Origin of the sequence: Luxibacter massiliensis (assembly GCF_900604355.1) — a bacterium.
GTDB classification, from domain to species: Bacteria; Bacillota; Clostridia; order Lachnospirales; family Lachnospiraceae; genus Luxibacter; species Luxibacter massiliensis.
The window spans coordinates 745,788-803,458 of sequence record NZ_UWOE01000001.1 but is presented as its reverse complement, the minus strand read 5'-3'; the positions used below and the strand labels follow the sequence as shown (position 1 = coordinate 803,458).

Annotated in this window: 56 protein-coding genes and 1 pseudogene (2 of these 57 cut by a window edge); 6 read left to right on the top strand and 51 right to left on the bottom strand. The window is 47.4% G+C overall.

Features of this window, described 5'->3' with window-relative positions; all coding sequences use genetic code 11:
• From EFA47_RS20625 to EFA47_RS03760, 32 genes and pseudogenes are all read right to left on the bottom strand, one after another.
• Window positions 1-6,238: the 5' portion of a DEAD/DEAH box helicase family protein gene (locus EFA47_RS20625; protein ID WP_122642082.1), read on the bottom strand. It extends 185 nt beyond the left edge of the window; the window shows 6,238 of its 6,423 coding nt (coding positions 1-6,238); its start codon is at window positions 6,236-6,238; its stop codon lies beyond the left edge, outside the window.
• Window positions 6,239-6,368: 130 nt separating this feature from the next.
• Window positions 6,369-8,450: a type IA DNA topoisomerase gene (locus EFA47_RS03910; RefSeq protein ID WP_070088768.1), complete on the bottom strand. Its 2,082-nt coding sequence runs from the start codon at window positions 8,448-8,450 to the stop codon at window positions 6,369-6,371.
• An 89-nt stretch (window positions 8,451-8,539) separates the two neighbouring features.
• Window positions 8,540-9,262: a CD1107 family mobile element protein gene (locus EFA47_RS03905; RefSeq protein ID WP_070088767.1), complete on the bottom strand. Its 723-nt coding sequence runs from the start codon at window positions 9,260-9,262 to the stop codon at window positions 8,540-8,542.
• The gene (locus EFA47_RS03900) at window positions 9,249-9,581 is read right to left on the bottom strand and encodes a DUF4315 family protein (RefSeq protein WP_070088766.1); all 333 of its coding nucleotides are present in this window, start codon (window positions 9,579-9,581) and stop codon (window positions 9,249-9,251) included. The genes EFA47_RS03905 and EFA47_RS03900 overlap by 14 nt, the downstream gene beginning before the upstream one ends.
• A gap of 27 nt (window positions 9,582-9,608) precedes the next feature.
• Window positions 9,609-12,101, bottom strand: a complete 2,493-nt coding sequence (locus EFA47_RS03895; RefSeq protein WP_070088765.1) for a C40 family peptidase — start codon at window positions 12,099-12,101, stop codon at window positions 9,609-9,611.
• A 35-nt stretch (window positions 12,102-12,136) separates the two neighbouring features.
• On the bottom strand, window positions 12,137-12,886 hold the full coding sequence (locus EFA47_RS03890) for a DNA adenine methylase (protein WP_070088764.1): 750 nt from the start codon (window positions 12,884-12,886) through the stop codon (window positions 12,137-12,139).
• Window positions 12,883-15,258 carry a VirB4-like conjugal transfer ATPase, CD1110 family gene (locus EFA47_RS03885; protein ID WP_070088795.1) on the bottom strand — a complete coding sequence of 792 codons (2,376 nt, stop codon included), beginning with the start codon at window positions 15,256-15,258 and terminating at the stop codon, window positions 12,883-12,885. Before EFA47_RS03885 ends, EFA47_RS03890 begins: the two co-directional genes overlap by 4 nt.
• 214 nt (window positions 15,259-15,472) lie before the next feature.
• The gene (locus EFA47_RS03880) at window positions 15,473-15,862 is read right to left on the bottom strand and encodes a PrgI family protein (protein ID WP_070088763.1); all 390 of its coding nucleotides are present in this window, start codon (window positions 15,860-15,862) and stop codon (window positions 15,473-15,475) included.
• Between the two features lie 21 nt (window positions 15,863-15,883).
• Complete coding sequence (locus EFA47_RS03875; protein WP_087266846.1) at window positions 15,884-16,483, bottom strand: MT-A70 family methyltransferase; 600 nt, start codon at window positions 16,481-16,483, stop codon at window positions 15,884-15,886.
• A gap of 11 nt (window positions 16,484-16,494) precedes the next feature.
• Entirely contained in the window at window positions 16,495-17,367 is an 873-nt protein-coding gene (locus EFA47_RS03870) for a VirB6/TrbL-like conjugal transfer protein, CD1112 family (RefSeq protein WP_070088761.1), read from the bottom strand.
• A gap of 20 nt (window positions 17,368-17,387) precedes the next feature.
• Complete coding sequence (locus EFA47_RS03865) at window positions 17,388-17,600, bottom strand: Maff2 family mobile element protein (RefSeq protein WP_070088760.1); 213 nt, start codon at window positions 17,598-17,600, stop codon at window positions 17,388-17,390.
• Between the two features lie 116 nt (window positions 17,601-17,716).
• Entirely contained in the window at window positions 17,717-17,947 is a 231-nt protein-coding gene (locus EFA47_RS03860) for a hypothetical protein (protein ID WP_070088759.1), read from the bottom strand.
• Window positions 17,948-18,008: 61 nt separating this feature from the next.
• Complete coding sequence (locus EFA47_RS03855) at window positions 18,009-18,236, bottom strand: hypothetical protein (RefSeq protein ID WP_070088758.1); 228 nt, start codon at window positions 18,234-18,236, stop codon at window positions 18,009-18,011.
• Window positions 18,233-19,780, bottom strand: a pseudogene (locus EFA47_RS03850) (VirD4-like conjugal transfer protein, CD1115 family); the annotation flags it as partial. The gene EFA47_RS03855 and the pseudogene EFA47_RS03850, both read right to left, overlap by 4 nt.
• A 137-nt stretch (window positions 19,781-19,917) precedes the next feature.
• Window positions 19,918-21,801, bottom strand: a complete 1,884-nt coding sequence (locus EFA47_RS03845) for an AAA family ATPase (RefSeq protein ID WP_071143481.1) — start codon at window positions 21,799-21,801, stop codon at window positions 19,918-19,920.
• Window positions 21,798-23,312 (bottom strand): MobQ family relaxase, encoded by a 1,515-nt coding sequence (gene mobQ, locus EFA47_RS03840; protein ID WP_071143644.1) that lies wholly within the window; start codon window positions 23,310-23,312, stop codon window positions 21,798-21,800. The genes EFA47_RS03845 and mobQ overlap by 4 nt, the downstream gene beginning before the upstream one ends.
• A gap of 214 nt (window positions 23,313-23,526) precedes the next feature.
• Window positions 23,527-23,862, bottom strand: coding sequence for a DUF3847 domain-containing protein (locus EFA47_RS03835; RefSeq protein WP_071143482.1), 336 nt, complete (start codon window positions 23,860-23,862; stop codon window positions 23,527-23,529).
• 102 nt (window positions 23,863-23,964) lie between these two features.
• Window positions 23,965-24,339: a hypothetical protein gene (locus tag EFA47_RS03830; protein ID WP_072851246.1), complete on the bottom strand. Its 375-nt coding sequence runs from the start codon at window positions 24,337-24,339 to the stop codon at window positions 23,965-23,967.
• An 18-nt stretch (window positions 24,340-24,357) separates the two neighbouring features.
• The gene (locus EFA47_RS20620) at window positions 24,358-25,263 is read right to left on the bottom strand and encodes a hypothetical protein (RefSeq protein WP_178801768.1); all 906 of its coding nucleotides are present in this window, start codon (window positions 25,261-25,263) and stop codon (window positions 24,358-24,360) included.
• A gap of 60 nt (window positions 25,264-25,323) precedes the next feature.
• Window positions 25,324-26,061: a 23S rRNA (adenine(2058)-N(6))-methyltransferase Erm(B) gene (gene erm(B) / locus EFA47_RS03820; protein WP_001038795.1), complete on the bottom strand. Its 738-nt coding sequence runs from the start codon at window positions 26,059-26,061 to the stop codon at window positions 25,324-25,326.
• Window positions 26,062-26,185: 124 nt separating this feature from the next.
• Entirely contained in the window at window positions 26,186-26,269 is an 84-nt protein-coding gene (locus EFA47_RS03815; RefSeq protein WP_001814874.1) for a 23S rRNA methyltransferase attenuation leader peptide, read from the bottom strand.
• A 48-nt stretch (window positions 26,270-26,317) separates the two neighbouring features.
• Complete coding sequence (locus tag EFA47_RS03810) at window positions 26,318-26,551, bottom strand: peptide-binding protein (RefSeq protein ID WP_000527319.1); 234 nt, start codon at window positions 26,549-26,551, stop codon at window positions 26,318-26,320.
• Between the two features lie 139 nt (window positions 26,552-26,690).
• A complete protein-coding gene (locus EFA47_RS03805) occupies window positions 26,691-26,975 on the bottom strand; it encodes a topoisomerase C-terminal repeat-containing protein (protein ID WP_002326770.1) in 285 nt (94 codons plus the stop codon).
• Between the two features lie 271 nt (window positions 26,976-27,246).
• A complete protein-coding gene (locus EFA47_RS03795) occupies window positions 27,247-27,858 on the bottom strand; it encodes a recombinase family protein (protein WP_071143484.1) in 612 nt (203 codons plus the stop codon).
• A 70-nt stretch (window positions 27,859-27,928) separates the two neighbouring features.
• Complete coding sequence (locus tag EFA47_RS20615; RefSeq protein ID WP_330511892.1) at window positions 27,929-28,432, bottom strand: hypothetical protein; 504 nt, start codon at window positions 28,430-28,432, stop codon at window positions 27,929-27,931.
• Window positions 28,386-28,580, bottom strand: coding sequence for a transposon-encoded TnpW family protein (locus EFA47_RS03785; protein WP_071143486.1), 195 nt, complete (start codon window positions 28,578-28,580; stop codon window positions 28,386-28,388). Before EFA47_RS03785 ends, EFA47_RS20615 begins: the two co-directional genes overlap by 47 nt.
• Window positions 28,581-28,659: 79 nt before the next feature.
• On the bottom strand, window positions 28,660-30,507 hold the full coding sequence (locus tag EFA47_RS03780) for a recombinase family protein (protein WP_207732025.1): 1,848 nt from the start codon (window positions 30,505-30,507) through the stop codon (window positions 28,660-28,662).
• 43 nt (window positions 30,508-30,550) lie between these two features.
• A complete protein-coding gene (locus EFA47_RS03775) occupies window positions 30,551-30,970 on the bottom strand; it encodes a conjugal transfer protein TraG (protein WP_235853202.1) in 420 nt (139 codons plus the stop codon).
• Entirely contained in the window at window positions 30,967-31,485 is a 519-nt protein-coding gene (locus EFA47_RS03770) for a PcfB family protein (RefSeq protein ID WP_070088757.1), read from the bottom strand. The genes EFA47_RS03775 and EFA47_RS03770 overlap by 4 nt, the downstream gene beginning before the upstream one ends.
• Window positions 31,486-31,511: 26 nt before the next feature.
• Window positions 31,512-31,772, bottom strand: coding sequence for a hypothetical protein (locus EFA47_RS03765; protein WP_235853201.1), 261 nt, complete (start codon window positions 31,770-31,772; stop codon window positions 31,512-31,514).
• The gene (locus EFA47_RS19775; protein WP_164689914.1) at window positions 31,750-31,899 is read right to left on the bottom strand and encodes a hypothetical protein; all 150 of its coding nucleotides are present in this window, start codon (window positions 31,897-31,899) and stop codon (window positions 31,750-31,752) included. The genes EFA47_RS03765 and EFA47_RS19775 overlap by 23 nt, the downstream gene beginning before the upstream one ends.
• A gap of 81 nt (window positions 31,900-31,980) precedes the next feature.
• Window positions 31,981-38,016, bottom strand: coding sequence for a SpaA isopeptide-forming pilin-related protein (locus tag EFA47_RS03760; RefSeq protein ID WP_122642080.1), 6,036 nt, complete (start codon window positions 38,014-38,016; stop codon window positions 31,981-31,983).
• 507 nt (window positions 38,017-38,523) lie between these two features.
• Between EFA47_RS03760 and EFA47_RS03755 the strand changes: the two genes are divergently transcribed.
• A complete protein-coding gene (locus tag EFA47_RS03755) occupies window positions 38,524-38,733 on the top strand; it encodes a hypothetical protein (RefSeq protein WP_122642079.1) in 210 nt (69 codons plus the stop codon).
• A 75-nt stretch (window positions 38,734-38,808) separates the two neighbouring features.
• Here EFA47_RS03755 and EFA47_RS03750 read toward each other — a convergent pair whose 3' ends face one another.
• The 14 genes from EFA47_RS03750 to pcrA form a co-directional block, all read right to left on the bottom strand.
• Window positions 38,809-39,255 carry an RNA polymerase sigma factor gene (locus EFA47_RS03750; RefSeq protein ID WP_087266828.1) on the bottom strand — a complete coding sequence of 149 codons (447 nt, stop codon included), beginning with the start codon at window positions 39,253-39,255 and terminating at the stop codon, window positions 38,809-38,811.
• The gene (locus tag EFA47_RS03745) at window positions 39,252-39,902 is read right to left on the bottom strand and encodes a sigma-70 family RNA polymerase sigma factor (RefSeq protein ID WP_070088752.1); all 651 of its coding nucleotides are present in this window, start codon (window positions 39,900-39,902) and stop codon (window positions 39,252-39,254) included. Before EFA47_RS03745 ends, EFA47_RS03750 begins: the two co-directional genes overlap by 4 nt.
• A 156-nt stretch (window positions 39,903-40,058) precedes the next feature.
• Window positions 40,059-40,220, bottom strand: a complete 162-nt coding sequence (locus EFA47_RS19770) for a hypothetical protein (protein WP_164496678.1) — start codon at window positions 40,218-40,220, stop codon at window positions 40,059-40,061.
• A gap of 103 nt (window positions 40,221-40,323) precedes the next feature.
• Window positions 40,324-40,698 carry a helix-turn-helix domain-containing protein gene (locus tag EFA47_RS03740; RefSeq protein ID WP_330511889.1) on the bottom strand — a complete coding sequence of 125 codons (375 nt, stop codon included), beginning with the start codon at window positions 40,696-40,698 and terminating at the stop codon, window positions 40,324-40,326.
• A gap of 144 nt (window positions 40,699-40,842) precedes the next feature.
• Window positions 40,843-41,202, bottom strand: coding sequence for a DUF6050 family protein (locus tag EFA47_RS03735; RefSeq protein ID WP_122642077.1), 360 nt, complete (start codon window positions 41,200-41,202; stop codon window positions 40,843-40,845).
• Window positions 41,180-42,271, bottom strand: coding sequence for a replication initiator protein A (locus EFA47_RS03730; protein ID WP_122642076.1), 1,092 nt, complete (start codon window positions 42,269-42,271; stop codon window positions 41,180-41,182). Before EFA47_RS03730 ends, EFA47_RS03735 begins: the two co-directional genes overlap by 23 nt.
• Window positions 42,252-43,151: a ParB/RepB/Spo0J family partition protein gene (locus tag EFA47_RS03725; protein WP_122642075.1), complete on the bottom strand. Its 900-nt coding sequence runs from the start codon at window positions 43,149-43,151 to the stop codon at window positions 42,252-42,254. Before EFA47_RS03725 ends, EFA47_RS03730 begins: the two co-directional genes overlap by 20 nt.
• Window positions 43,141-43,926, bottom strand: a complete 786-nt coding sequence (locus tag EFA47_RS03720; RefSeq protein WP_122642074.1) for a ParA family protein — start codon at window positions 43,924-43,926, stop codon at window positions 43,141-43,143. Before EFA47_RS03720 ends, EFA47_RS03725 begins: the two co-directional genes overlap by 11 nt.
• Before the next feature lie 9 nt (window positions 43,927-43,935).
• Complete coding sequence (locus tag EFA47_RS03715) at window positions 43,936-44,118, bottom strand: hypothetical protein (protein WP_087266811.1); 183 nt, start codon at window positions 44,116-44,118, stop codon at window positions 43,936-43,938.
• Window positions 44,105-44,572 carry a DUF6075 family protein gene (locus EFA47_RS03710; protein ID WP_122642073.1) on the bottom strand — a complete coding sequence of 156 codons (468 nt, stop codon included), beginning with the start codon at window positions 44,570-44,572 and terminating at the stop codon, window positions 44,105-44,107. Before EFA47_RS03710 ends, EFA47_RS03715 begins: the two co-directional genes overlap by 14 nt.
• A gap of 27 nt (window positions 44,573-44,599) precedes the next feature.
• Complete coding sequence (locus tag EFA47_RS03705) at window positions 44,600-45,109, bottom strand: hypothetical protein (protein WP_122642072.1); 510 nt, start codon at window positions 45,107-45,109, stop codon at window positions 44,600-44,602.
• A 250-nt stretch (window positions 45,110-45,359) separates the two neighbouring features.
• A complete protein-coding gene (gene rlmD, locus EFA47_RS03700) occupies window positions 45,360-46,730 on the bottom strand; it encodes a 23S rRNA (uracil(1939)-C(5))-methyltransferase RlmD (protein ID WP_122642071.1) in 1,371 nt (456 codons plus the stop codon).
• A gap of 564 nt (window positions 46,731-47,294) precedes the next feature.
• A complete protein-coding gene (locus EFA47_RS03695) occupies window positions 47,295-47,534 on the bottom strand; it encodes a hypothetical protein (RefSeq protein WP_122642070.1) in 240 nt (79 codons plus the stop codon).
• Between the two features lie 218 nt (window positions 47,535-47,752).
• Window positions 47,753-49,978, bottom strand: a complete 2,226-nt coding sequence (gene pcrA, locus EFA47_RS03690) for a DNA helicase PcrA (RefSeq protein WP_122642069.1) — start codon at window positions 49,976-49,978, stop codon at window positions 47,753-47,755.
• Between the two features lie 231 nt (window positions 49,979-50,209).
• Between pcrA and EFA47_RS03685 the strand changes: the two genes are divergently transcribed.
• Window positions 50,210-50,821, top strand: a complete 612-nt coding sequence (locus tag EFA47_RS03685) for a DUF1836 domain-containing protein (RefSeq protein ID WP_122642068.1) — start codon at window positions 50,210-50,212, stop codon at window positions 50,819-50,821.
• 438 nt (window positions 50,822-51,259) lie between these two features.
• Here EFA47_RS03685 and EFA47_RS03680 read toward each other — a convergent pair whose 3' ends face one another.
• Window positions 51,260-51,547, bottom strand: a complete 288-nt coding sequence (locus EFA47_RS03680) for a YerC/YecD family TrpR-related protein (protein ID WP_122642067.1) — start codon at window positions 51,545-51,547, stop codon at window positions 51,260-51,262.
• A 154-nt stretch (window positions 51,548-51,701) separates the two neighbouring features.
• Here EFA47_RS03680 and EFA47_RS19765 point away from each other — a divergent pair, with 154 nt between their 5' ends.
• Complete coding sequence (locus tag EFA47_RS19765) at window positions 51,702-51,875, top strand: hypothetical protein (RefSeq protein ID WP_164689913.1); 174 nt, start codon at window positions 51,702-51,704, stop codon at window positions 51,873-51,875.
• A gap of 324 nt (window positions 51,876-52,199) precedes the next feature.
• On the opposite strand, the gene EFA47_RS03675 is transcribed toward EFA47_RS19765, so the two are convergent.
• Window positions 52,200-52,925, bottom strand: a complete 726-nt coding sequence (locus EFA47_RS03675; RefSeq protein WP_122642066.1) for a phosphatase — start codon at window positions 52,923-52,925, stop codon at window positions 52,200-52,202.
• A gap of 99 nt (window positions 52,926-53,024) precedes the next feature.
• Here EFA47_RS03675 and EFA47_RS03670 point away from each other — a divergent pair, with 99 nt between their 5' ends.
• The 3 genes from EFA47_RS03670 (at window position 53,025) to EFA47_RS03660 (ending at window position 55,940) form a co-directional block, all read left to right on the top strand.
• Window positions 53,025-53,225, top strand: coding sequence for a hypothetical protein (locus EFA47_RS03670; RefSeq protein ID WP_122642065.1), 201 nt, complete (start codon window positions 53,025-53,027; stop codon window positions 53,223-53,225).
• A 179-nt stretch (window positions 53,226-53,404) separates the two neighbouring features.
• Entirely contained in the window at window positions 53,405-54,604 is a 1,200-nt protein-coding gene (locus EFA47_RS03665; protein WP_122642064.1) for an O-antigen polymerase, read from the top strand.
• Window positions 54,605-54,887: 283 nt separating this feature from the next.
• The gene (locus EFA47_RS03660; RefSeq protein WP_122642063.1) at window positions 54,888-55,940 is read left to right on the top strand and encodes an ABC transporter substrate-binding protein; all 1,053 of its coding nucleotides are present in this window, start codon (window positions 54,888-54,890) and stop codon (window positions 55,938-55,940) included.
• Window positions 55,941-55,992: 52 nt separating this feature from the next.
• On the opposite strand, the gene EFA47_RS03655 is transcribed toward EFA47_RS03660, so the two are convergent.
• The 3 genes from EFA47_RS03655 to EFA47_RS03645 form a co-directional block, all read right to left on the bottom strand.
• Window positions 55,993-56,937 carry an AEC family transporter gene (locus EFA47_RS03655; protein ID WP_122642062.1) on the bottom strand — a complete coding sequence of 315 codons (945 nt, stop codon included), beginning with the start codon at window positions 56,935-56,937 and terminating at the stop codon, window positions 55,993-55,995.
• Window positions 56,938-57,088: 151 nt separating this feature from the next.
• Window positions 57,089-57,370 (bottom strand): DUF2325 domain-containing protein, encoded by a 282-nt coding sequence (locus tag EFA47_RS03650; RefSeq protein WP_122642061.1) that lies wholly within the window; start codon window positions 57,368-57,370, stop codon window positions 57,089-57,091.
• A 276-nt stretch (window positions 57,371-57,646) separates the two neighbouring features.
• Window positions 57,647-57,671 carry the end of a heavy metal translocating P-type ATPase gene (locus tag EFA47_RS03645; protein ID WP_122642060.1) on the bottom strand. 2,075 nt of this gene lie beyond the right edge of the window, so the window shows 25 of its 2,100 coding nt (coding positions 2,076-2,100); the start codon falls outside the window, past its right edge — the gene reads right to left on this strand; its stop codon occupies window positions 57,647-57,649.

Genomic DNA, 57,671 nt, shown 5'->3' with positions numbered 1-57,671 from the left:
GGCTCTCATCCACAAACAGCCGGTCTACCCCTAGCTGCTCAAACGTCACCACATCATCTTTCCGGCTCTGGTCGTTGAGGCGCTCCAGTTTTGTCTCCAGGTTCTTCCTGGTCTTTTCCATCTGCTTTACCGTATAACGGCTCCCTTCCTGTTCCGCAGCTTCCTCTATAGCCATGGTGATCTCGTCGATCTGCTTTTCAATGGACATTGCCTGTCGCTCCCTGGACAGGGGAATCCGCTCAAACTGGCTGTGCCCGATAATGATAGCATCATAATCCCCGGTGGCGATCCGGGAACAGAACTTCTTCCGGTTGGCCGGCTCAAAATCTTTCTTTGTCGCCACCAGCACGTTGGCGTTTGGATAAAGCCGCAGGAAGTCGCTTCCCCATTGCTCGGTCAGGTGGTTCGGCACCACATACAGGTTCTTCTGCGACAGTCCCAGCCGCTTACTCTCCATGCCGGCAGCGATCATCTGAAAAGTCTTGCCTGCGCCCACGCAATGGGCAAGCAGCGTGTTATGCCCGTAAAGGATATGGGCAACAGCGTTCTTCTGGTGGGGCATCAGCGTAATCTCCGGTGTCATCCCGGCAAACTGGATATGGCTGCCGTCATACTCACGGGGCCGGATACTGTTGAAAAGCTCATTGTATTTCCTGCACAGCGTCTCCCGCCTGTCCATATCCCGGAAGATCCATTCCTTAAATTCCTCCCGGATCATCTCCTGTTTCTGCTGCGCCAGCATAGTTTCTTTCTTATTGAGGACTCGCTTTTCCGTGCCGTCCTCCTGCACCGTATCATAAATCTTTGTGTCCCGCAGGTTTAAGGCATCTTCCAACAAACGGTAAGCATTGGCCCGCTGGGTGCCATAAGTGGCCGTCACACGGAGATTGCGGTAGTCCGCATTTTTCCCGCTCACATTCCACTGGCCGTTGACCGGGGCATACTTCACCTCGATCTGCCGTCCAAGCAGATAATCCGGTGTGCCAAACAGTTCCCCCATAAACTGGGTGATATACGCCGGCTCGATCCAGGTAGCGCCAAGGCGTACCTCGATTTCTGACGCATCCAGATCTTTCGGCTGCACCCGCTCCAGCGCCTGCACATTGATGGCATATTCCGGATGATTTTTCGCAAATGTTCTGGCTGTCTCCAGCTTCTCCCGCACATTTCCGGATAGGTATTCATCCGAGGTCTCCCAGCTTTCTGTCACCGGGTTTTTAAAGATCACCCCGGCCAGTTCCTCCGCCACTTCTTCCTCTGTTTTCCCGGAAAGCTGTGCCATAAAAGGCACGTCCACTTTGGCCCGTTCCCCGATAGACACCGCCAGGGCTTCGCTTGCCGTATCCACGGATGTTACCGCCTCCGGCTTCCGGATCGTCCGTTTGGTAAAGATGTCGGCTTTCCGTTTCAGGTTCCCTTCTTCGTCCAGGATCTCCAGGGAAGAGAGCAGGCAGTAGCTGCTGTCCTGGGAAAAGGCCCGCTTGTTGGCATTGCTGCTGATCAGCCCGTATCTCCCAGTAAACTTATCGTATGTCTGATTTAGCTTTTCCTGAAGGGCATGGACTTTTTCGTCACTTCCGTCCTCTAGCTGGCACTGGAGAAGCTCCTGCGTCAAGTCACGCAGCTCAATCATTCCCAGCACACGCTCCGTTGTCATAGCAGGCAGCTCCATCCGGTTCATCCGGGAATTTTCCCGGTAATACACAACACCGTCCACGTTGGCAAAACTGAAATTTTTAATGGACGGGTCTGCCGGGATGGACGTGTCAATCTCCCCTAAATCAGAATCCTCCAGTTCCATTTCCGTGATCGTGCCGTGGATATGACTGACCGCTTCCTTTAACTGCTCTCCAAGGTCTGCACCTGCTATGGGCTGGCAGACAAGCTGCGGCCCATAGGGGCCGGAAACGATCTTCTGCTCCCCCAGCACCATCTCCGGATGGTTCTGGAAATAGCGGTTGACCGTAATAAAGTTATAGGAGGTTTCTCCCTTGTCATTGGTATATTCTTCCCGCAGGATCTCATCCGCCTGTACCCACTCCGGCACTTCCTTCCCAAGTATCCGGGGAGCGTCCAGTTTCTGCAGGAACAAAATATCCGTGTTCATCCTTGTCCCGGCATTGGCCTGGAACGCATTGTTCGGCAGACGGATGGCTCCCAACAGGTCGCACCGCTGGGCGATATATTCCCTGGAACTTGCGTCTTTCTTGTCCATGGTTCCGCCGCTGCTCCCGTTGGATGTGACAAAAGCGATCACCCCACCGGGGCGCACCTTATCAATGGTCTTTGCGATAAAATAATCATGGACAAAAAATTTCTGCCTGTCATAACGCCGGTCTATGAGCTTATAGCCTCCAAAGGGGATATTCCCTACCGCCACGTCAAAAAAGCCGTCCGGGAACTGGGTCTTTTCAAATCCATTGATGGTAATGTCTGCTTCCGGGTAAAGGAGCTTTGCGATCCTGCCGGAAATGCTGTCCAGCTCCACGCCGTACATCTTCAGGTTATCCATGCCCTCCGGCACAAGCCCCAGGAAGTTCCCGATCCCGCAGGACGGCTCCAACACATTTCCTTTCTCTAAACCCATATTTCCCAGGGCTTCATACATAGCTTTGATCACAACCGGCGGCGTATAAAAAGCGCTTAACGTGGATTCCCGTGCCGCCTTGTATTCCTCCGGGTCAAGCTCCGTATACAGTTCAATAAATTCGTCCGCCCAGGCTTCATTCCGTTCTTCAAAGGCTTCCTGCAGGCCGCCCCAGCCCACATAGCGGGATAGGACTTCCTGTTCTTCCGGTGTGGCGCTTGTCCGCCCTTCTTGCTCGATCTGATGAAGCAGCCGGATAGCGTCCATGTTGGCACGAAACTTATCTTTCGGACTCCCGGTTCCAAGGGCATCATCGGTGATACGGAAATTGACCGCCCTTTCCTGCCGTTCTGCAGCCGGGGCCGGCTCCTTTTTCTCCGGCTCCAGGGGGATATGGTAATACTGCCGGATGGTGTTGATGGTGTCCAGGGACATCACTTCTGTGGTAAGGTGCGAAAGCTCCCGCTTTACCACCGCCTGATTGTCCGTCTCCAGACGTTCCAGTACGTCAAGAATCAACTGCATCTGTTCCGGGGAAAACTCCGGATTTAAAACCGGCGCTATATCCTGCCCTTTTTCAGCAGCGGCATAAATCACATCCATCTGCTCCGGGGAAAACAGTTCAAAAGAGACGCCTGCCTGCTCCATAGTATCCTGAATGTTTTCTTCCATGGCGGCATAGGCTTCGTCCAGTTCTTCATCCGATAAAGTTGCCCCCGGCTGTCCCGGCTTTAAAATCTCTGCTCTCTCTGGCTCCTGTTTTTCTGGTTCTAATTCCGCTTCCTGCCCTGGTTCATCCATTTTCTGTGTCTCCAGAACAGGTGTGTGTGTTTCCTCCTCATTCTCTGCTGCAGTTTCCGGAAGCGTCTCCGCATTTTCTTCTTTCTCCGCCGCAGATTCCGGCGCTTCCGGCTCCTCTATGCCATCCCCCATAAAATCAAAAAGGGACAACTGCTGTCCTGTCCCCTCGATTTCAATCGCTTTCTTTTTCTCCGGGAAAATCGTATAGGTTCCCTCTATATAATCATGGATCACCGAGAGCGTCTCCGCCCGCTCCTCATACTCCGGGAAATCCAGTGGCAGGGCGGCAAGGGCAGCGTCCATCTGCGACACAAGCCTTTCCGCTGTCTCCGGTTCTTCTAAAATCCCCGGCAGGCGTTTCCTGGCATCTTCATTCAGCAGATCCGCCTTAAATGGGCGTTCGATTTCCTCCGGCATACGGGAATAAAAACCAATGACCCTCCTGGCCAGAACTTCCCGCTCATAGGCCGGCATACGGGAATAATCCCCGGCTTTCAGGTACATTCCCTGATCTATGAGCTGCTGGACACGCTTTGCCGCCTGGGGCCATTTCAGCAGTTCCGTGGCTGCTGGCTTTAAATAATCCCCCCGGCAGAGTTTAATGCCTTTCCCGTCATAGTCTGCATGGGAATCATCCGCCCCGCTCAAGGCGTGGCTGCACCCGCCGATCCCATACTGCTCTTTTAAGAAATCCGCCTTTTCCTTTGCAGTTTTCTCCTGGATAAAAAACGCATAAGTGGAAAGCCGCCCGTCAGAGTATGGGCCGCCCCTGGTGAGGAAAACGTCAATCTCATCCTGGGTAATAAAAACCTCATGTTCCTGCCACTGAAATTCCTCCCTGGCCTGGTAAGGAATGGCTTCTTTTGCAAACTTCTGGAACTGTGCCGCCACCTTATCCGGGCGATACCAAGGGAAACGCATCAGCTCTTTGTCCATCTCAAAAGCTTCTGCCAGTCCTGCAAGCCGCTCATTTAAGTCTGCCAGATACTCCGGCTGGTCTAACAAAGCGCTGACTTTTTCTGTTGCCTCCGGGAAACCGCCCCGGAATGGCTCCGTATCCGCAAATACTAATTCCGCTACCCCCTCCGCAAGGTCACGCTCCATATAAAGAAGGGTCTGGGCATGTTCTTTCAGGGCGTTATCCCTTGCTGCATCCAGTACAGACTGCGGGGCATATTCCCCTTGCTTTAATAGTTGTTGAATCCTTCCAGACACATCCTCCCAGGACAAAAATGTTTTATCCAGAATCCGATCATGTACCGTATGCCCCACGGCAATCTGCATCCCCAGCTCGTTATACCAGACAGAATACTCTTTCCCGCCGATCACAAGCCCAATACCGCCCGTACCGTATTCCCGGCGCACAAAATCCGTATATTCCTCCGGCGTCTGCTCCATCATAAAATTATAAATGATTCGCAGATGGCTCCTGTCACGGTTGCCGCCTTTTCTTAAAACTTCATCAATCACATCTGCTGGGATCGCTGTCTCCCCGGCATACAAAGCAGCCTGCCGTTCCTCAATGGTGCGGATCTGCTGTTCTACCGTAGGCAGTTCGGGCAAAGAAAAAGCAGAGGCTGCTTCTTCCTCTGCTTCACTCAAATCCTGTTCGGTTGTTTCTTTGCTTAGCTGTATACCAATTCCGTCAGCACGGTTTCCTCCGCCATCTGTGTCAGGCTGTTCATGTGTGCTGTCCACGCCATCTGATCTGTCTCTTTGTCTGGAGCCGGATACTTCATAAGCAGCCTTTCCATCATGTTCTCCATCCGATTCTGCGCTGCCTGCTCGATCTCCTGCAGGTGGCTGTCCAGCTTCCCGCTCATCAGCAGGCTCTGGTACAGGTTCTTCTTGTATTCTTTCAGGTATGTCCTCCGCAGCATCCCGTATTTCCCGATGGTCTGCGGTTCCTCCTGAAGCGTCAGGTTCGGAAACAGGTAATCTCCCTTGCGGTGATAGGTCAGTTCCATTCGTTTTCCCTCCTTCATCATTTTCACTTTCACGAATTAACGTGTTAAATTTATTATAAAGTACTTCCTTCTTTTTTGCAACTGTTTTTTCTGGTTTTCCATGGGATTCTTCCGCCTGCTTTCTCCATTCTTCCAATTCCGCCTGCCGGATCGTCCGTCCAATATCACGGAGTATCGGTTCCACAAGCTGGCTGGTGGCATTTCCCAGGAAAGCCAGGACAGACAGATCATTATAATCTGTAATGCTTGAGAAATCCGCTTCCTCCAGGTATTCCATAGGTTCTAACCCACAGCGCCGTGCCAGGGAATAAAAAGCGCTGTTTGCAAGAAGGGTACGGAACTCCACCCGGATGGTATCGTCATCCAGCCCTTCCAGGAATGTACCGGGGATGGCATACCCTATGCCGTCCATGGCTTCCTCCAGGCTGTCAGCTGCCATCTCCTCCGCAATCTGCCGCAGCGCTGCAGCCAGGTCAGAAGCCCCGTCTCCATCCAGCCCATAAGTATCTGCCAGATGGTTCAAAATCATTTCCTGCTGTTCTTCTTTCATCCGCCACAGGTACGGCGTCTTGCCGCCCCTTACCGGGTGGGTGTCTGATACGTCAAATACATACCGCAGGGCACGCCTCGGCCCGGTGTCGTCGATCAGGGCGATCCCCTTCGCTCCCCGGTTTACCCACCGGCGCATCTTCTCATTCCACACTTCCAGCTCCGCACAGGCCGTTGCGTCCGGACGCTGGGCGTGGATCAAAAGAGTATCTGAGAACGGATAGCGGTAGAGTCTGGAAGCCGTGTCCAGATACCCCATCCAGTCCCGTGGGGAACCGCTGACTTCTTTTGCCGTCTCCCGTGCCAGGAAACGGATGTCATTGATTTTTGCCATGTAGATCCTCCTGTAAATCATAAATTATCCCTGTATGGCGCTGGCTGGGGCGTCTGCTTCATACAGGTAAAAACTGTCTTGCCCCTCTTGTATAATCCCGCCCTCCCCGGTTCCCTGCCGGGGAGGATTTTCATTTTTTGTTTTTCTTTTTCGGGAACTCCAGGCGGAAACTGGCTTTTCCTTCTTCCGTATCCAGGCAGAGATACGCCGCAAAGGTTCTTCCCTTCTTCTGGGAATACAGATCCGGCACATACGTCCGCCCATCCTTTAAAAGCTCCGCCGCCATCTTTTTATCCATCCTTTTCTTCATCCCGGACAGATACCGGTTCTCTTTCCAGAGGGCAAAGGCACACTCACGGCTGCCACAGAAGAAGTTTCTCTTGCTTTCATAGACCGGGCTGCCGCACACCGGGCAGACGCCGATCTGCTCTCTGGGATAAAAACGGTTTTGCTCCTCCACGGACAATTCCCCGCACTCCAGAAGCATCCGGTCAATCAGTTCCTCAATGCCGTCCAGGAACTCCTGTCCGGGAAGCTCCCCTCTTTCAATCTGGAGCAGGCGGTTCTCCCACTCCGCAGTCATGGCGGCTGACCGCAGATACTCCGGAAGCACCGAGATCAGGTCTGCCCCGTCCTGGGTAGCCAGAAGCTGTTTCCCTTTTCTTACGGCATAACCAGAAGATACCAGTTTTTCAATAATGGACGCCCTGGTTGCCGGTGTGCCAAGCCCTTTTTTCTCTGTTTCCGCATCAAACTCCCGGTTTCCGGCAGTCTCCATGGCAGATAACAGGGTATCCTCGCTGTAGGGTTTCGGCGGTGTTGTAAAATGCTCGGATACGCTTACCGTAACCGGATGGAACGTCTGGCCTTCTACCACATCAGGAAGGAAAAATTCCTCCCCTTCTTTCCGGCTTTTTACGCCTAAATGCTTACGGAACTCTGCTTCTATCGCTTTCCATCCTATTTGCTGAATGACTTTGCCTTTTGCCGTAAATATTTCCCCGGCACAGGATACAGTGATCTCTGTTTCCTGATAAATGTATTTCTGCGCCCCGGCACAAAGCAGCCGGACACTGATGAGCTGAAGGATGTCCTGTTCCCCTTTGGACAGCTCCTGCAGCTCATATGCCTTTAGCTCTGCCGTGGGGATAATCGCATGGTGATCTGAGACTTTGCTGTTATCCATCATGCGCTCTACGTCCGGCTCCAGCGGATAGAGAGAAGAAAAGCCATATTTCTCACACGCCATTGCAACCGCCTGCCGTGCAGTCTGCCCCATATCCTCTGTCAAATACTGGCTGTCTGTCCGGGGATATGTCACCAGTTTTTTTTCATAAAGGCTCTGGGTAAAGTCCAGTGTCTCCTTTGCCGTATAGCCAAAATAACGGTTGCTCTCCCTCTGGAGCGTGGTCAGATCATACAGCTTCGGCGGAGAAACAGCCTTTTCCGTTGATACGCAGGATTCCGCCACGGCTGTCCCGCCCTCACAGGCTTCCTGCAGCCGCCGGACTTCTCCGGTGTCAAACAGCTTCTCTTTTACCGCCTCCAGCCCGCCGCAGTCGAAATGGAGGTTATAGTATTTCTCTTTCTGGAAATGGGTGATCTGCTCTCCCCGTTCCACCAACATTGCCAGGGTAGGCGTCTGTACCCGTCCTACTACCAGGCGTTTAAAATATTTCGTGGTGTAAGCCCTGGTAGCGTTCATCCCAATGAGCCAGTCCGCTTTCGCACGGCAGACCGACGCTTCGTAGAGGTTCCGGTATTCTGCGCCGTCTTTCAGGCAAGAAAATGCCTCCCGGATAGCAGAATCCTCCATAGAACTGATCCAGATCCGCTTGATGGGCAGACGGCTTCCGGACAGTTCATAAACCCGGCCAAAAATCAGCTCCCCCTCACGTCCGGCGTCACAGCCGTTGACCACATACTCCACATCCTTCCGGTTCAGCAGCTTCTTTAAGACTGCAAACTGCGTCTTTTTATCTTTCGCCACAGCCAGCCGCCATTCATCCGGCAGGATGGGAAGGTCAGTAAATTCCCACTTCTTATACTTTTCCCCATAGTCCTCCGGCGGCACATACTCCGCCAGATGCCCCAGGCACCAGCTCACCAGCCATCCGTTTCCTTCCAGATAGCCTTCCTGACGCTTCTTAGCCCCTAATACTTTCGCATAGGCCAGGGCCACGCTGGGTTTCTCCCCTAAAACCAAATACATCGGATACTCCTTTCCGGCTTTCGCCTGTATGAGAAAGGGCAGCCAATTCCCTGGCTGCCCCCTTCTAATACCTTTGCTTTCATCAACACTTATGCTTTATTATTTTCTTCCTCTGTGGAACCGTCCTCTTCCGGCTGATCTTCATTGACGTAAGTACCGCCGTCATAGAACTCCAAGTCCTCCCCGTCCTCCTGAGACTCCTCTTTCTTCGGCTTCACAACCTTAAAATAATAGCCGGCTCCAATCGCTCCCGCAGCCAGGACGCCAACTGCCAGGAGCGCCCCGGTATTCCTGCCGTCCTCCTCTTTCGGCTGTACCGGTTCTGATCCGGTTTCGCTCTCCGTCTCGCTTTCTGCCAACGCTTCCGTCTCCGGGATCACCACCTGAGGCACTTCTTCCGTCTTTGTCTCATCCAGAAACTCCGCCAGATCATTTTCATCCACCATGGAGAGCATATAGACATTTTCCGTATTGCTGGATCGGTCTAGCACTAAAAAGAACGTGTTTCCATTTTTTGTCTGTATCGTCAGAAATTCTTTCGTTCCATCCCCCGTCTTATCATCCAGCACTTCCCCGTTTCCCGGAATGGAAAAAGGCGTTTCCCCGCCCTGTGTTTCCTCCTGGGGCGTCCCTTCCGTCTGCCCCGCAGCCTCCTGCTCCGGGATCACTGTCCCTTCGTTTTCTGATATCGGTTCTGTGGCTGCCTCTGTCTGCTGTGGGTCTGGCACATAAGCAAAAGCTGTCGTGGCGGTGGAGGAAAAGATGCCTCCCGCCACCGCAAGCGCCATTACCCAGCGGTTAAATTTCTTCATGCTTCCTGTCCTCACTTTCCGGCGCTGTCTCCTGCGCCTTTTCTTCCATATCTTCTTCCGGCTCTATGCCGTCTTTCCCGTCTGTTTCTTCTGGCCCCTCTGCCATGATGGGAATAGAAACTGTCCCATCCTGAATCCCTTCCAGAAGCTCTAACATCTGGTGGCTGTCCAGCTTCATGGAGCGGATGGTTTTTATAATCTCCTCATTCTCAAGCTGTTCTGCCAGCAGTTTCAGTTCTTTTAAATGTTCCTGCCACTCGTCGATCTTCTTCTCCGTTTTCTGGATCTCATCCAAAACCCGGTGCAGCTTCCGGTTCATGCCTTACACCTTCCTTCTAAAAAAAATTTATCCATGGATGCGTCCAAAGGCCAGGAAATGCTCCTGCCAGTAGGACGATGCTATACTGGTATACTGGATAGGGTTCCCGCAGTGGATCATCATGTTATCGCCCACATAGATCCCCACATGGCTTGCCCCCGGCGTATCGTAAGTCCCCTGGAAAAAGACCAGGTCTCCCGGCTTTGCTTCCGACGTGGAAACCTGGGAACAGTATCCCATCAATCCGTCTGTAGTCTGCCTGCCGATATTCCAGCCATTGCCGCAGTTATTGATCACCCAGCTCACGAAGCCTGAACAATCGAAACTGGTAGACGGGGAACTGCCGCCCCACACATAGGGATACCCCAGATACTTTTCCGCCTCATGGATCATGTTGGCAAATTTCTGGTCGGTCAGGGCTTCTGCCGGAATCTCATAGCCAAAATCACCACCCCCGCCTGGAAGGGTTTCTGTATCGAACAGATAATCCCTGTTTCCATATGTGCCGTTATACAAGTCATACCGGCCTTCCTCATTCTCATCCATCAGCTCCCGCAGCACGGCGTCCAGCCCATGGTTAGTGAGTGTCACATCCAGACGGTTCACTTCCTGTGTGGTTGTCACTTCCACTTCCTGGCTTCCATTATCGTCCGCAATATAAGCTTCCCAGGTCTGGTGCCCGTGGGCAGATGCAGCGGCATGGTCGCTGTAATATACATCAAACTGTACCCCGTACCGGGCGAAAGCACCCGTATCCTCCACCACATACTCTACGCCATTCATAATGACTTTTGTTCCTATTGGCACAAAAGGATTAGAAGCATCCACGGCAATGGTATGGTTGGCTGTGGGATAGACACCACTTGCCGTAGGACCGCCGGCCCATTGCCCGCAGCAGATAGAACAACTGCAGTAACCGCTGGTTACGACCTGCCCCAAGGATTCCCCCACCCGCACCATTTTTGTTTCTGTCACGGTTTCCCGTGTGCTTTCCGTGGCAATGCTGTACTGGCGCTGAAAAATTTCCTCCACTTCATCCTTTACCTGTTCATAGGTAAATTCCCCATATTTTGCAGAAAAGTAAGAAATCAGGTGATACGGGTTGTGAGAGATTTCATCAATCTGATAGCGGTACTCGTCATATCCGGGATAGCGGCTTTCCATGCTGTTGATCTGTTCGTTCAGCGCCGCCTCCAGCGCAGAATACGCATCCTCCACTGCATAAATATCCTCGTCCGTACTCCCATAAGTGGTACTGGCAATGGTAGAAGCCGCTCCACCCTGGATGGAAGCGCCGCAGCTTGCCATCAGGGAAGCGATCATCACAAAGAACAGCATGGCTGCCGCCGCAATGCCCAGGATGCCTTTACTCCTTGCAAACACAGAAGAAGCCACGCTCCTTGCTTTAGAAGCAATGGTCTGCGTGGCTTTTACTGTCCCTGCCGCTGTCTTTTCTCCTTTTTTCGCTGCCCGGTACGCTTTCTGATACTGGCGTTTCTGCCAGAACTTCTGCAGGATTCCCTTTTTGGCCTGCTCTGCGCTCTTTACCGCCTGCGCTGTTATCTCACCGCCTTCCTGTGCTGTCTCATACAGAAGGCTTCTTGTCCCCCTTTCAAGGTAACCGGCTTCCTGAAGGCGGACGTTTCTCTTATGGAGGCCACGGCTTGTCCGGTGCATGGCATAACGGAGGGCGCTTTCTGTCATCAGCTCTGCCCGGTGGACTCCTTCCACGGCAGTGTTTTCCTGCTCTGCTTCATGGGTTTTTCCATGGACGTAAACAGCGGCGGAACCTGCCGCCGCTGAAACTGCCTTCTTTGAAATCCCCATACCGGCCCCACGCACCATGCCGTTTCCTTCATCCCCAAAGGATAAACGCTTCGCCTTCTTCTGTTCTTTCTGGATCTGCTCCCGTTTGGTTTTCCCTTTGATCTCCTCCCGGAAGTCCTCCATGGCGGCGGCATCCTCCGGTTTCCCTCGCCCTTTCCGGGCATACTCCTGCACCAGCTTTTTCTTCCGCAGGTGGGAAACCTCTGACACGGATTCCAACAACACTGACGTATCGGACGGATGCCCCCGGATGTTTCCGGAGCGGAAGGACTGCTCCCGGATACTGTCATGGGCGGCAGATGCCGGATTGTCCTCCCCGGCAGGCTCCGTCTGTCCCGGTTCTGCCGTATTCCCTGTCACAGAACCGGGAAGGATTGCAGGATTAGTTCCGGCTAAATCGCCTGTCTCTACGTTCTCCCTGCCGGCGGCATGAGGAGAAATATCCACTGGCCGCCCTGCCTCCGTCTGATTCTTTAATTTCTGCCTTCGTTTCCTGCCCTCTGATGGTTGCTCCGGCTCTTTCTCCTGCCGGGAGAAGGAAACATCCTCTGCCTGTTTTAGCAGTATCCGTTCCTCCCGCTCCCGGTGGCTGACACGGACAGTCTCCCCATTGTACAGGTTTTCCTCCGTCAGTCCGTCCCGGTTCATCTTGCGGACAGTTTTATCCCTGGCTTTGTATTCCTGATCCTGCATATACAGTTACCACTCCCCATTCTTTTCAAACACTGTTAATAATTCTTTATCATGATCTCCAGGTAATCTCCCATAGTGCTGCAAGAAGCCATGTTGTTCTGCCTTACCATTGGCACAATAGAGAATTGTTGATACAATGTCCGGATAAAAGGACAATCATTGTATGTCAGTAAAAATTTTCCTTTTAAACTTACAAGAACCTCTTTTAGCCGCAAATGGTCTTTTTCACTGAAAGAATCCCTATAATACTTTTCTGCTTGAAAATATGGTGGATCAAGATAGAAAAAGGTATCTTTTTTGTCATAAAGGATAAGCAGTTTCTCAAAGTCCATCTGCTCAATCACAGTATTTTTCAATCTTTCCTGAAACTGTTCTAAATTTCTGACCGTATTAACCAATGATACCCTTGCTCCGCTGAAATCCTGCAGCTTTGCCCCGAAACTACATTTAATTAGCACAAAAAACCGGGCTGCTCTCTGTATATCCGTCAAGTCTGGATTTTGATAATTGTGCAAGGCGTCCTCAAAAAATTCACGGGAAACAAGGCACCACTTTAGTTCCTCCTGCAGTGCCTCGCCATGATATTTTATGCACCGGAAAAGATTTACCAGGTTATGGTTCCTGTCGTTATATACTTCCACTCTGTTGTCTCTTTCTCTTGCAAACAGCAACCACGCAGCTCCTCCAAACACTTCCACATATCTTGTGTAGTCTTCCGGAAACTCTGCTAAAATCTGTTTTCTTAGAAGTCTCTTTCCGCCTACCCATTTAATACAACTGTTCATTCCGTCCGCTTCCTCCCTTCCTGTTGCTCCAGGTCAGATACTTTGGTTGTCATCAACGAATACAGACGCAGGGACTTATCGAACTTGTCCTTAAAGGGGATAATGGTGCTTCCATAAAAGATCAGCCCCTCTCCCTCCCCGCTGTTCGTCACATAAGATAGCTGATGAGGTGATATGTTGAGCTGTTTCGCTAAGATCTGCCGATCTCCCGCTGCCTGGTTAAGCATATAAATAAAATCCGAGTTTTCAAAAATGTTCTCAATTTCCCGGCTGGCAAGCAGGTCTTTAATGTTCTGTGTGATGCCTGTGGGAATGCCGCCCCACTTACGGAAACGCTTCCAGATCTCCACGGAATAAGCTGCTGTCTGCTCCTCTTTTAAAAGAAGATGGAACTCGTCTATATAGTACCGGGTAGACTTATGCGCCGCCCGGTTGACTGTCACACGGTTCCACACCTGATCCTGAACAATCAGCATCCCCAGCTTTTTCAACTGTTTCCCCAGGTCTTTGATATCAAAGCAGACGATCCGGTTGTTCAGCTCCACGTTGGTACGGTGGTTAAATACTTTTAAGGAACCGTTGACGTAGATTTCCAGAGCTGTAGCGATCCGCTGTGCCTGCACTTCTTTCTGCTGACGCAGACAATCATAGAGATCCCCCAGAATGGGCATATTTTCCGGCACCGGCGCTTCAAAATATTTCTGATACACCAATGGTAAACAGCGGTCAATCACCGACTTTTCCTCCGCTTCAATCCCGTTGCGGCTCCCCATGATCAGCTCACACAGGGATAGGATAAAATCACTCTTAAATCCCAGCGGGTTATCATCATCTGAGTAATCCAGGTTGATGTCCATGGGATTGATATAGTCATGGCTTGTGGGGGAGATATGGATTACCTGCCCACCCAGGGCATTGACCAGGGGATAATATTCCCCCTCCGGATCTCCGATAATAATATCGTCCTGGGTAACAAAAAAGGCGTTAGTAATCTCCCGCTTTGCCGAAAAGGATTTTCCAGAGCCAGGTGTTCCCAGGATCAGGCCGTTTGGATTTTTCAGCTTCTTCCGGTCAACCATAATCATGTTGTTGGAAAGGGCGTTCAAGCCATAGTAAAGGGATTCCCCTTCCATAAATAATTCCTGGGTTGTGAAAGGCACAAAAATAGCCGTAGATGTGGTGGTCAGCGCCCGCTTGATGGGGATCAGGTTCAATCCCAGCGGGAGACTGCTCATCAGCCCCGGCTCCTGCATATAATCCAGACGGCGCAGGGAACAGTTATATTTCTGCGCAATGCCCGCCGTCTGGAATACCGCATTGTCTAATTCCTGCTTCGTCTTTGCCGTATTCAGAAATACAATCGTCACCAGGAACATCCTCTCATTTCTGGACTGGAGATCTTCCAGGAGGCGCTTTGCTTCCCCGCCGTAAGTATTCAAATCCGACGGGATAATGTCCATATCGTATCCGGAACGCACTGCCTTTTTCTGCTCCTCGATCTTCATCCGGTTAATGTCCGTCACCTTGCTTTTCACCAGTTTGATGGCTTTCATCTGGTCTAAAGACTGGATATGCAGGTTGACGATCAGGTTCCTGTCCATATCCAGAAATTCCGCCAGCATCCGGTCAGTCAGCTCCGGGGCCAGGATCTGCAGGTAGGACACTGCCCCGATGGTATTCCCCATCATAAAATCTTTCCCACTCTTAAACAGGAAACTTGTAGGGGCGATAAAGTCCTTTGTCCCCATGCCGGAACGCATTACCTGGTCGAAAGAAAACTGGAAAGGCACTTTCTCCTCCGGGTTAAATGTCTCGTACATGATCTGCAGACGCTCCCGGCCATCCAACGGGTAAGCGGACACGCCAAGCACTTTGAAGTTATTCAGGATGTCTGTCTCGATCCGCTCCAGCTTCGGCTTTGCCTCCCGGATATTTTCCGCTTCCACGCCAAAGGTAATGTACTTCGTCCGCACCAGGCCGTTATTGCCTTTGGCAAGCTGATTTTTCAGCATTTGTGCGTATTCCATGCGCACATCATCAAAAGCGTCATGCCGGGGCTTGATCTGGATGACCGATTCAAATTCCTTCATGTTGCTGTGGTGGTTGATGAACGACAACTGGAAATGGATACTGCTGTCAAAGTAATTGAGGAAATCACACCAGTTTTCAAAAATAGCATTTTTGTCCTCATTCTGTGCCAACTGATAGTTAATGTCGTAAAAACGGATGGTTTTGGAATAATATTTATCCTGCACCCGGCAGATTCCATCCCTTGCCATTTCCCGGTAGGGAATGGACTTCTGGGCGGACAGACGCTTCTCCTCTGCCTTTTTATCTGCTTTCTTCTTTGCCCCGTTCACGGTACTACTCACAGCTTTCTGGCGGGCAGCATGTTCCGGATAGGGCTTTCCCGGTCTTTGGACACCCCGCTCAACGGATGCGCTTTTCTGTCGCTGCGCAGGCTTGCGTTTCTCTCTTTTTTCTGCTTTCTTCCGGGCCTTTTCCTCCCTTGCTGCCTGCTTTTTTGCTGCTTTCTTTGCTTTTTTCTCATAGCGGGACAGCCTGCGGTACTTCCTCTTTCTCCGCTTATCGACTACGATTTCTTCTCTTTTTCCCAAGATGATCCCCTCCTTTCCTGTCTTTCCAGACAGTCTCCGGCGGCTCCATTTCATAAAAGTTCTCCACCTCATACCTGCGGACAGCAGGCTTTAAGAATTTCACCGTCACGATATTCCACAGGATTTTCTCCAGGGGAAGCCCGTCTCTCTCATACATGGCAAACATAAATGCCGGAAGCATGAGAAGCACCATGCCGGTGGCGGCGTTGGTGGTTCCGATCCACTCCCGTGTGAGAAAATAAAAAGGCAGCCCGATGGCCGCCGCTGCTGACAGACAGATGAGCTGTCTTTTTGTCAGGTTCAAGACTACTTTGTTTTTTACTTTCGTCAGGTCTTTTGGTACACTGACAAACGCCATAAAATCACATGCCGGAGAAACTTATCCGCTGCAGTCTGCACATTTCTCCGGCTGCTCCTTTCCTCTGTTTTCCTGCAAATTTTCCATATCCAGGGAGCTTTCTACTTCATTTCCCCATACATCCCATCCAACGGACTGCCGCCTTGCAAACAGTTCAATCCGGGGAAGATCCCCCATCAGTTCTACAATACGCTTCCTGGCTTCTTCCGGTTTCTTGCTATGCTCCTGCAAAGGGCTGACAATAAGCTGGAATACTTTTTTTGATATTCTTTTCGGCTTTCCTCTTACTGCCAAAAGACAGATTTCCGCATTGGATCGAGTCCAGTATCCTAAGCCAAAGAAATACCCTTTTCCTGATTTATTCTGCTTGATCCAGACAAAGGCAACTGTCTTGTAGCAAAATCCCCATGCTTTGATTACTTTGAACGCTTCTGGTAATTGAGGGAATGTCACCCACAAAAACAGCGCACAATCCTTATCGCAGATTTCCTGTACCGGCAGACTGCAGATTTCTTCTATCCCCATTGTAGAGTAATGATTCTCCGCAACTCCCTGCCCTTTTTTCATCTCATATCGCCATGGCGGATCGGCATAAATAATGTTGTATTTCTTCTGTTCCATCCCGTCGCCTCCTAATGCGCATTGAAGATCGAGCGGCTTAAACTTGCCGTTTTCATCAGGCTGAAACAGAGAATTACCGTATAAGCCGCTATTCCGAAAAGGGCTGAGTGCATGTTGTCGGAGATTTCAATGGTAGATACCAGCACCGCATAAATGCCGACGCACACCATCATGAAAAATCCCTGGAATCCCAAGGCTAAAAGCCCACGGAAATAGTTGTTTCCCACCTGCCCCCATTCCCGGTTGGAAAGGGTGGCAAAGGGGATCGGCGCAACCGAGGTGTAAAGGTAGATCTCAATCATACGGCCATACAAAATGACCGTGATCAGGACAGATAAAATCTTCATGCACAGGCTCACCAGCATACTTTCCAGGGCAAGCACTACCAGCTCCCCGATGTTCATAGATTCCATCGCCGTCTCCATAGCGTCCAGCATGGTTTCCACGTTGATCGCTGTATCGGAACTGATCACGCCTCCCGCCGCATTGACCACATATTGGCCCACGTCAAAGACAGCCATAGTGATCGTAAACGTATTGGATACCATCCAGACCGCTACCCACATCTTGAAGAAATACTTAAAAAACATCCAGGTGTCAATCTCGTGCATGTTATTCTTTTCCGTCAGCATGGTAATCAGCTCATAACACAGGACAAAAGTAATAATCATCCCCGCAATGGGAATGATCACCGAGTTAGAAAGGTTCTGTATCAGGCTGAAAATACTGCCGTTCCACCCCTGGGGCGTCTGTCCAACCTGAGACGCAATCTGCCCGGTCTTATCATTGACATCGGTAAACATTGTCGTCAGGTTGGACGTCACCATCCCGGTCAGGAGATCCCTCATCCAGTTCTCGATTGCCTCAAAAATGCCATCGAACATACATGAGTCCCCTTTCTACATCAGAATAGCCCTCCAAGCAAGGGGATCAACTGTGTTCCAATGAGGACAACCCCACCTCCGGCCATGAGCTGCTTAATTCCCTGTGACTTAGCCCCTGGATTGTCATTTCCGTATCCCTCCAGCAAGTTAATAACGCCCCATACTGCAAGGCCGGCTCCAATAGCCACCACAAGTGTCTGCAAAATAGAAATTGCCGAGCTAAAAAATGCCATATGCTACCTGGAAACCGGATTCCTTTCTGTCTTACCGGCAGAGACAAAAAAAGAGCCGCCATCTTTCCATAGCCGCTCAAATCTTCCGGGAATCCGGTTCCCTTATCCTTTCTCTTTTATTTTGCTGTTTCATTTATAATCTGTCTCTGCCTGCCGCTATCTTTTCCCGGCTCCGCCCGGATCGGCGGCCATAAGTGTATGATTTTTACCAGCGGCAGAACAGTCTTCCTTGACTTCACCAGGCGCATTTCCCAACATCCTTCAAAATAATCTTCTGGAGAATCCGGCCGGGAAAGCGCACGGACAATAGCCGCCAGAACATCAACCGCCTCTGTAAAAAAATCCATAAACTCCCCTTTCCAACTTTGCGACATTGTGTCGTAAAGTTCTGATGCTGCAAACTTTGCGTCATGGTGTCACAGAGTCCGTCGCTGCCTCCAATCGATCCATGACTTCTTTTAAAACGGAATATCTCACGCCAAATACATACCGGGCGAAATTCTCCAACTGTTCCTGACCATATTCCCCCAGGGGCATCCGGCGCAGTTCATACCAGACCGCCCGCTTATAATAAGGGAGATCTGAAAGATACTGACAGCCGATTTTTGCCTGCATTTCTTTAAATAAATCACTCATTCACTTTCCTTTCCCTCTACTTCAAAGAGGTCAAATGCCTCTTTCATCCGCAGTTTCAACGTATGCTTCATATACGCCTCCACATCAAAACTGTTCTTTTTGTCATAGTCCGACAACAACTTATATCTCTTGTGCCGGGTAATATCGAACTTATCGCTGAAAAACGGGCGTACTCCACGAAGCTGCAGGATACACTTATTCCCGTCCATCACGGCAAGTTCATCCCGGCTCATCAGTTCTTTTCCGGTTTTCTGATAATTTAGGCCGTAAGACCGGCTCTGCCCACGGGTATCCGAGGTGTTATAAAGATCAATCGTTTCTTTCCCCAGCGTCTCTGAGATTTCCTTTAACGTGGTGCCCTCTTTGCCTCCCAGGAACAGCATGGTATCGCAGTTGCCGAGAATTGTTTCTGCGGCATCCTTATAAATGGTCTTTAACTGGCTCTGGGACTGTAGAATAATAGAAGCCGAGATTTCCCGGCTCCGGATGGTTGCGATCAGCTTATCAAATTTTGGAATCTGCCCGATATTGGCGAACTCATCAAGCAAAAGCCTTACATGATAAGGGAGCCGTCCCCCATGCACATCATCCGCCCTATCGCAGAGCAGGTTGAAAAGCTGGGTATACATAATCGCCACGATAAAGTTAAAAGTATCATCCGTGTCAGAGATAATCACAAACATGGCTGTCCGCTGATCCCCCAGCATATCCAGTTCCATCTCATCATAACTGGTCAATTCCCTAAGCTCCGCTATATCAAAGGGGGCAAGCCTGGCCCCGCAGGAAATAAGGATGGATTTTGCTGTCTTGCCCGCCGCCAGCTTATATTTCTTATACTGGCGCACAGCGAAATGCTCCGGCTTCTCCCGTTCCAGTTCCTCAAACAGTTCGTCCACGGCATTTTTAAATTCTTCATCATCTTCCCTGGCTTCCGACGCATTGATCAGCTCTAAAAGCGTGGAAAAGTTCTGCTCTTCCGCCGGCGCTTCATAGTAGATATAGCCAATCAGTGCGCAATACAAAAGCCTCTCGGCTTTCACCCAGAAATCTTCAGAAGATTTCTCGCCTTCTCCTTTGGTATTTGCAATGATGGTATTCACCAGTTTTAAAATATCCTTCTCACTGCGGATATACATGAAGGGATTGTAGTGCATACTTTTCTTGAAATTGATGGTATTCAGCACCTTGATCCTATACGGTTCATACACTATCTCCCCGTTTTTATCACGCTCCGGCTTCCCATCTTTCATCTTCGGGGAACCTCTCTGCAGCATCTTCCCGCATTCCACCAGGATCGTGCCTTTCGGGTCAGTGACTACATAGGAAACATTTGGTGTCATCTGCATTAAATTCGGCTTCACATAAAATCTGGTCTTGCCGGAACCGGAGCCGCCAATTACAATCACGTTTTTATTTCTGGCATACTTTGACAGCTTCGGACGGCTGTTCATGGTAAGCCGCTCTGTCTGCGTTAAAAGGATATTGTTCTCAAAGACCGGATCAATGAAAGGCGCTATATCCTTCTGCGTCCCCCATGAAGCGTTTTGTCAAGTGCTTTTCGCAATTTATTGACGCAAAACAGGATTTTTTCAAGAGAAAAGCCCCATGCGGTCAACATGGGGCGAGTTGATAAAGTGAAAGTGCGAAAGTGCAAGGTGCAAAGGCTCTGCGTTTTGCACTTTCATTTTGCAGTTTCGGGCGGCTGCTTCTTCTTGATGAAGTTGTACCATTGACTTCCAACGCGCCTTGCGCCCAATATGCCGCCCATGCTGCGCTTGGCATTTTGTACCGTTCTTTCGGATATTCCGGCTTCGGCTGCCGCCTTGACAATATCCTCGCTTGCCATTTCCTTACCGTCTGCAAGTAAATCGAGTATCAACCTTTCCGCTTGCTCGGTCTTGGTTTCGGTGTTGCCGCCTGTGCCGGACAGCAGTTCATCAGCGGTAATGTCATATTCGCCTATCCATGAAAAGCCGCTTTCCGCGCCCAACGAAAACGCCATAGGCTTACCCTCCGGTGCAAGGGAAGATTTGTCGTGAATGATAACGCGCACATTCGGCTCTCGTTTCACGCGCCCTATGAGCAGCACACTACGAGCGGCGGCTCGGAAGTCGATAGAGCCTAATCCCCGGTATGCGCTCTGACCTCCGGCAGCTTTGTTCAAGTGCCCGATAAGCACAACGGCACACCCGGTACGCTCTGCAACTTCGGCAAGGCGGCGAAAGATAGGGCGTATTTCGTTTGCCTTGTTCATATCCGTTTTTTCGCCTACATACGCCTGTATGGGGTCAAGGATTATAAGACGCGCCCCGGTCTGCCGGATTGCCCTTTCTATGCGTTCATCGGATAAGGACAATTCCTGTTTGCCCTCGTCAATGACAAGTACCCGGTCAAGGTCTGCGTCCGCTTCCATAAGGCGCGGCTTGACGGTATCGCCCAAACCGTCCTCTGCGGTCTGATAGATAACATTAAAAGGCTCATGCTCTGCCATAGCCGGAAAGGGCTTGCGGTTGGTACAGGCGGCGCAAAGGCGCAGGGCAAGGGTGGTTTTTCCCTCGCCGGGGTTGCCCTGTACGATTGTTACCTTTCCAAAAGGGATATACGGCTCCCATAGCCATTCAACGGTCTGTGTGTCAACCTCGCTCATGCGGATAATTTCAACGGTTTCTTCCTGTTGCGGCTCACGCAAGCCATAGACAGCTTCGCGCAGATATTTTCCGTCTGTAATTTCCTCTTTACGCTGTAAAACCTCGTTCCAGTCTTTGAACAACGGTACAAGGCGATTGACGGTGTAGCCTTGGGGGATAATGCTGTTAAGGCGGCTGCAAGCGTCTGTCCCGGCTTTGTCGCTGTCAAGGCAGAGATAGACGGTCTTGATATTCGGACGGTCAGAGAGAAAACGCAGCAGGGCTTTTTCACTCACGCCGCCCAATGACAGATAGCTTTGTTTCTGCCATTCCTTTTTGAACAGGCAGAGGAAAGATAACAGGTCAATGGGGGCTTCAAAGACAAAAAGCCTTTCGCCCTCGCCCCGGTAGCAGAAGTTAAAAGTCTTGTCGCTGCCTTTCACATCAAGCCGGAAGCTGCCCACCGTTCCCCGTTGGTGGGCATATCTCGGTATGCCGCTTTCATCTCTGCCGACAAATACGGCGTTATGGTGGGCGGCTTCCTCGTAGAGATCGCCGCAGGAAAAGAAAAAGCCCGACACATCTTCATCAATGCGCCGGGCGGCTGTAAGGTAGTTCCTCGCTGTTTGGTTGTCGGGGCTTTTGGGTGGTAGTCTGAATTGCAGATAGACGGGTGGGGGTGCTTCGCCCCGTTCGCCTATCAGCATTTCAACGGCTTCAAGAAAACTTTTGCCGTAAAACTCCATGACAAAATCAATCGGACCGCCGCCTTTGCTCTGGCTGTGCCGATACCATCTGTTTTCTCTGACCGTCAAGCTGTCGTGCCGTTTCCAACGGTACTCCTGTCCGGCGCGTTCAAGCTGTTCGCCCTGGGCTTGCAGGAATGATACAAGGTCGGTCTGATTTGCCCGGTCAATCTGTTCTTTGGTGTAGGTCATAGGGAAATATCCTCCTTTTTGCGTCTTGGTGTTTGGTGTGTCTGTTCCTGTGTGCGCTGCTCGGCTTGCTCTACAATATCAATGCACTTTCGGATTTGCTGTAACTCCTTAACCTCGCTGCGCTTTGTTTTCAGTTCTTCATATTCGCCTGTGGATTGGGCTTTCAGTTCGTCAAATTCTTTCTGCCACTCGGACACCTTGAAAGACTTTGTACCCTCCGGCAGATTTGCGTGCAGGAAACGGTTGGCGGCGTTCCAGATAATGAGGTCGCTTTCGTGGGCTTGCTCAAATTTTTCTCTCTTTTTGCCCCATCCGTTTTTCAGCGTTTTCAGTTCATCGTGAATGGGCTTCAAGCGGTTGTAGTTGCTGCCATGCTCGATAAACTTTTCCAATGTCCTCATGCGCTTCTGCTTGGCAACAACGCTTGTATTCAGCCGCTTTGCTTCTTCATCAACAGAGGAAAGGGCAGCGTCCAAATCTTCAAGGGTAGCAATGCCCTTGCTTTGCAGATAGACAATCGCCTTGCTGATTTTTTGCAATTCCCCGGCAGTATGCTGTTGCTGCCAGCCCTGTGAATACTTCCGGCTTTTCTCTCGTTCAATGCTCAAATACCTTGTAAGCAGCGTGGCAATATCGGGAGAGTGCGGGGCAGCTTGCAGTTGCTTCTTAGCGGCGAAAACCTCCGCAAGCCATTCTTTCAAGCTGTCGATATAGCCCCGGATTTCCCGCATAAGTCGGTTGGTCTTTTGTATCATGCGGTTGATTTCTCCCTTGTCGGTGGCTATGCCTTTCTTCTCCATTTGGGAAGCTGCAACACCCATGTGGACGGTGGGGAGTTCCTCAATACCACGCTCTGCATGGCTGCGGTGGTCGATACGCTCCGCGCTGCCGCTTCGCTCTAAATAGTCGTTGGCAAGGTCAGCCCACGCCTTGCGCCATAGGTCGGCGTTCTCCTGCCTGTTCCAGTCCATAAGGTCAACCTTGCGCGTCTTGTATCTGCCGCTTGGCAGCTTTACGCGCTCCCCATTTTCGTCAAGGACATATTCCTTTTTTGACTTCGCCGCCCATGTGCCTTTTTCATCAAGGGGGCGCATAGTCAAAAGGATATGAGCGTGTGGGTTGCCGTTGCCTGTGTCGTGGATATTGAAGTCGGCGCACATTCCTTTGGAAACAAATTGAGAGGAACAGTATTCCCGGACAAGGCGGGTCTGTTCCTCTCTTGAAAGTTCAACAGGTAGGGCGATTTCGATTTCCCTCGCAAGCTGTGAGTTATTCGATTTTTCGATTTGCTCCACGCTGTTCCATAGAATAGAACGGTCAGAGAAAGAGGGTGGGGCATGGGGCGGCAGCATGATTTCAGAATGAACAACGCCGCCTTTTCTTGTATAGTCGTGGGTCAGTCCGTCCCACTCGTTTGTCAGCTTCTCTCCGGCGCGGTAGGCTGCTGCGGCTACGGCAGATTTGCCCTTTCCCCGGCTGACAATCTTAATGCTGCAATGGTAGATTGCGATAGTATCACCTCCCGATACGGTCAACAAAACCCCATGAAAGTGAATAGCTTGCAAAGCAAGGTGTTCGCTTTCGTGGGGTACACAAAAGGGTAGACAGCGCAAGCTGTCGCAGGGAAAGTGTAGGTTTCCCTGTCGCGGCGCAAGCCGCCAATCTCTGCACAAGGCAATAATGCCCGGTGCGGAGATAAAGCCCTCGGCAGAGCGCACACGCCCGTTAGGGTGTATAAGTGCGCCCTTGTGTGCAAGGGTAATTCTTCGGTGTCGCTTCTCCGGCTCGTTTTCTCAAAAACTCCTGCGCTTTGTCGCTGAAAACCGCGGTGTAGAGGAAGTCGCGGGCTTCCTGTTCTGACATATCAATGAGTGCCGGGACAAGGCTTTCAAGGTAGCCGCCCCGCGAACAAAGACGGTGGTTGCGCTCCTTGCGCTTCTCAATGGCAAGTTTGCGGTCAAGCATTTTGTTCCTGTTCTCATACTGCCGGATTTTCTTCTGTGTCAGTTCCATTTCGGCGTTACATTCCTCGATGGTGGTCGGTGGTTTTTTCTTCGACATGGTAGCCCTCCTTTTTGATTTTTAGTAAAAGAAAAGGGCGGCTACTTCGGTTTGGAAATAGTCGCCCTGTTGGGGAATTATGTTATTGTTATTTGAATAATATTATTCTGCCGCGTCTGTGTTACTTTTATCTGCTTTCTTCATTTTCAAGGAGCCCAAAATAAAGACAGCTCCGAAAATGAAACAAAGGACAGACCAGATAGCAAGGTCAGAGAAGCTACCGTAATTTACAATTCCCAGCAGTCCGCCCAACAGATAGAATACTCCGGCAACAATTCCGCCGCCTTTGCTCTTTCGGGTTGCTACTCCAACGATGCCTGCAATCAGCATACAGAAAGCAAGCAACATTCCTGATGTTCCGCTTACTTCGCCGTTATCTGCTAAAGCATTTCCTAATCCGGCAGCGCAAGATTGAAAAGCTACTAAAACAAATAAAACCATGCTGATAATTCCGATTACTAATTTTGCCGTTTTCATGTTGCACACCTCATCTCGTTACGGATTTAATGTAATTACCTCATTTGCAAAATCTTCGCCCATAAAATCATCAGCATCGTATGCTCTAAACAGGACTTCGATTTCTTCCACTTCGGTAATTCCGTTTTCCTCTAAAGTTGTATCAGACCATGCCATAGAACTAAATGCACATTTTCCGGCAGAAACAGAAGTTGCATAGAATGGGTCTGCCATAAAGCCGTTTACAGATGCGTCATCAACGCTGAACATTACCGTTTTGTCTGTCTTGTTCAGCAAGAACAGATTGGCAGTATAGCCCCATATCTCATCATCTTCATAGCCTGTTACGATAACAGTAACATAATCATTATCGATAATCACATTATCAGTAGCCTGTGCTTCTCTCACAAATGCAACAGCGTTTTCTTCTCCGTATGGATAGACATGGATTGTTTCCTTTCCAACAGGGTCAGCAGACCAATCATTGCTATCATACACCTTGAAAGTCAATTCAATATCTGTGTATTCAACAATACCATTTTCCTCAAGAGTATCGGTGCTAAAGTTGATTTCTTCGTTAGCCTTTTTGCCAGCAGCTACCTCGCTTGCAAACATTGGATCGCACTGAACACCATTGATGGAAGCACTCTCGACAGAGAACATATAGGTTTTCTCTGTGGACTTGTTTTCAAGCTGTGCTTTCAGAGTGTAGCCCCACATATTATCGGGGTCGATTTCGGTAATTTTTACCGCACACTCTGCGTTGTCAATGGCAACAACTTCCTCAAATACGATTTGATTTTCGGTGTTGTCGTTTTCGGTGCTTTCTTCATTTTGAGAAGAAGCGGGGGCATCGTCAGATGCGTCAGGTGTCGCTTCTCCGCCACAAGCTGCAAGAGATAGCACTAAAGCAAGCGAAAGAAGCAAGGTTACAAGTTTTTTCATTCCATTCCCTCCGTTATTAAAAAGTGTAACTTTCCAAATTTAAAAAAGCGACTCATAGAATTATTTCCTCCCGTTAAATAATAGATAACTATTAAAAATAGACAATACTTGCTCATAAGTAATGGTACTTAAATTGTTTACTTTGGCGTGTTTCATTGCTTGATGAAACTGATTTTTAGTAAACAGTTGACGATATTCTCGATTGACCCATTTTGAAACAAAGTACGTATATAGCTTCCAATATTTATCTGGAACATCTGTGGTATGGCGGGTAAGTTTTATTAAGACACTGTTTACTTTTGGTTTAGGATGAAAGCATTCCGCTGGCAGCTTAAGCAATTGCTGAATCGAGACTTGAGTGTGCAAGAGCAACCCTAGTGTTCGGTGAATATCCAAGGTACGCTTGTAGAATCCTTCTTCAACAATCAGATAGATGTCAGACGCACGGCTTTCAAAAACCACTTTTTTAATAATTTGTGTGCTTAAATGGTAAGGAATATTCCCAACAATTTTATACCTCTGTTTGTTAGGGAATTGAAACTGTAGAATATCTTGGTGAATTAAAGTGACACGAGTATTCAGTTTTAATTTTTCTGACGATAAGTTGAATAGATGACTGTCTAATTCAATAGACGTTACCTGTTTACTTATTTTAGCCAGTTTCGTCGTTAAATGCCCTTTACCTGTTCCAATTTCGTAAACGGTATCGGTTTCTTTTAAATTCAATTGTTTTATTATTTGGTTGAGTACTTTTTCACTCGTTAAAAAGTTTTGAGAATATTTTATATTTTTGTTCATGTAATCTCTCCTGAAGTGATTACATCTATAAACAAATACAGAAGTTAAACGATTTGTTTGTAATTTTAGTTATCTGTTTAAAAAGTCATAAGATTAGTCACTGGTAGGAATTAATCTAACGTATTTATTTATCTGCGTAATCACTGTTTTTAGTCTGTTTCAAAACAGTAGATGTTTTATCTACATTACGCATTTGGAATACCAACATGACGAATCCCTCCTTCTTAATTACAAATTTTTAGCATCTAATTTAACTTCAATTCCTATTATACAAAATTTTAAGATAATGCACTATCAACACACTCTTAAGTTTGCTTCTAAGTCTTATTTCCATAACTTCTTTTACGTTTCCGCCATTCTTTGCTGTTTCGATTTTTATGATATGGTGCAAGTCAGCACGAACACGAACCGTCTTATCTCCCATTATATCTTTTTTTGCACTGATTGGTGTATCATTTCGTTTTTCTTTTTGTGCGCCTAAATTTCCCACAATCACTCACTTCTTTCTATTTCTTCTTATTCTTATTTTATCATCAACAATCACAAATCACTTGTGATTTGTGATAAGTGATTTGTGATAAGTGATTTGTGATTAATATATAAAAGCCCTCTTTAAAGGGCTTTTATGTTTATTTTGAGAAAGATATAAAATCAATATATCCCTTTTCCCCAATTTTTACAACGGCATTGTAGGGCTTTTTCTCTTTGTTTTTGATTCCTTTTACCAGGGTTTCTTTTCCCTCCAGTAATTCTTTTACATTCGTTTTGGTTAGTTTTTTCTTTCTAAAATGTTCAGCTAAAGTAAACTTACATTCAGGATAATTTGAACAACCATAAAACGATTTTTTTAATACAATATTGTTGCCACACTTAGGACATTTTCCTACAAGGGGTCCCGAGCGCTTAGTGGGAATTTGTACCCCTTATCGATACAAATTCCCCGTAGGCGCTAGGGACCTCTTTAGCTTCTTGGAAGCTGTCAGTAGTATATCTAATAATTTATCTCCATTCCCTTTAGTAACGTGTACTTTCCTGTAAACGCATTTTATCGACAAATTAGCCGGGATATAAACGAATATTTACATTTCAAGACTTGAAAAACGCCGTCTGAAGAAGTATAATATTAAATACCTATAAGCAATAGGCGGTTTACAGGAAAGTACACCTTTCTGTAAAACCGCCTATTTACAATAATTTGGCTTTTTCGTAGATTTCTGCCCGGTAGCGAAAGGTCGCAAGGGGCATACCACACTCTTTTGCGGCTGCTGTGCCGGTAATTTTCCCGGCACGCCACCTCTGATAAACAGCATGAAAGTTATCCGGCAAGGGGCGTGGTGGTCGCCCAAAGCGCACACCCCGCGCCTTTGCTGCCGCGATACCCTCTGTTTGCCGCTGTCTGATATTGGTGCGCTCGTTTTCTGCCACAAAGGACAGCACTTGAAGCACAATATCCGAGAGAAATGTTCCCATAAGGTCTTTTCCCCGGCGCGTATCAAGCAGGGGCATATCCAAAACCACAATGTCAACGCCCTTGTCCTTTGTGATGATACGCCATTGCTGTAAGATTTCTTCATAGTTGCGTCCCAGACGATCTATGCTCTTGATATAGAGCAGGTCGTCTTTTTTCATTTTTCTAAGCAGCTTTTTGTACTGTGGACGCTCAAAATCTTTGCCGGATTGCTTATCCATAAAGATATTCTTATCTGAAACGCCTACCTCGCGTAAGGCGATAAGCTGCCTGTCCTCGTTTTGTTCTCTTGTGCTGACACGCACATAGCCGTAAATGCTTCCAGTCAATTTTTATCCTCCTGTTCGTTTTACATAGACATCAACCGTCCTTACCTAATAATTTTACTGTATCTTTGTGTCATGGCTTGCTTTTCCCGGCTGAAATACCATGCTTCTTTGCATAGTCGCTTGCCGCCTGTCTGCGTTCCTCGCTGTATGGTGCGGTCAGACGGAAAGAGAAGCGTCCCTTTGCAATCTCAAACTCCATACAGCCCGTTTCCGGGTCGCTGTCGGTCAGCTTACAGACAGAGGGGAAGCGGCGGCTGTACGCGGTCAGCCTGTTCTTCAAGTCGGTGTTGTGGGTGCGGATATGGATAAGGGGGTCTTTCTCGTCAAACCAAATATCGGTGGTCTTTTCCTGCTTTTTCAGTCCTGTTTTCATAAACTCTCCTTTCTGCGCCCCTGTTACGCAGTAGGGGCATTTTTCGGGTGTTTTCTTCGGCTCTTGACTTGGGAAAAACGGCGTTTTTTCAATAGAAAATGCTCTGGCGATACATTCCTCGTCCAGAGTGTTCCAATCGTCAAATATTCCGTTTTTACGGCTCTTGACCGTCAGACGCAGAAAAATGCGAATAGTCGGCAAGTATCGCTTTCAGCAGCTTGTCGCGGAATGTTTCTGCGCTTCTGTGATTGAAAAACAACTCCGCAACGATGGTCTGTCCGTTCCGCTGTGTTGTGATGATACCATCCGGCTGCTTCTGCGCGGTGGTTGTGGTTTTCTTTTCTGTCATTGGGTCACTCTTTCCTTTGGGTGCAAAAAAAGGATTTCCCATAGTTGGAAAATCCCTTTCTGCTGTCGGTTATTCTGTTTTACGATACGGGCAGCGCAGCGGCTTGCGCCTTTCGCTTTGCCCGATATTCCCGCGCCTTGATGCGTTCATACTCCCGGCGTTTTTCAAGGTTTTTCGCCCGGTATTCCTTTGAGTAGTTCCGATGATAAGCGCGGCTCTTTTCCTTTTGGGCTTCTTCGATTTTCTCCCGCATTTGCCGGATTTCTTCCTCTGTCGGCTCTGCAAGCTGTGTCAGTTCGTTTTCAAACTTGCCGATATAGCTGAAATATATCCCGATATGCTGAACAGCTTGTTTTGCCCTTTTCTTATCGCGCTCATGCACTTCAATTCTGCTGATAAATTCATTGAGAATGGCGGGGGTAAGGTCGGTAAAGGCGGCGTAGCGTTCTATCAGCTTCAAAAACTTATGCGCCCATCCTCCTGCGTCCTCAAACGCGGATAACTGTTCTTTGAGTTCTGCAAGTTCCGCTTTCAGCGTATAGTATTCCTCCGAATATTTCTGTGACATTTGCTCGTATCGGTCTTGTGGGATAGCACCGAGGGCGTTATCCTCGTAGAGTTTATTCAGCACCTTGTCAATCTGTTCAAGGCGTGTTGTAATTTGCGGAATACGCTTCTGCTGTTTTTTGCTCTTGTCCGTCTGCTGCATATCAAGGTTTTTTCGGACTAATGCTTCAAATTCCTCCCGGTTGCTTATGGAGTATTCTGCAACTTTTTTCAGAACATCCGCGATAGTCTGCATGACTAAATCAGCGTCTATGATGTGCGGGGAATTGCATTTGGGATTTTTGGCTTTGCCCTTGTGGTACTCGCTGCAAAAGGCAACATGACGCTTGCCGCCGTTCCTGTAATCTATGCGAATGTGCATTTTTGCGCCGCAGTCTTTACAGAACATCAAGCCCGACAAAGGGTGGATTTCTCCGTCCCCGTTAGGGCGTCTGACAGGCGCGTTTTCCAAAATCCGCTGTACGGTTTCAAAGTCGGCGCGGTCGATAATCGGCTCATGCACATTCTCGGTTATCTGCCATTCGCTTTTATCTACATAGTGGTTGCGCTTGTCCCGAAAATGCTTTGTGGTCTTGAAATTGACAACATCACCACAATACTCCTGCCTTGTGAGTATCTTGGTTAAGGTTGCTTTGTTCCATTTATAGCGATTTTCCTCGTTCAGCGGTCTGCTTTTCGCTGTCCCTCTGTCGTGCTGTTTGAGGTAGAACGTAGGCGTGAGGATTTGCTCGTTTTTGAGATATACGGCAATTTGGTTTCTGTTCTTCCCGCCGATAAACAGACGGAAAATCAAGCGTACCACTTCGGCGGCTTCCTCGTCGATTATCCAAAAATCCTTGTTGTTCGGGTCTTTCATATATCCGTATGGGGCTTCGGTGGCGATGGGTTTGCCGCTTGCACCCTTGGTCCTGATACCCGTTTTTACTTTCTTGCTGATGTCCTTTGCGTACCACTCCGACATGATATTGATAAAGGGCGCAAACTCCAATGTATCGGGATTGTCGCTGTCTATGCCGTTATTGACCGCGATAAAGCGGACATTGTTCCGTCTGAATACCTCCATTGCATTGCCGACTTGGAGATAATCACGCCCCCAGCGCGTCAGGTCTTTCATAATGCAGACGCCTATTTTTCCGTTTTCCACATCCTCCATCATGCGGGAATAGGCAGAGCGGTCAAAGAACCTGCCGCTTTCGTCATCGTCAATGTAGTGCCGGATATTGGTTAATCTCTGCTGTTGGGCGTACCGTTCCAGAAATGCCTTTTGGTTTACAATGCTGTTGCTCTCGCCGCCATCTCTGTCCTCGTCCCCGACGGAAAGGCGGGAGTAAAGGGCTGTAATTTTATTATATTCGTTCATGTGCATACCTCCTGCGTCCACATAGTTTTCCTTACAGTTAAGATTATGCACCACACCGGGCGGAGCCGTACTCCACGCCCTGCCGGTATTTCTTTGCATTTTTCCCTTTCAGATACACCGCCAGCTTCACAAGGACAGCGCCTATAACGCCAATGCAGAGATCCTGGGGATGAAAGCTGGGAAAGACGTTCTGAAATGCCAGGGAAAAATTCAGGAAAAGCACCCCTAACTTTTCGATCAGGGAATCCCCGACACAGTACCGGTACAGCCATGCCACCTTGTCTACGAGATAGAATACAATTCCATAGGGAAGGTTCCGGATCAGGAGCCGTTTCCAATCCACAGACGGCAGATTGCCCTTGACTGTCTCTGATAACTTCTTCCTGCCTTTTTCCAGAAACAACGTTACTGTTTCTTTTACAGACCTGTTATTTTTCCGTTTTACAGTTTTCTTCTTACTCAATGCTCCGGCCCACGCTCCTTCTGACGGTTCTTCTCCCGCTCCCGGTGCTTTGCCTGCCGCTCTTTTGCCAGGGACAGCTTTTTCCGGACAGATATTTTCTTACTCTTTTTTAACTGCCAGCCTGTATATTCCTTAAACGCAGCCGTCATAGACGCTTCATCTTTTGCCCCAAAAAACACATAGTATCTGGGCGGCTCCATGGAACAGTCTTTTTTCAGGCAGTAATCCACCTCATATTTCCGGGCATATTTCTCAAAGGATTTTATATTCTTATCCGTAATCTCAATATTGGAGAGTTCCTTCTTTTCCGCCTTAAGCTGTTCCATGCTGATTTTTCCACGGTAAGAAATACTTTTATCCGGATCTCCCTTTGCGGCAGATTTCTCCGCCTGCTGTTTTTCTCTCCTTTCAATTTCCTGCAGATATTTCATCAAAACATTTTTTAATATCCGGGCAGAAATTTTTCCTCCGCTGATACACAACGACACAACCTTTTCATTGACTTCATCCTGCATATCGGATCACCTTCTTTCCCTTACTTTTATCGGCACTGCCGCAGATCCAGAAGAATCTTCTGCAGGCAGTAGCCGATACAGGGGGAGTGCTGTCCATAAGGGCAGACCTTACAATCTCCAAGCATCCCATTTTCTCTGCAGATACTATCCTGTCTTTCTTCCGGCAAAAGATAATAACAGCGCTTCTTTGTACATTTCTGTTTCCTGCTGTGCCAAAAGTAACAATAAGCACAGTCCTGGGGCTTATCCGGCGCATATTTCCCTCTATCCGTTTTCCCCGTCTGCATCCTGCCTGCCTTTCCATTCCAGTTCTTCCAGGAGCCTGTCCTCTCTTGCACCGACCAAAATACAGCAGTACAGTCCAAATAAGAGCAGGAACACCAGTATCCCACCTGCAGCAATCAACCATTTCATTTCTATCCACCTCTTTTTCAACTCAAAAAAGGGCGCTCATGGAAAGCCCACGGCTGTCCACAAACGCCCAATCCTATCGTATCAATCCTGTTTCTTTTTTCTTGCTTTCATCCAGACAACGGCGGCAATGGCCCCCGCAAGACCCAGACCGCTGGAAATCATAAGCGCCGCAATCGGTGTGTGATCCCCGGTTTTCGGTGCATCTACCGTGGTTGTCGGTGTTTCCGGCGTCTCCGGCGTTTCTTCCGGCTCCGCCTCATCTTTCATCACAACTTTCTGAATCTCACCGGTATCTTTTACTTCAAACTCTACATCCTCCGCAATCAGATAACCTTCCGGTGCGGATTCTTCATGGAGTGTGTACTTCCCAATGGGGAGCATCTCGATATAATGCGGTTCCTCCGTGGAAGTCCAGCTCTCTACTACCTCGCCATTCTCGTCCAGGATGGTGAGCTTCGCTCCCGGCAGCTCCTTCCCGGCAATATCTGTCTTAGAAATCTCTACCTTTGTCACATCATCTTTCATCTCGATCTTCTGGGCTTCGGCGGTATCCTCCACAGTAAACTGGATGCTCTCCGCCGTCACATACCCCGGAGCCGGAAGCACTTCCGTCATGGTATAAGTCTGTCCGACCACCAGCTCCTTAATGATATGCGGCTCTTTGCCGGATACCCATTCATCCACAACTTCGCCATTTTCATCGGTTACAGTCAGCTTCGCTCCCTCCACTTCTTTTCCATCTGTCAGGGAAGTTTTGGTAAATTCAAAGACGGTCGGTTCATCCTCAAAGATAAATTCGTAAGAAACTGTCGCTTTATCAGAAGATTCCGCTGTAAAAGTAAACTCCTGCACCTCGTCTGTGGTGGCAAATCCCGGAGCCGGGGAAGTCTCTTTCACTACATAGGAAAATCCAATGGGCAGATCCGCCTCAAAAGTCAGTTTTCCATCCTCCCCGGTTGCTTTTTCCTCGATCACGGTTCCCGCTTCCAGAACCACATCCCCGTCTTTATTGGTAATATCCTCTTTTGCGGAAAGGGCAAACACAGCGCCCTCCAGTACCCGGTCAGTATCCTTTTCTTTCTTCAGGACAGATACTTCCGCCTTCTGGCGGTTATTCTGCCAGTCTCCATTCCAGGTAACTTCCGCTGTCTCCTGATCCACATAGGTCAGGTCAATTTCCCGGATTTCCCCGTCCAGCACATAGCCTTCCGCAGTCTCCTTTTCTTTCACATAGTATTTTCCAAGGGGAAGGCCAGACAGCTTCGCAATGCCTGTTTCATCTGTGGTAATCGTGGCAATCAGCTCATCCTTCTTATAATAATCCTCGCTCTCTCCGTCTGCCGCTTTGATGTCCTCCAGGGCATATACCTCAAAGGTTACATCTTTTAAAGCGCCGGTGATATATTCAAAGATATGGCTGATCCAGCCGCCAATGGTATCAACAAGTGTCACATCTTCCAGGAACTCGCCCTTCTTATTGATGATCAGCGTCCCTTCCGGAACATCGTCTTTCATTTCCACTTTCTGGATTTCCGCTGTATCCTCCACAGTAAAAGTGATTTCTTCCGCTTTCAGATACCCATAAGGGGCCAGCTCTTCCCGAAGCGTATAAGTCTCGCCTACGGTCAGCCGCTCAATCAGGTGTTCCTCTCCTTTCACGGAAGTCCAACTGTCTACGATATTCCCGTCTTGATCCAGGACGGTCAGTTTTGCGCCTTCCAGCTCCACGCCGGTTGTGAGATCCGTCTTTTTCACAGAAATCTTTGTCGGCTCATTTTCATATTCAGAGGCCAGTTCCACCACGGGAATCTCCTGCCCCTGATACTCTGCAGTCACTTCTACCACTTTATCGGAAGAAATATACCCGTCCGGTGCGGCTTCTTCTTTGATATAGTAGCGGCCAAACGGTAAGTCATTCATAAATACAGCTTTGCCGTTTTCATCAGACAGCGCTTTTCCAATCAGCGTGTCCGCTTTCACAATCACTTCGCCGTGTGCCAGAATATCCTCTTTGGCATACAGCCCAAAGACTGCTCCTTCCACAGTCGCCTGCGTTTCCGCATCCTTTTTCACTACGGATACTTCCACTTTCTGGCGCTCATTCTGGAAAACAGCTTCCTGTTCGATTACAGGCGTCTCCTGGTCTTTATATGTAAAAGTCACTGTCTGCGCTTCCCCATTTAGTACAAAGCCCTCCGGGGCGGTAGCTTCCACAATCTTGTAACTTCCAAGAGGAAGGTCAGTAAGATATGCTTCCCCATTTTCATCGGTAGTCACAGTTCCCACAAGCTCTCCGGCAGAGTATTCCAAGATACGGTTCCCCTCTGCGTCTTTCTGGAAGTCAGCGGTATAAATGTCCTCCGCAGCATACACCTCAAAGACTGCGCCTGCCAGGTTTTCTACTTCATAAACAAAGTCCTTGCTGAATCCGTCCAGGACTTCGCCCTGTTTTACGATTTTCAGCTTTCCTTTTACCGGATGGTTTTCATAAACCGCCTCAATCACCACATCCCCGGACACCGGGTCGATCTGGTAAGCGGTATCGGAATCCACGGCAATTTCAACATAGTTCTCATTCAGTGTATATCCGTAAGGCGCTGTGACTTCCTCAATCCGGTAATGCCCGATTTTTAAATTCTGGGGCAGGATCAGGTAGCCTTCCTCATCGGTGAAGAATGTCTTGTGAACCGTTGTTGTAGGATAGGTTGTCACCTGCTCAACGTATTCCTGCTTATCCAGATCATAGATCCGGAACTCTGTACCTTTGTGAAGCACCGGTTTTTTCGTCTCATCATCCTGCTTGATGATCTTCAGCTTTGCTTCAAATTCCTCGTCCAGAAGCACCCGCCATACCTGTGGCGTAGTTGGATTATGCTCTGTAATCCGCACGATAAAGTCGTCCACCGGCTTGTAATTATGGGGCGTGGTGGTCTCCCGGACAAGGTATGTACCATAAGGAAGGGCAATACTGCAGGCATATCCTTTCTCGTCCGTAAACATTTCTGTCGCCCCGTTCTCCCCGATCACCACCGGTTCTGCGGAATCGAAATCATAGCTGCCATCTTCCTTTACTGTAAGGTCAGAGAGCAGGTAGACGGTAAATCCGGCCCCAGACAGGAGATCAGCGTCTGTCTCCCCATTATTGGCTGCCTTGATGATCTCAAAAGGCTGCTTCTTTACCTGTTCCAGTGATACACACTCCCGCTCCACGGTTGCGGTCAGATCTCCTTCATAGCTGCACACAAGATCATGTTCACTCTCATCTGCCAGATACCCCACGGGAGGCGTGATCTCTTTGACAAAATACTCCCCAAGATACAGGTTTTCTACAGACGCTTCCCCGTTCTCGTCCGTGGTCAGCGTTGCCACCCGCTCGCCGGCTTTGTAGATCACCCCGGTTGCTCCATCCGGGTGTACAATATCTTTACGGGCATACAGGCCATACACTGCATTTTCCAGTGTGGCATCCCCTTGTGGAACTGCCTGGTTCGTCTCTGCGTCTTTTTTCTGCAGCTTGATCGTGGCATTCACACGCTCATTGACAAAGGTATGGGTAAATGTCACTTTCGCTTCGCTGTCATTGGTGTAAGAGAAAGTAAAGGAGTATACATCCTCCTGATTTCTCACATACCCTTCCGGTGCCTGGATTTCTTTCACATCATAAGAAAATCCAATGGGCAAATCCGCCGTAAAGACAGCTTTTCCGTCCTCTCCAGTCACCGCTTTTTCAATCAGCGTTCCCTTCGATACCACAACACTTCCATCTGCATTTTTAATATCGCTTCCCGCATACAATCCAAACACGCCGCCATCCAGAGGATTTAAGGTGTCCTTGTCCTTTTTTAATACAGAAACTTCCGCTTTCTGCCTGTCATTATGGAAGGTACTCTCGCTGAATACAGTTTCCACGTTCTGTCCGGCATAAGACAGTGTTACCGTCTTTTCCTCCCCGGCATTATAGAAATTCTCCGGGGCCTGCACTTCTTTAATGACATAAGTTCCAAGATGGAGGTTTTTCAGCACTGCGGCTCCGTCGGAATCTGTAGTCAGGTTCGCTTTTACCAGATCCCCTTTACTGTAGACTTTCGCTCCATAGGCTGTTACAATATCTGCTCCCGCATAGACGTTATACACAGCGCCCTTCTGCCTGCGGCTTTCATAACGGAAGGTTACACCATCATCTGTTATATCCGCTCCGGCCAGCACTTCCCCTTCTTTATAGATAGTCAGTTCCCCAAGCTGCTCCTGATCTGGAACTGTAACAGAAGTCTTCTGGTTTGCCACCAGGTTCACGTTATAAGAAGAAGTATTCAGGCGGTATCCGGTTGGAGCCGTGATCTCTTTTAAGTACACGGTATTCTGCGTCTTAATGATTTCTGCTACAGAAGAACCGTTCTGATCGGTTGCCGGCATCTGCGTGATCAGCTTTGTACAGTCTTTATCGCTATAAATGCCAAACACAGCTCCGGCCAGCTTTGCGTCCGAGTGCTTAGAATCTACCTTAATCACTTCCACCTTTGCCAGCTCAATCCACTTCACCGAAAGGCTCACATACTTCTCATCTTCTACGCCTTCTCCAAATACCAGTGCAAGATCCTGTGTATCACTTCCTGTCGTAATCTTATAGGCAGAATAGTCTTTGGTGATACTTCCCTGCATCTTTGCTGACCAGGAACCGGATACATCCTGCGTCTGTGTCAGCGGGGCTGTCAGGTAAAACCGTGTGCCGCCGGAGATGGTTACGTTTGCTCCCGCAGCGCTGACCTTTCCAGTACTGACGTTATGGAGTTTTACCCCATCCGGCAGATCCAGAGTAATCGTCTGCTGGCTGGATGCCTTGAACGTAATTTCTTCTGTCCTCTGCTGTTCGCCGTCCACATAGGCACTTACATTAGCATTGGAAAAGGACATCTCCACATCCGGAATATCCGGCTGGCTCACAGCATAGTTATAAAGTTCCTTTGCCAACGCTTCCCCGGTACTGTTGGTTCCATAGAAGGCATCTTCGCTTCCATTGGCATAGGAGGCTGCCAGATGGGTAACAATAAACCTTTTGCCGGCAGAAAAATCCGTATGGTAATGATTAAAGAAATAGGCCGATCCGGCAGCTTCCGTCCCGTAATAACATACCTTTGCCAGTTCCCGGTTTCCTTCCAGTTTTGTGATCTGGTAAGTACCGCTCCCCGGCCCCGGCTTTGACGGCTGGATACAGTAAGCTGTCGCCGTCACGTTCCCAAAAGACACGGTAAAGGGGGCCGTCACATAGGAGCCAAGCCCATAGTCTGCATAGTAATAATAGCTTCCCTGGGTAATGGTGACAGACTGTGACGCCCTGGCCGCCTGTGCCATGGGAGCCTGTGCCGTAAAGGTAACGCTCTCACCGTTTTCCAGTCCCTGAATATCAATGCCCTGATCCTCCGCCTGGAGAAGCACTTCCCCCAACGTCAGTCCGCTTTCTTCATCTACTGTTTTCTGATCTTCTGTTTCCTCTAACGCCGCATCCAGAGCGTCCTCCGGCAACACTTCTGTTCCTTCCGGCAGTCCTGTCTCCGTTTCCTCCATGGTTTCTTCCACTGGCTCTGTCACTGCCTCCGTTGCTGTCTCTGTCTGCGGCTGTGGATCTGCGTCCTCGTCCTCACTATCCGGTTCTTCGCTCTCCCCGCCGGTTCCACTGCCGTCTGCATGGCTCTCCGCCTGTTTCTCCGCCACTGGCTTTTTTACAATAATGTTTCTGCAGATATGGTAAGACGGATGACCGCTTAACGGCTCCACAAAATAGACTGCCCGATAAGTGTCCGCATGGTTCCCGTCATAGTCCTGCCCGGCTTCATTTTTTGCTTCGTGGAAAGTCACCCGGACTTTTTCATCATGGATTTCCAAGCCGGAAAAATCCGATTCCACATCAAAACTGCTTCCTATTTCCACTTCATAATCTTCCGCTGTTACCACTTCTTCTGCATCCAGATACTCCCGCACCGTCTCCATTGCCGGATACTGTGCTTCATATCCTGCCGGCTCCGGCTCTGCGGCATAAGTAACCACCGGCTGTACCACGGAAGTCAGAATCGTCAAAAGCGAAAGCAGCCCGGAAAGTATCCTTTTTCCTTTCCCTTTCATCAACTAAACCTCTCTTTCTTTGTTCCTTGACAATATCACTGTGTCCCAAAAGTTCTCCTTACTTTTATCTGTCCATGGCTTCTGCCCTCCTTTCCCCAAGTTGCGCTGATAACAGCACATGAATGCGGAGAAGCCCATCAAGGGCTTCCCCGCATGGTATCTGCTGTTATCCAGCCTGCACCTGGCAGGCTGAAAACTTATTTCTGAGCGTTTTGCCTGTTCTCATTCCAGGCCCGTTCCTGCTCCGGTTCACGTTCCGCAGCGTTCTCTCCGACAGGGTACGCAAAAAGGCATACTCAACTGCCGGGTATCCGTCTGGACAGGCAATGAAGTTTTCAAGGTTCAGCGAAAGGGAATATAAGAATGTGTCTTAGAACTTCACCCTCTCACCAATAGGAGGTTTCAGAGGGGAAAATATAGGGTGATAAAAAAATATTTCGTAATTTTTTTCAGAAATGGTATAATTCAGAATCATAGAAAAGATTTTTAATCAAGGGAGATGGCTCCATGGGAAGAAGCAATGAAGTCTGCCCCCGATGCGGCAGAAAAATGAAACAGCAGTTTATCGGCTTGCAGCACTGCAGATGCGGTATGAGCTGGAAAAAAGACCGGGGATTTTTTGAGCGCACCCCGGATATGGTATTCTGCCTTCAGCGGAAAGTAAGCAAAGAAAAAATCAAACAGCGCCCTGTGATACGTTTTCCGGAAGATCACTAAATCCTTTATCATGGCAACAGCCACTTTGCGACACCGTGTCGTAAAGTGGCTGTGCTATATTCTAGCAGGAACCTTTTAGAAGTATCCTCCCATGATCCCCATCGCTTTCAGTTTTTCGTTCAATTCCTTTAAAATCCGCTTTCTCCGGTTGGCAATGGTTTTCCGGCTGCACCCGCAAAGCTGCGCCGCTTCTTTTACCGTCACTTCTTCAAAAAACAGGAGATACAGAAGGTAGGCGTCTGCCTCTGTCAGATCTTCTATCACAGAGCGCAGTTTTTCCACACAAAGCTCCCGGATCACCATCTCTTCCGGGCTGTCTGCCCTCCCATCTGGTAGAACTCCTTTCTCCGACAGGGCTTCCAGGCTAAATACGCCGTATTTCTGCTTTTTCTCATTCTGGTAGCGCTCCCGCCGCCGGGACTGATACCATTCCAGATAGACCTCCCTGGTGACTTCCACCACAGTCCCATCCCCGGCACGAAGAATATAACATTTCCGCTCCTTTGGGCGTTTCCCTCTCATACGGCGCACCTCCCGGAACGGACTTCTTTACCGGAAAAAATTTCTTCCTGCCCTTCCCGCATCCGCCGCAGCGCCGCCATAAGCGCCTGGGAAACCGCAGGCTGGGAAATTCCCAGTGACCTTGCAATCTCCCACTGGGTTTCCCCGTAGTAAAAATACAGGATCACAATATCCCTCTGCCGCTTTGTCAGAAGCCCCATCAGCTCCAAAATCTGCTCTTTTTCAATCAACTGCTCCAGAGGCGGCAATACCGGGGAAGACAGGAAAAACCATTCCTCGGAAACCGCATGGTAAGAAACGACCTTTCCTTTCCGGCTTGATTCCCGGTTTTTCATCAGACGATCCTCTCCCTCTAACATCAGGCGCACATACCACTCCCGTTCCTCAAAGAAAGCGGCATCCACAAAAATCTGCCGTCCGTGGCTCTCATAACAATAACTGCCGCAGCCATGTACGGAGAAAACTGTAGTATACTTCCCTACCCGGTAAAGCGCCCAGCCTTCCAAAAACACCAGAAGCTGCACATCCCCTCCATTTTCCATGCTTACCACCCGTTTCCCATGCTCCAGCAAATGCCGGGCCGTTGGAGCCTTTTCCTCTTTCTCCGGTTGTTTTACGATCCACTTTAAATCCTGTAATGTCACCATAACAGCCACCTTTCTGCCCGCAGGCTACGGGCGGCCAGATGGCAGCGCACAGGAATCCAGGTAAAAGGCAGCAAAAAAGGTTTCCGGCACACCCGTTTTTTTTTAACGGGAGCCTGAAACTCCTTCTGCCGCCAGATTATCTCTGCGTCTATGTACTTACCGGTACTGCCGGATCGGATCTTTTTCTGGTTCCGTTCGGTTCCGCTTTTCTTCCAGATTTTTTACCCTGTCCTGGTTTTCTTCCATCAGGATCGAATAATCTCCCATAGCATCATAAGGACAGCTTCTCCGGTAAATCAGGTTTTCTTCCCTGGTCAATGTTCCTTCCCTCCTTCCACAATTCCTGTGTCTGTGTTTCCAGTGTATCAGCCGTGCAGAAAAAATCCCTTAGCAGATATGGGGAAATTGCAGCCGGTTCCCCTCATATCTGTGGAACTTTCCATCCGTCCTTTCCCTCCATCCCGTCCATTAGGGCTTTCATGGTTTTAAGCACAATCTTCTGTTCTTTTGGTTTCAGCCGCCGGATACGGGCAGCCGTTGTTTCCACCGGATCATTCTCTTTTGCCTTTGCCCTTCTCCCCAGCAGTTCATCAGCGTCCGTGTCCAAAACTTCCACCAGCTTTGCAAAAATCTCCACGGACATCGCTGCCTGCCCTCCCTCGATCCGGCTCACTGTGTTGACACTGATACCGGCTTTCTCCGCAAAAGTCTCCTGGGATAAATGGCTGTCTTTCCTCTTTTGCCGGATGCGTTCCCCCAACTGGATCAGCCTCTGCGATCCCGCACGGTTCCCCAACACAGTCCCTCCTTCCATGATAGATTTTCACTTTGCGACACCGTGTCGCAAAGTGCCCCTGCCATAAAGACAGAAAAAAGCAGCCAGGTATATGGACTTAGCTGCTTTCGTAACTCTCTCATTCATTTATTCTTCTGTAAAATTTCACACGGCTTTTGCCCTCATAAGCCTTGAGATCCCGGCGAAAACCATTTTCACCAGATAAAAGGCTGCCATCAAAAGACGCCAGGCCAGGACAAACCCGCCAATCACACCGCCGACCAGCAGGTTGAATACAAACATCCCTACCGTACCGCCAATATCAAAACCTTTCGGGATGATCCACAGGAACATCTTATGTACGCCAAAGGGGATTCCCATAAATATCCACAATTTCAGGTAATCGCACTGCCCGTTCTCCACACAGAGGGGATAGAACAGCGCCGCCAGGATTACCGCCGCCCCTACCGGAGCAATCACTTTTTTGGCAAACTCATACATCTCAGCCACCTCCGTACAGATCATGGTTCACTTCCGCCTGGTAGTAATGATTCATCGTCATAGACGAATTATAAAGTGTCGTCAAAAGATACGCCCGGATATTCGTCACTTTGGACGTATTCCGGTGCAGGCTGAATAAGACATACTCGATATGGGAATACGTCAGCTTTAAAAAACGGCTCTTAACCACAGATACCGGCTTGTCTGCCCCGCCAATCCGTACCACTGTATCATCCGGCAACATCAGGATCTCCACCATTAGTTCAATAAGCTCGCCCACGTCCTCTCCTTCGCCTTTCTCTACAAACCCCTCATAATCCACATTTACCCGTAAGATTTCCCGGTAGGTTTCCATCCGCTCCATCATATCACTGTTAATAGGGCACACTTCACCTGCGGAGAAGGATAGATTAGATTGGATAGGATCAGTCTCACTATAATCAGTCTTGTTAATATCAGTCTTATTACAGTTTGATTTTGGAACTTCTTGAGTTTTGATTTTCATACTTCCAGAAGTTCGGTTTTCACATTTCTTGAAGTCTGATTTTGGAACTTCTTGAAGTTTGGTTTTCATACTTCCAGAAGTTTGATTTTCATACTTCTGGAAATCCGATTCTGGAACATCCTGAAATCCGCTTTTCATACTTCTTGAAGTTTGATTTTCATACTTCTGCATATTTCCGGCATTTTCCGTCTCTATTTCTCCACTTTCCGAGTCCAGGCACTCCTTTATCATAAAGTTTTTCACGTAGATCACGTTGGGCTTCCCAAGGCCAAGCCGCTTTTTCTCGATCAGGCCGATCCCCTTTTCCGAGTCCAGTTCTGCAATATTTTTTATCGCTTTCTGACGCCCGCAGCCCAAAAGTTCCATGATTTCTTCCACAGTAAAAATAATATATACCCGATCTTCCTCGTCAAACCAGCGGTTCTTAATGCTAAGGCTCATACGGTCTAACATCAGACCGTATAAAACCTTTGCTTCACAGGAAAGGGATTTAAAACATTCTGCGGTAAACAGCACTTTCGGGACACGGTAAAAGCTGTACTGTTCCGCTTCCATTCCACGGAAATAATCAAACTGTATTTCCTGCATCTGTTTCCTCCTCCTTTTCCTGTTTCCATTGTTCCAGAAGCGAATAGATCACTTCCTCAATCTGCGTTTTCGTATATGCCGGCGGGAAGTAATCCCGGATCTTCTTTGAAGAGATCGTTACGCTCTGGCCGCCGTTCTCTTTCTTTACCAAAAGCGCATAGATACTTCCTTCTGACAGTGTTCCTTCCTCACTCATAGCTTTGAGCTGTCCTGCCTGTACCGGAGATGGATAAGCGCCAATGTTCCCCGCTGCTCTCAGCACCATCTCCTGTTCTTCCGGTTTCAGAAAAGATAAGCGCTCCCCGGCTATCATCGCAATCCTGCCTGTATCCACCAGCTCCAGAAACCCGTCAATCAGGCTTGCAAGCCGGATATATCTCTGCACTGTCCGTCCGCTGTCCCCGGCTTTCTCTCCCACGGCATCTGCCGTATGTTTGTCTCCTTTGCTTCCCTGGTGTCTCAGCGCCTCATATTTCATCTTGTAGGCTCTGGCTTTCTCGCTGGGCAGAAGGTTCTCCCTCTGGATATTGGTATCCACCATAAGCACCGTGGCAGCGTCATCGTCCAGATTCCGGATAATCACCGGCATTTCTGCCTTTCCTGCCAGCTCGCAGGCCCGCCATCTCCGGTGTCCAGCCACCACTTCATATCCATCAGCGCAAGAACGCACAATCCCCGGCTGGATCACGCCGTGCTGAATGACACTTTCCACTGTCTCCTGCATTTTTTCATCATCCAGTACCTTAAACGGATGGTTTTTAAATGGCCGGAGCTGGCTCAATGGAACAGTGGTATAAGTTCCCTCCACGTTGTTATCTTCTGCTCCAAACAGTTCGTCATAGGAAGTCAGCCTGATCTTTTCCGCACTCTTACTTTTCATCTGCAAGCACCTCCCCGGTCAGGTGGCGGTATCCCTCTGCCACAATTCCTTTCGGATCGTGAAGATAGATACTCTTTCCCTCCGCTGTTGTCTCCGCCGCCCGTACAGACATCGGGATACAGTTCTCAAAGATATGGATGTTATTGCCGTATACCTCACGGATCTGTTCGGAAATATCCCGTGCGAAGTTTGTCCGGCGGTCAACCTTTGTCAGCAGAATCCCCAGAATGGACAGCCTGGGATTCAACCGTCTATGTACCTTGCCGATAGTCTTGATAAGCTGCTGCAGACCCTTTACCGGAAGATAAGCCGCCTCCACCGGGATCAGCACACTGTCCGCTGCTACCAGGGCATTGATGGTGATCATTCCCAAAGAAGGCATACAATCAATCAGGATATAATCATAGCCGGCTTTTATCCCGTCCAGGTACAGGCGAAGCACCTGCTCCCGGCTCATAACATTTACAAGGGAAGTTTCCAGTCCGGCAAGTTCGATGTTGGCAGGAATAAAGTCAATCCCTTCCTCATGGTGGATAATGCCTTCTCCCGGCTCCACATCCTCGTCATTGATAACCTTCTCCATGATATTGACTAAAGTTACATCCAGTTCATCCGGCTCCCGGATGCCTAAACTCACTGCCATGCTGCCCTGGGCATCCGCTTCTACCAGAAGCACCTTTTTCCCAGCTCTTGCCAAACCGATACCTAAATTTACACACGTCGTTGTTTTTCCGACACCGCCCTTTTGGTTTGCGATTGCGATAGTTCTGCACATATATCTTACCTACCTTTCTTCCTCTTTCTTTTCTGTCTTTTCCACTTCCGCATAGGAGCGGAAATATCGGTTCGTCCCCTTATTGGAAAATATCTCCGATACGGAGAGAACCCGGATCTCCGGGTGGCTCTCCAGCAGACGTTTAAACCAGCGAATATCCTTCACGGTTCCTTGCAGCCTAATCTTCAGCATAAAACATCTCCTCCCAATCCACATAGAAGCAGTAATCCGGATAGCGGATTTTGATTGCTTCCCAAAAATATTTAGCGTCCCCTGTGCAGAATATATCGCTGACAGAATAAAGCCGTGTCTCTGTGATCTGTTCTTCCGTATCGTCATATTCATCTGTTGTAGGTGTTCCGTCTGTGTAGAGATTAAACGCTAAACGGACAATCTTTTCGCTCCCGCTGGTCTGCCAGCCTTCCTGCAGACACCCCGGCTTTATAAATCCCGTCTCAAAGTCATAGATCCGGTTTACATTGCGCCTGGTATCTTCCGATAATCCCAGGCAATAGACCAAAGCCTTATGGTATGAATCCTGATACCGGCATTTTGAAAGATAGGTGTTGTAAAATTTCTCATGTTCCCTGTTCTTGAAAGTGATTTTTCTTTCCTGTTTTGCACCTTTCGCTGTGTTCTTTGTCATCTGATTTTCCTCCACTATTAATTTTTGCTAATTTAACTCGTCATTCATCATTTTCAGATATAATCCGTCCAGAAACTCTCGCTTAATATCTAGCGTTTGTTTCTGCCATGTATCGTTTTCGGCATGAGTACCATTCCATAAATCTTCTGCCACATTTCTCCGCAGATGCCAGTATAACTTACATCTTCGGTCAATCTTTTGTTTCTCTTTATCCGCCACAGAATTATCGGCTCTGAAAAACTTATATACAGATATTCTTAAGGCGAGCGCCATCTGACACAGGGCATACAACGGGATTTTGTTCTCTCGCCGGCATCTGGCATTGGTAAACCATGTATATACTGTCCCTTCCGGAGAACCTGTCACTTTACAGATCCATTTAACTTTCCTATTCAGATGAATCCCCTGAGCTTTCAAAACATGATTAATATTTTGGATGAGTTCTCTTTTATCCGTGTTCTGATGCAGTTTTGTTAAAATGATGATTTCCTTTTCCAATTTCATTTTTCTTTGCTCTTTACGCTGTGTTGTTCCCATTTGTTTTTCCTCCTGAATTTTAAAATTTTGTATAAAAAAATAGGGACACTCTGCTGCAAGTATCCCTATCTTCTATCAATGTATTGATAGCTCTATATTCACTTTCATAATCCAGGATTTTTTGTGTTCCCCGTACCGAGGTCTAAGGCAACCACAACGGTTACTTTGTTTACAAGTACCTTTTCCTTGTGATTTTCCTCTAATCTGTTGAAACTGAAAAAGTCAACAAAGTGCGTAAATTCAAGGATTTCTAGATATGTTTCCTTTGTAGTCTTACCACAGTCTCCACATGCACCGTCATCGGAAACTGATCTACCCCCGCGCATTTTACCACCTCATACCCTCTCCCCTGAATCATTTCCAGATCCCGCACAAGGCTTGTCACTTTACAAGATATATACACTATATTTTTTACCCCATAATCTAATATTTTGGGCAATGCTTTAGGGTGGATCCCATCTCTGGGAGGATCCAGAACGATCACATCCGGCTTTTCATCTATCTCATCCAACACTTTGAACACATCGCCAGCTATAAACTTACAATTATCCAACCCATTTCTGGCTGCATTCTCCCTGGCCGCTTCCACAGCCTCCTCAATAATCTCTACGCCTATCACTTGCTTCGCCCCAGGTGCCAGAACCTGCGCAATCGTTCCAGTTCCACTGAACAAATCAAAGACTGTCATGTTCTTAATATCTCCAATATACTCCCTGACTGTTCTATATAGCACTTCGGCTCCCCGTGAATTTGGCTGAAAAAAAGAAAAAGGAGTTATTTTAAATTCCATTCCCAATATTCTTTCATAAAAATAATCCCGGCCAAATAAAATTCTTGTCTCATCACTTTTTACGACATCAGAAAGAGAATCATTGATAATATGGAGTATACCGACAACATTCCCCTCCAGTTCCTGATTCAATAATTCCTTTTTTAATGGCTCCAGATTATACTCCTCCTGAGATGTGGTCACAAGACAAATAAGAATTTCTCCTGTTGCGTCCCCTCTCCTCAAAAGCAGATGCCTAAGGTATCCTGTATGCTGCATTTTTTTATAATAGGTGACTCCTCTTTCCCCAAAAAACTTTAGGGTACACAGCAATATACGGTTCATGTCACTGTGCACCAGCTTGCAGTCCCCCGCAGTCAGCACATCATATGTACTTCCTTTCTTGTGAAGTCCAAGGGTCAGAGGGCCATCTTTATATTCATCCCCAAAGGAAAACTCCATCTTATTGCGGTACCCAAACTCCTGTGGACTCTCTTTTAGTCCCTCAAACAGATATTCTGCGTCTACAACCCCATCCATCAACTCTTTGACCTGGCAGGCTTTCATTTTCAGTTGCTCCCCATAAGCCATAGTCTGGTACATACAGCCTCCGCAGAAAGGAAAAATACTACAGGCCGGATCTCTGACTTCCAAAGGTGATTTATCCAGCACCTCCAAAAGCCTGCCTTCCCCGCAGCCTTTTTTAAATTTATTAACCACAAACCGCACTTTCTGCCCGGGAATCCCATTCTTCACTGTAACATACTGTTCCTCCTCATGCACCCATACCAGTCCCTTATTGGGAAACTCTACTTTTTCTATAATCCCTTCAAACACTTGTCCCTTTTTCATTTTACTCTCCTAATATTATTTCATACCTTAAGTAACTCCTAATGCCTATAAGGCGCCCCATAATTCATACCCTTAAGGACGGGCGGACACTCACCTGTCAGACAGGCTCCCCTTATCCACACACTGCATCTATCCATAAGGCCAGCTAAATAGTATATTTCATACAGTTTTCACCCGTATGCCGCTGCTTCCATTCATCTATCAGGATGAAACATACCTTTACTTTAAGCAAACAGCAAGATAATTATATCCTCCACACACTCAGGAACATATAGTATCTTATTTTTTACTATATACGATTGGGGTGTCAATAGGATACGCCACACCCATCCTATTCCCTATATTGACATTCAATCTCACACGCAATACAATATATGGCGCGAGTGGCGCCAAAGGTGCTTTTGACACTTTAATCTATATACGCAAAAATGGACAGGGTGCAGTGTTCCCACATCCTGTCTCATTATTCATTTCTATATCATGCAGAATCATGCAGTTTATACAGCATCTGCTGTGGACCCATCTCCTGGACATCCTTCACAGGATGCCTTTTAGATACAGTGATTATACCTGGTCTTCCTCGCTGAAATAATCGTCAAAATCATCATCGAAATCTTCCTCAAAATCTTCCAGATAATCTGGTGTGAAGAAGCGGTACACACCATATGCAATTGCTGCTACTGCTGCCACTGCGCCTACGATTGCCAGAACCCAAAGTACTGTATTCTTCTGCTTATCATCCTCTTTCTTGCGTAATAAGTCATTTAATTTTGTCTCAGCGATTAATTCCTCTACTTTGCTCATATTATCCACGTCCTTTCCCCATTCTGTCGATACAGGTTCATTTTTAGTTATTATATCACTATCATTTTCAGATTACTACTGATTTATGCCATTTTTATTTAATTTCTATAAGATTGCCTTCCTGTTAGCGGCCAGCCAGCAGCATATACTTGTTTTTGTCTCCTATTGGGTTAAGTCCCCCCGCTCCCCTGGGACATGCATGATGGGTTGCCCTCTGGTTATATTTTCTTAAGCCGGGCAAAAGAGGCAAACATTTTCTTGGTCCCTGCTGTATCAAAATCTACAGTCACCTCATAATCACGACCGCCTTCCGTTATGCCTGTGACTACTCCATCACCAAATTTCATATGCCGGACTCTGTCCCCTGTCACATAGTCTAATCCTTTCCCCTTCACAACTGAAAATTGTTTTGTAGGATTTCCTGCTGAGAATGCCTTGGATTTAAAAGCCTGTTTTGCCTGGGAATATGTATTTTGTACAGGCATTTCCATTTCCTGGGCAAAAGAATTTCCAGTTTCTGTCAGCTCAGCTGGTATCTCCATCAAAAAGCGTGACATTCTATTATACCTTGTCTCACCCCGCAGCATTCTCTGACGGGCACAGCTGAGAGTCAATTCTCTCTCGGCCCGTGTAATCCCCACATAACAGAGACGCCGCTCTTCTTCCAGCTCTTCAGGATCATCAGAGGTAATTGTCATGTAACTGGGAAATAATCCTTCCTCCATGCCTGCCAGGTAAACATGTGGAAACTCTAACCCTTTAGCGCTGTGGAGAGTCATAAGAATTACATAGTCCTGATCCTCATCCAGGCTGTCAATGTCGGCTACCAGTGCAACTTCTTCCAGAAACCCACTCAGCGCAGGCTTCTCGTCCCTGTCTGCACAGGCATCCTCATAGGCCGCAATCTTACTTAAAAGCTCATCAATATTCTCAATCCTAGATTGGGCATCCTGCTTATCCTCAGCCTCCAGGTTCTCTATGTAGCCAGTTTTCTCAAGAATCTCTTCCATCAGATCTGAAATGGCCGCATCCTTAGCCACACCCTTAAAATATTCTATCAATGCCACAAAGGAGTCCAGCTTTGCAGCGCTTCTTCCGATATTCGGAATCAAATCTAACCCCTGCAGCGCCTCATAAAATCCTAACCCCCGCTCCAGGGCAGACTCTTGCACCCGATTAATGGTAGTCAGGCCAATCCCTCTTTTGGGCACATTAATGATCCGCCTCACCGCCAGGTCATCCCTTCCATTATCGATTGTCTTTAAATAGGCCAGCAGATCCTTGATTTCTCTCCGGGCATAAAAATTAACGCCTCCCACAATTTTGTAGGGAATATTGGATGCCACGAAACGCTCCTCAAATAGCCGGGACTGGGCATTTGTGCGGTACAGCACTGCATGCTCATTATAAGCTGCCCCATCCCTGACATTCTTCTGAATATTAGAAGCTACAAAGCCAGCCTCATCATAGCCTGTATCAAACTGGCAAAGCTGGACCTTCTCTCCTTCCCCATTTTCTGTCCATAATGTTTTATCCTTACGTCCAGTATTATTTCGTATCACGGCATTCGCCGCATTTAAAATATTGGATGTAGAACGGTAATTCTGCTCCAGCTTTATGACCTGTGCTTCGCTGAACTCTTGTTCAAAGTTTAGGATATTCTTAATATTTGCCCCACGGAACTTATAAATAGACTGATCATCATCGCCTACCACACAAAGGTTTTTATATTTTCCTGCTAAAAGGCTGACAAATTTAAACTGTACAGTATTCGTGTCTTGATATTCATCCACCATAATATAGCGAAAACGTTCCTGATAATGTTCCAGCACGTCAGGCTGTGTCTGGAAAAGCTGTACCGTTTTTAAAAGCAGGTCATCAAAATCCAGCGCATTATTTGCCCTGAGCTGTTTCTCGTACTCCTTGTATGCCGCGGCAATTTTCTGCTTCCCAAAATCACCTGTGGCATTCAGTTCATACTCTTGAGGCGTTACCAGCTCATTCTTGGCAGAGGAAATAGCCCCTAATAAACTTCGCTCCTTATACACCTTCGTGTCGATACCAGCCAGACGGCACACATCCTTCATCACCGTTTTCTGGTCATCTGTATCATAAATAGTAAAATTATTATCATACCCCAGCCTGTCAATGTACCTTCTCAATATTCTTACACAGGCAGAATGGAAAGTGCTCACCCAAATACTTTCTGCTCCAAATCCGACAAGAGAATCTACGCGCTCCCGCATTTCCCCCGCCGCCTTATTTGTAAAAGTTATGGCCAGTATATTCCAGGGATTTACCCCTTTTTCTCCTATCAGATAAGCAATTCTATGGGTCAGTACCCTTGTTTTTCCTGACCCTGCCCCCGCCAGTATCAGCAGCGGCCCCTCTGTATGGTACACTGCTTCCCTCTGTTTATCGTTCAATGTATCGTATATACTCATATGTATCTCCTGTCTGCTTTACATAAGGCTTATTTTGTATGCATCTGCCGCCCTTTAGCAATGCCCCGCTATGTGATTATAATATAAAATCATTCCTCTGTCACGCAAAACCTGCCATACCCGTCTATGGGCATTTTCTATCCAAATTACTCCAGTACGGGAAATAATACTGTACAAAACCCTTGCCATCTGGTTTTCAATACTATATAATAAACACATCGAGGTGATATTATGACAATTGATACAAACGACATGCTGAACAGTATTTTAGAAAGCCTCTCCCGTGTAGATTATATTCATCCCGAGGAGATCCCCAATATAGACCTATACATGGATCAGGTCACTACTTTTATGGACAGCCAGCTCTCTTCCACCAAGAGGTACGAAGAGGATAAAGTTCTTACAAAAACCATGATTAATAATTATACTAAGAACAATCTCCTTCCCCCTCCTTCAAAGAAGAAATACACAAAAGAGCATGTTCTTGTCCTGATTTTTATTTATTACTTTAAAAATATCCTTTCCATTAAAGACATCGAGACCCTGCTTTGTCCAATAACTGACAAATATTTTTCCAGCGGCAAAGATATAGATATGACAAAGCTCTACAAAGAAATCTGTACCATGGAAAAGGCCCAGATTGACCCTCTTAAGACAGAGATAAAAGAGACTTATGCAAAAGCAGAAACCTCTTTTGCAGATGCCCCGGAAGGGGATCGTGAGTATTTACAACTATTTTCATTTATCTGTAGCTTAAGCTTCGACGTATACATTAAGAAACTGATGATAGAAAAAATTATTGATGACTTGCCCACCCCTGGGGAAAGGACAAATAAGAAATAAGAAACATGCCTCCTAAATTTAGCAATAGCATAGGGGGCATATTTTTTATCCAAACGTTGCCCATATCCCAAAGGGAATATTCTACTAATTATATTATTACACAGAGACTGCAGCACATATAAATACATCCTTCACAGAATCTGTCTACTGTCCAAAGGCGCCCCCCAATGTATAGCGTGCTATATATTTTCCTTATATTTTTCTATACAACAGAACAATTACTATCCCAGACCAAATATGGATTTATACTATAATCCATTAAAATCTAAAACAACATTTACTTTGCAATCTCAATCACATAGTAAATGTTGCCTGCTGCCGTACATGGCTTCTATCTTTATTTAAGTATATTAGGTATCTTCATCAATCAGCAATCCCCATATTACAGTAAGGCTTGTCTCTCTGCTGGCATCGATATCTCTTCAACATTCTGTTTCCCTAACCTTCAAGCCTCTCAAATACCATATCATACCCGTCATTCCCATAATTCAATGATCGATTAACCCTGCTGATAGTAGCTGTAGAAGCACCTGTTTTTTCTGCAATCTCCAGATAAGTTTTCTGTTCCCTCAGCATCTTGGCGACTTCAAAACGCTGTGAGAGTGACAGTAATTCATTGATTGTACAGATATCCTCAAAAAAAGTGTAGCACTCTTCCTTGTCCTTCAGACTTAATATGGCACTAAACAGATAATCTACTGCTTCTGTTCTTATCTTTTTACTCATATCCCGCTCTCCTTTATCAGTCTAATGACTACTGTTACATTTTAGCACACTAAACTTTTAAAGTCTACCTTTTTGTTTCCTGAGGATATCCTTTGAGTATAGCTATTCATAATACCGTACAGTTAAATTAAAAGATAGGAAAGGGAGGCGGCACATGTCATACGAATATATTAAAAAGGATCGTAAAATAAAAGGTAGTAAGCAAACGAAAAAGCCGGTTACACAATTGCAACTACGGGTAATGCGTGATGAGTGCATCACTGCACAAGCTTTTGAATCCTTTATGAATGAAGATTATTTTCTAGTAAAGTTCTGCTCAAATGATTAAAATCCATTCTTATATCATATGGCAGCGCCCCAAAAACTTCCGTTTTATACTGACAAAGGGTACCGAATTTATAATAGGGCACCTGAAAGCCTGGACATTAGTTACTTTCCTCATATACAAAATTCCGAGAAAACCGTTTTTGAGTCAGAAAAAGTATTTGAGATTGTGAAAAACCGTATGCAAGATAACCGCTGCTATAAAAAGACCCTGTCATATTTCAGGGGCCTTTTTAAGGCGGTAAGACAGAATTCCGGCTGTCCTCATACTATTAGTAGTTTTATGCATTCTACTTGGAAGCCTCCCTAACCCCACAGCTTTACTGTACTACTGCATGTTGTAGCGGTTCAAAAATGGCCTGAGCAAGTTGAAATCTGTGGTGACAACCAATTCTCTTGGGAAATTACATTTTCTTATGATTTCCTCCACATTAGAAAAATTACCTACATCCACGTCCACATGTGCATCACTCCCAGTAGTTACAGGGACTTCATACTGCTTACAGAGCATCAGCAGTTCGGCCATATTTTTATCCGCTCCCTGCCTGGAACTCTCAGGGCGCAGGGAAGTATTATTAAGCTCAAGCAAAGTATGCGTCTCCCCGGCCGCCTTAACAAGGGTTTCATAATCACAAGGAAAACGGCCGTCATCTGGATGTCCGATTATGTTGATATAAGGTTTCTTCATGGTCTCAACATATGCCCTTGTATTCTCTTTTTCTGTATGCTCCATGCCATAACAGGGCGGATGGATACTGGCTATGGCAATATCAAGGCCCTTAATTATTTTTTCCGGGAGATCCACATCCCCGTCAGGATTCATAATATTTAACTCTGCCCCGAACAGCATCTGGATTCCGTTCATTTCCCTGGGTACTACATCCAGATTCTGAAAATAAAAAAGTCCGCAGGTTCCTGGCATTTTAGGTGCGTGTTCCGTGAGCGCAAGGACCTCCAGGCCCTTTTCCGCCGCTGCCGCCGCCATTTCCCTGATTGTATTGTATGCATGGCCACTTACAAGTGTATGTGCGTGAGTATCCGCTACAAATTTCATCTTCATCCCTCTTTTCTTTTCCACTCGGTTTTAAGTATACCACATTTTGTCAGGAATACAATTTTCACTTTAGCAAATACTGATTGTGAGGTGAAATTTATGTTAAATAATAAAGAAAATGAAGAAATTATTGACGATTATGATTATTTGTCAAACGCGGCATCATCCATGGACTGTACAGGACTCATACCCTCTCTCCCGGTTTCTGAGGCGGAACTGGAATCCTATAATGACCTGTATCAGTATCAGCCTCCTGTAATCAGGGCGAAAAACAGCGGACATGCCAATTCTGAGAAATAATCCACCTCAGAACAGCATCTTCCAATAGTATTACCCCCATGAAACACCGCCATACTCACTATATGGCGGTGTTTTCGACATAAGACGACCACATGTTGCATTTTTCCATTGTCCTGCCACTCACAAGATGTTATAATAAAACTATTGTAAATTAAACAACGAAAGAGAGGAGTACATAAATGAAATGTCCTAAATGTGGTAAGGATGTAGAATTACAGAATAAACAAGTAGGCGTTGACAAGAATGGTGAACCGATCTTTAACGAATACGCAGTTTGCAAGGATTGTAAGAAACAGTGGAACCTGGATAAGCAGAGGGCAAAAAAGGCTGCCCAGTCCAGTGCTCCTAACCATACACAGCCAAGAGAAAGTTCAGCCCCAAAGTCTTCACACGCCACTGCCGGAAGCAGTTCCTCAAAAGCCGCTCCTGCCAGAACCGAGAAAGCTCCTGTCAGGAAGCCTGCCGTTAAGAAGGATCCGGCGCAGGCTGCCCCAGCAAAGAGGCCTGATAAAGTTTCCCCCCAGCCCGGCACTGCAATGCCTAAAAAGAGGCCTGCCAAAGCATCTGTGCAGTCAAGAGAGCCAGATGAAGACATAAAGATTGCGGCAGCGCCGGGAAGCAAACCCGCCTCCCCAGCTAAGAAACCATCTGCCCCTGGGAAAAATCAGACACCAAGAAAGACTTCTGGTTCTTCCCCGGCCCCCAGGCCTGTAAAGCAGGATGAAGGCCAGCAGTATGGCAATATTCCTCCTGAGAACGTCAGAGCCAAAAAGGAAAGAGCCGTCAGGCAGAATTACGAAGATATGTTATCTACAGATCCTAATAGAAAGCCTGTAAAAAAGAAAACCGCGGCTCCCGCAAAAGGTGACGAACCCAGGAGACGGCAGCCTGCAGGCACAGCGCCCCCGCGCAAGAGGCCGCAGCCTGTACAAAGAGAGCCAGAAGAAATAGATATGGATGAACCAGCACCTAAATTCCGGATTGCCAGGATTCTATTGGGAATCTTATCCATTATAGCCTTTGCCTTTTTTTCCTATAAAGGTTTTCTTGCAGGATTAAACAATATTTCTTCTGGAAGTGACGCCACTACTGGCACTACCTATATTGTTCTTGCCCTCTGTATGCTTGTATCTGGGCTTTTGCTCCTGATCATGCAGAAAAAGCATACTATTTTTGCTTTTATACTGCCAATGGTCTTTTATCTTGGAAGCGGTGTTTTTGCATTCTTAAAACGTTCCGATGACAACCTGTTGCTGTATGGGGCAATAGCAGGTGGTATAATGGCAGTTGTTTTCCTTGTTCTCACCATTGCATCAAGAGGCAGTAATGCAGAAGATGACGACTATGACGATGCTTTTGAAGATGACTATGCCGACTGACCACACCCATAGGCATATATAGTGAAGTGCTCCATTCTACATAAATATATTGAACCTGATATGGCAGAATAATTATAACTTTCAGCAAGTCCGGCGGCAGGTCTGTTTGATGCCGTTATAGCTGATAAGTAAGATTATCCTGCCATATTTTTCTATATCACTTTCATATCCGAACTTCTGCGCCACTCCTTATTCCTATCCTATTTCCTATCCTCCTGTTGGAACCTCCCCATCATTTTTCCCATATAATATAAAGATTGGATCACATTACAGGAGGAACTTTATGAAAAAGCGAATACTCTCTGCGCTGCTCGCAGCCGTTTTAGTTGTGGCCCTTCTGCCCGGCTGCACATCAAAAGAAACGGGCAGCACTGTATCTGGCAGTGCTTCCGCTAAAAGCGGAAAAGACGAACCTTCCAAGGAGACAACTGATGTTATATTAAATGAGGTGGCACATTCCATTTTCTATGCACCTATGTATGTGGCCTTTGAGGAAGGGTATTTTACAGATGAAGGCCTGAACGTAGAACTTGTAACTGGCTTTGGGGCAGACAAAACTATGACTGCTGTCCTCTCAGGAGAAGCCGATATCGGATTTATGGGGTCCGAAGCGTCTATCTACACCTATAATGAAGGGGCCAATGACTATGTAGTCAATTTCGCCCAGCTTACACAGCGGGCCGGTAATTTTCTTGTTGCCCGGGATGAAATAACTGACTTTAAATGGGAAGATATTAAAGGCAGCACTGTATTGGGAGGAAGAAAGGGCGGAATGCCTGAAATGGTATTTGAATATATCCTGAAAGAAAACGGAATAGATCCCGAGAAAGACCTGGAGATAAACCAGAATATTGATTTCGGCTCTACTGCCGCTGCATTTGCTGAGGGAAATGCCCATTTCACTGTTGAATTTGAGCCAGGTGCAACTACCCTTGAATCAGAGTCCAAAGGATATGTAGTAGCTTCTCTGGGCGAGGACAGTGGCTATGTGCCTTACACCGCATTTAGTGCAAAGCAGAGTTATATTGAAGAGAATCCTGAGACTATCCAGAGCTTTGTAAATGCCCTTCAAAAGGGAATGGATTTTGTATTGTCACACACCCCCGAAGAGATTGCTGAGGTAATTGAACCCCAGTTTCCTGAAACAGACCTGGGTACTATTACCACAATCGTGAAAAGATATTATGACCAGGATACATGGAAAGACAATCTAATCTTCGAGGAAGCCAGCTTTGACCTGCTGCAGAATATCTTAGAAAGTGCAGGCGAACTAGATGAACGGGCGCCCTATACAGACCTTGTAAACACAGACTTTGCAGACAAAGCTGCCAACTAATGCAGAAAGTGCATATGCGGATATGTCTGTATGCATATATCGGCCCCACACTTTAAAGCATTCCCAAACTTTTCAGTATAAACAGCCAAAATGTAAGAGTAAATGAGCTGCACAGTGTAGTCAGCATTACAATACTGGAAGTAAGCACCCCTTCATGCCCCATATTCTTTGCCATAACATAGCAGCTTACTGTAGTAGCCGATCCAAGCATCACAAGAATTGCTACCAGCTCTTCTCTGCGAAATCCCAAATAAATGGCTGCAGGAAGAAAAAGTGCACAGAAGCCAATAAGTTTAATGATCCCAGCCAACGCGGCAGGCCCAACTTTTTCGGATGCCGCCCTTATATCAAAAGCAGCTCCCATGGCAATTAATCCCATGGGAGTTGCCATTGCCGCTATATTTTCCAATGTCTTCCCCAAAATCTGGGGCATGGGGATTTGAAATACAGACCATACTATTCCCACTATTATCCCTAAAATGATAGGATTTCTTAAGATACCTTTTGCTGTCTGCTTCAATATTTTCCTGTCAATCCCGCCTTCCTCTGGTCCTGACAGTGACAAGATGATAACTGCCATGATATTATACAGAGGGACACTCCCTATAATCATCAGAGGCGCCAATCCTGAAGAGCCATATATATTCTGAATAAAAGCGATGCCAAGTAAGGCTGCACTGCTTCTGTACGACGCCTGTATAAATTCTCCCCGTAACGACCTGTCCCCCAGAAACCGGGATATAAAAGCCGAAATCAAAATACTTAGGATGGTTGCAGTAAAACAGAATATAACAAACCGCCCATCCCAGACCTCACTGAAGTCCACAGTCGCCAAATCTCTGAATACCAGTACCGGCAGGGGCACGAGAAATACAAACCTATTCATTTCAGCAGCGAAATGTCCGTCAATCCATCCTGCCTTCTTAAAAACCATTCCCAACAGCATCAACAAAAAGACTGGCATTGCCGCGTTTAAACTAAATATTAGATTTTCCATAGAATCCTTACTCTCTGTAATTCCTGCTTACATGTCCCCGCAAAAGGCAGACGAACCTTCTCATAGCAACATTTATATTATAAACAGAGAGAAAAATTTTTTCAAGCACATACTAAAGGGCATTCTATACGCCTATTCAGTGTGATTAAAGTTATCCACAGACACTGCACAGAATTTCTTCCAAAGCATTTTTACTGCTCGTATGGCAGCGGATAATATCTGCCTTACAGCGCCCTGCTTCCTCTACCGCACACTTTACCATCTTATGTGACACAGTATTTGTAAACAAGACGATCAAATCAGGACTCCCGATCTGTTTACTTAATCCGGCGGACATCTGAGTAAAAACCTTTGCTTTACAGCGAAACTGCTTACATACTTTTTTATACTGGCATACCATACGGTCATGCCCTCCTATAATCACTACACTCATATTATGATCTCCCTTATATACTTTTATTGTTTTATTTCCCAAAAGTTAGTTTAAACTAACTAATAGGTATATGATAACCATTCTCACTATAAAATTCAATATATTTTTTTGATATTATTTATCAATTATAAATTGCGGCAAGAAAGGACTACGGTTTTACAAATTTTTTACCGCCTATGCTTCCATAAATATTCCCCAAAATATAAAAAGGGCGCCTTGCAATGCATATATGCAAAGCAAGGGCCCCCTTATGGTATCCTTTATTGCAAAACCCGGCTACACATCCGTCTGAACCGATGTC

Coding starts and splice junctions, on each gene's coding strand:
- pcrA (WP_122642069.1), bottom strand. CDS start 49,978: ATGAGTATATACGATACATTGAACGATAAACAGAGGGAAGCAGTGTAC.
- EFA47_RS03895 (WP_070088765.1), bottom strand. CDS start 12,101: ATGCAGGATCAGGAATACAAAGCCAGGGATAAAACTGTCCGCAAGATG.
- EFA47_RS03655 (WP_122642062.1), bottom strand. CDS start 56,937: ATGGAAAATCTAATATTTAGTTTAAACGCGGCAATGCCAGTCTTTTTG.
- EFA47_RS03665 (WP_122642064.1), top strand. CDS start 53,405: ATGAAATGTCCTAAATGTGGTAAGGATGTAGAATTACAGAATAAACAA.
- EFA47_RS03910 (WP_070088768.1), bottom strand. CDS start 8,450: ATGTATTTGGTTTTAGGGGAGAAACCCAGCGTGGCCCTGGCCTATGCG.
- EFA47_RS03770 (WP_070088757.1), bottom strand. CDS start 31,485: ATGCAGGATGAAGTCAATGAAAAGGTTGTGTCGTTGTGTATCAGCGGA.
- EFA47_RS03880 (WP_070088763.1), bottom strand. CDS start 15,862: ATGGCGTTTGTCAGTGTACCAAAAGACCTGACGAAAGTAAAAAACAAA.
- EFA47_RS03675 (WP_122642066.1), bottom strand. CDS start 52,925: ATGAAATTTGTAGCGGATACTCACGCACATACACTTGTAAGTGGCCAT.
- EFA47_RS03695 (WP_122642070.1), bottom strand. CDS start 47,534: ATGAGCAAAGTAGAGGAATTAATCGCTGAGACAAAATTAAATGACTTA.
- EFA47_RS03755 (WP_122642079.1), top strand. CDS start 38,524: ATGGGAAGAAGCAATGAAGTCTGCCCCCGATGCGGCAGAAAAATGAAA.
- EFA47_RS03855 (WP_070088758.1), bottom strand. CDS start 18,236: ATGAGTGATTTATTTAAAGAAATGCAGGCAAAAATCGGCTGTCAGTAT.
- EFA47_RS03730 (WP_122642076.1), bottom strand. CDS start 42,271: ATGCAGGAAATACAGTTTGATTATTTCCGTGGAATGGAAGCGGAACAG.
- EFA47_RS03870 (WP_070088761.1), bottom strand. CDS start 17,367: ATGTTCGATGGCATTTTTGAGGCAATCGAGAACTGGATGAGGGATCTC.
- EFA47_RS03725 (WP_122642075.1), bottom strand. CDS start 43,151: ATGAAAAGTAAGAGTGCGGAAAAGATCAGGCTGACTTCCTATGACGAA.
- EFA47_RS19775 (WP_164689914.1), bottom strand. CDS start 31,899: ATGAAATGGTTGATTGCTGCAGGTGGGATACTGGTGTTCCTGCTCTTA.
- EFA47_RS03660 (WP_122642063.1), top strand. CDS start 54,888: ATGAAAAAGCGAATACTCTCTGCGCTGCTCGCAGCCGTTTTAGTTGTG.
- EFA47_RS03745 (WP_070088752.1), bottom strand. CDS start 39,902: ATGGTGACATTACAGGATTTAAAGTGGATCGTAAAACAACCGGAGAAA.
- EFA47_RS03650 (WP_122642061.1), bottom strand. CDS start 57,370: ATGAGTGTAGTGATTATAGGAGGGCATGACCGTATGGTATGCCAGTAT.
- EFA47_RS03830 (WP_072851246.1), bottom strand. CDS start 24,339: ATGAAAACGGCAAAATTAGTAATCGGAATTATCAGCATGGTTTTATTT.
- EFA47_RS20620 (WP_178801768.1), bottom strand. CDS start 25,263: ATGAAAAAACTTGTAACCTTGCTTCTTTCGCTTGCTTTAGTGCTATCT.
- rlmD (WP_122642071.1), bottom strand. CDS start 46,730: ATGAAAAAGGGACAAGTGTTTGAAGGGATTATAGAAAAAGTAGAGTTT.
- EFA47_RS03785 (WP_071143486.1), bottom strand. CDS start 28,580: ATGACAGAAAAGAAAACCACAACCACCGCGCAGAAGCAGCCGGATGGT.
- EFA47_RS03900 (WP_070088766.1), bottom strand. CDS start 9,581: ATGAACCGGAAGCTGCACCGGGTTTTGGATGAGATCCAGAAAACGGAG.
- EFA47_RS03835 (WP_071143482.1), bottom strand. CDS start 23,862: ATGTCGAAGAAAAAACCACCGACCACCATCGAGGAATGTAACGCCGAA.
- EFA47_RS03875 (WP_087266846.1), bottom strand. CDS start 16,483: ATGGAACAGAAGAAATACAACATTATTTATGCCGATCCGCCATGGCGA.
- EFA47_RS03720 (WP_122642074.1), bottom strand. CDS start 43,926: ATGTGCAGAACTATCGCAATCGCAAACCAAAAGGGCGGTGTCGGAAAA.
- EFA47_RS03670 (WP_122642065.1), top strand. CDS start 53,025: ATGTTAAATAATAAAGAAAATGAAGAAATTATTGACGATTATGATTAT.
- EFA47_RS03860 (WP_070088759.1), bottom strand. CDS start 17,947: ATGGATTTTTTTACAGAGGCGGTTGATGTTCTGGCGGCTATTGTCCGT.
- EFA47_RS03710 (WP_122642073.1), bottom strand. CDS start 44,572: ATGACAAAGAACACAGCGAAAGGTGCAAAACAGGAAAGAAAAATCACT.
- EFA47_RS03865 (WP_070088760.1), bottom strand. CDS start 17,600: ATGGCATTTTTTAGCTCGGCAATTTCTATTTTGCAGACACTTGTGGTG.
- EFA47_RS03750 (WP_087266828.1), bottom strand. CDS start 39,255: ATGAGAGGGAAACGCCCAAAGGAGCGGAAATGTTATATTCTTCGTGCC.
- EFA47_RS03780 (WP_207732025.1), bottom strand. CDS start 30,507: ATGAACGAATATAATAAAATTACAGCCCTTTACTCCCGCCTTTCCGTC.
- EFA47_RS03680 (WP_122642067.1), bottom strand. CDS start 51,547: ATGAGTAAAAAGATAAGAACAGAAGCAGTAGATTATCTGTTTAGTGCC.
- EFA47_RS03905 (WP_070088767.1), bottom strand. CDS start 9,262: ATGAAGAAATTTAACCGCTGGGTAATGGCGCTTGCGGTGGCGGGAGGC.
- EFA47_RS03845 (WP_071143481.1), bottom strand. CDS start 21,801: ATGACCTACACCAAAGAACAGATTGACCGGGCAAATCAGACCGACCTT.
- EFA47_RS03735 (WP_122642077.1), bottom strand. CDS start 41,202: ATGATCTGTACGGAGGTGGCTGAGATGTATGAGTTTGCCAAAAAAGTG.
- EFA47_RS03815 (WP_001814874.1), bottom strand. CDS start 26,269: ATGTTGGTATTCCAAATGCGTAATGTAGATAAAACATCTACTGTTTTG.
- EFA47_RS03890 (WP_070088764.1), bottom strand. CDS start 12,886: ATGAACAGTTGTATTAAATGGGTAGGCGGAAAGAGACTTCTAAGAAAA.
- EFA47_RS03685 (WP_122642068.1), top strand. CDS start 50,210: ATGACAATTGATACAAACGACATGCTGAACAGTATTTTAGAAAGCCTC.
- EFA47_RS19765 (WP_164689913.1), top strand. CDS start 51,702: ATGTCATACGAATATATTAAAAAGGATCGTAAAATAAAAGGTAGTAAG.
- EFA47_RS03705 (WP_122642072.1), bottom strand. CDS start 45,109: ATGGGAACAACACAGCGTAAAGAGCAAAGAAAAATGAAATTGGAAAAG.
- EFA47_RS03760 (WP_122642080.1), bottom strand. CDS start 38,016: ATGAAAGGGAAAGGAAAAAGGATACTTTCCGGGCTGCTTTCGCTTTTG.
- EFA47_RS03765 (WP_235853201.1), bottom strand. CDS start 31,772: ATGCAGACGGGGAAAACGGATAGAGGGAAATATGCGCCGGATAAGCCC.
- EFA47_RS03715 (WP_087266811.1), bottom strand. CDS start 44,118: ATGCTGAAGATTAGGCTGCAAGGAACCGTGAAGGATATTCGCTGGTTT.